Origin of the sequence: Streptomyces dysideae, assembly GCF_001514305.1 — a bacterium.
Classification (GTDB): domain Bacteria; phylum Actinomycetota; class Actinomycetes; order Streptomycetales; family Streptomycetaceae; genus Streptomyces; species Streptomyces dysideae.
This window is the reverse complement of sequence record NZ_KQ949078.1, coordinates 114,396-170,017: the sequence shown is the minus strand read 5'-3', so window position 1 is coordinate 170,017 and position 55,622 is coordinate 114,396. Positions and strand designations below refer to the sequence as shown.

The 55,622-nt window shown below is 69.7% G+C and carries 55 protein-coding genes, 2 tRNA genes and 4 pseudogenes (2 of these 61 cut by a window edge); 24 read left to right on the top strand and 37 right to left on the bottom strand.

What is annotated here, in order from left to right:
* A protein-coding gene (gene pknB / locus AQJ91_RS09225; RefSeq protein ID WP_067018333.1) for a Stk1 family PASTA domain-containing Ser/Thr kinase crosses the window boundary here: on the top strand, positions 1–539 show its 3' portion. It extends 1,477 nt beyond the left edge of the window; the window shows 539 of its 2,016 coding nt (coding positions 1,478–2,016); the start codon falls outside the window, past its left edge; the stop codon is at positions 537–539.
* Positions 540–754: 215 nt separating this feature from the next.
* A complete protein-coding gene (locus tag AQJ91_RS09220) occupies positions 755–1,786 on the top strand; it encodes a restriction endonuclease (protein WP_067018331.1) in 1,032 nt (343 codons plus the stop codon).
* 96 nt (positions 1,787–1,882) lie between these two features.
* Here AQJ91_RS09220 and AQJ91_RS09215 read toward each other — a convergent pair whose 3' ends face one another.
* From AQJ91_RS09215 to AQJ91_RS09195, 6 genes are read right to left on the bottom strand one after another with little or no spacing between them, the layout of a single operon-like run.
* The gene (locus tag AQJ91_RS09215) at positions 1,883–2,647 is read right to left on the bottom strand and encodes a class E sortase (protein ID WP_199847881.1); all 765 of its coding nucleotides are present in this window, start codon (positions 2,645–2,647) and stop codon (positions 1,883–1,885) included.
* A 6-nt stretch (positions 2,648–2,653) separates the two neighbouring features.
* The gene (locus tag AQJ91_RS09210; RefSeq protein WP_067018329.1) at positions 2,654–3,877 is read right to left on the bottom strand and encodes a class E sortase; all 1,224 of its coding nucleotides are present in this window, start codon (positions 3,875–3,877) and stop codon (positions 2,654–2,656) included.
* A complete protein-coding gene (locus AQJ91_RS09205; RefSeq protein WP_067018327.1) occupies positions 3,874–4,512 on the bottom strand; it encodes an aminodeoxychorismate/anthranilate synthase component II in 639 nt (212 codons plus the stop codon). Before AQJ91_RS09205 ends, AQJ91_RS09210 begins: the two co-directional genes overlap by 4 nt.
* Entirely contained in the window at positions 4,509–4,670 is a 162-nt protein-coding gene (locus AQJ91_RS51915) for a hypothetical protein (protein WP_107122384.1), read from the bottom strand. The genes AQJ91_RS09205 and AQJ91_RS51915 overlap by 4 nt, the downstream gene beginning before the upstream one ends.
* 53 nt (positions 4,671–4,723) lie before the next feature.
* Entirely contained in the window at positions 4,724–5,419 is a 696-nt protein-coding gene (locus AQJ91_RS09200; protein ID WP_067018325.1) for a class E sortase, read from the bottom strand.
* Positions 5,420–5,437: 18 nt separating this feature from the next.
* Entirely contained in the window at positions 5,438–6,217 is a 780-nt protein-coding gene (locus tag AQJ91_RS09195) for a DUF881 domain-containing protein (protein WP_067018323.1), read from the bottom strand.
* A 143-nt stretch (positions 6,218–6,360) separates the two neighbouring features.
* On the opposite strand from AQJ91_RS09195, the gene crgA reads away from it, so the two are divergent.
* Complete coding sequence (gene crgA / locus AQJ91_RS09190) at positions 6,361–6,615, top strand: cell division protein CrgA (protein ID WP_067018321.1); 255 nt, start codon at positions 6,361–6,363, stop codon at positions 6,613–6,615.
* A gap of 302 nt (positions 6,616–6,917) precedes the next feature.
* On the opposite strand, the gene AQJ91_RS09185 is transcribed toward crgA, so the two are convergent.
* Complete coding sequence (locus tag AQJ91_RS09185; protein ID WP_067018319.1) at positions 6,918–7,799, bottom strand: rhomboid family intramembrane serine protease; 882 nt, start codon at positions 7,797–7,799, stop codon at positions 6,918–6,920.
* A 159-nt stretch (positions 7,800–7,958) separates the two neighbouring features.
* Positions 7,959–8,489 (bottom strand): peptidylprolyl isomerase, encoded by a 531-nt coding sequence (locus AQJ91_RS09180; RefSeq protein WP_067018317.1) that lies wholly within the window; start codon positions 8,487–8,489, stop codon positions 7,959–7,961.
* A gap of 318 nt (positions 8,490–8,807) precedes the next feature.
* Here AQJ91_RS09180 and AQJ91_RS09175 point away from each other — a divergent pair, with 318 nt between their 5' ends.
* Entirely contained in the window at positions 8,808–9,521 is a 714-nt protein-coding gene (locus tag AQJ91_RS09175) for a DUF5324 family protein (RefSeq protein ID WP_067018314.1), read from the top strand.
* Positions 9,522–9,776: 255 nt separating this feature from the next.
* Here the strand turns inward: AQJ91_RS09175 and AQJ91_RS09170 are convergent, their stop codons facing one another.
* The 5 genes and pseudogenes from AQJ91_RS09170 to AQJ91_RS09150 all read right to left on the bottom strand — a co-directional run bounded on the left by AQJ91_RS09170 (position 9,777) and on the right by AQJ91_RS09150 (position 13,391).
* Entirely contained in the window at positions 9,777–10,634 is an 858-nt protein-coding gene (locus AQJ91_RS09170) for a hypothetical protein (protein WP_234381944.1), read from the bottom strand.
* Positions 10,635–10,904: 270 nt separating this feature from the next.
* A pseudogene (locus tag AQJ91_RS09165) lies at positions 10,905–11,527 on the bottom strand (ATP-binding protein); the annotation flags it as partial.
* A gap of 466 nt (positions 11,528–11,993) precedes the next feature.
* Entirely contained in the window at positions 11,994–12,599 is a 606-nt protein-coding gene (locus AQJ91_RS09155; RefSeq protein WP_324617984.1) for a helix-turn-helix domain-containing protein, read from the bottom strand.
* Positions 12,596–12,760, bottom strand: coding sequence for a peptidoglycan-binding domain-containing protein (locus AQJ91_RS57720; RefSeq protein WP_324617983.1), 165 nt, complete (start codon positions 12,758–12,760; stop codon positions 12,596–12,598). Before AQJ91_RS57720 ends, AQJ91_RS09155 begins: the two co-directional genes overlap by 4 nt.
* A gap of 61 nt (positions 12,761–12,821) precedes the next feature.
* Positions 12,822–13,391, bottom strand: coding sequence for a helix-turn-helix domain-containing protein (locus AQJ91_RS09150; protein ID WP_324617982.1), 570 nt, complete (start codon positions 13,389–13,391; stop codon positions 12,822–12,824).
* A 334-nt stretch (positions 13,392–13,725) separates the two neighbouring features.
* Here AQJ91_RS09150 and AQJ91_RS09145 point away from each other — a divergent pair, with 334 nt between their 5' ends.
* Positions 13,726–14,310, top strand: a complete 585-nt coding sequence (locus AQJ91_RS09145) for a peptidoglycan-binding domain-containing protein (protein ID WP_107122383.1) — start codon at positions 13,726–13,728, stop codon at positions 14,308–14,310.
* 480 nt (positions 14,311–14,790) lie between these two features.
* Here AQJ91_RS09145 and AQJ91_RS48990 read toward each other — a convergent pair.
* The 3 genes and pseudogenes from AQJ91_RS48990 to AQJ91_RS09125 all read right to left on the bottom strand — a co-directional run bounded on the left by AQJ91_RS48990 (position 14,791) and on the right by AQJ91_RS09125 (position 16,666).
* Positions 14,791–15,754: pseudogene (locus AQJ91_RS48990) on the bottom strand (transposase).
* A gap of 232 nt (positions 15,755–15,986) precedes the next feature.
* Positions 15,987–16,400, bottom strand: a complete 414-nt coding sequence (locus AQJ91_RS09130; protein WP_067018306.1) for a DNA-binding protein — start codon at positions 16,398–16,400, stop codon at positions 15,987–15,989.
* Positions 16,382–16,666, bottom strand: a complete 285-nt coding sequence (locus tag AQJ91_RS09125; protein WP_067018304.1) for a hypothetical protein — start codon at positions 16,664–16,666, stop codon at positions 16,382–16,384. The genes AQJ91_RS09130 and AQJ91_RS09125 overlap by 19 nt, the downstream gene beginning before the upstream one ends.
* A gap of 179 nt (positions 16,667–16,845) precedes the next feature.
* Between AQJ91_RS09125 and AQJ91_RS09120 the strand changes: the two genes are divergently transcribed.
* Positions 16,846–17,571, top strand: a complete 726-nt coding sequence (locus AQJ91_RS09120) for an ABC transporter ATP-binding protein (protein ID WP_067018302.1) — start codon at positions 16,846–16,848, stop codon at positions 17,569–17,571.
* Complete coding sequence (locus AQJ91_RS09115; protein WP_067018737.1) at positions 17,568–19,916, top strand: ABC transporter permease; 2,349 nt, start codon at positions 17,568–17,570, stop codon at positions 19,914–19,916. The genes AQJ91_RS09120 and AQJ91_RS09115 overlap by 4 nt, the downstream gene beginning before the upstream one ends.
* Positions 19,917–20,034: 118 nt before the next feature.
* Here AQJ91_RS09115 and AQJ91_RS09110 read toward each other — a convergent pair whose 3' ends face one another.
* Together AQJ91_RS09110 and AQJ91_RS09105 are read right to left on the bottom strand one after the other, a co-directional pair.
* The gene (locus AQJ91_RS09110; RefSeq protein ID WP_067018301.1) at positions 20,035–20,400 is read right to left on the bottom strand and encodes a hypothetical protein; all 366 of its coding nucleotides are present in this window, start codon (positions 20,398–20,400) and stop codon (positions 20,035–20,037) included.
* Between the two features lie 605 nt (positions 20,401–21,005).
* Positions 21,006–22,511, bottom strand: coding sequence for an AAA family ATPase (locus tag AQJ91_RS09105; RefSeq protein ID WP_067018300.1), 1,506 nt, complete (start codon positions 22,509–22,511; stop codon positions 21,006–21,008).
* A 499-nt stretch (positions 22,512–23,010) separates the two neighbouring features.
* On the opposite strand from AQJ91_RS09105, the gene AQJ91_RS09100 reads away from it, so the two are divergent.
* Genes AQJ91_RS09100 through AQJ91_RS09080 form a run of 5 tightly spaced genes read left to right on the top strand, consistent with a single transcriptional unit; the run spans position 23,011 to position 24,296 of the window.
* The gene (locus tag AQJ91_RS09100) at positions 23,011–23,277 is read left to right on the top strand and encodes a hypothetical protein (protein ID WP_067018298.1); all 267 of its coding nucleotides are present in this window, start codon (positions 23,011–23,013) and stop codon (positions 23,275–23,277) included.
* Positions 23,274–23,531 (top strand): hypothetical protein, encoded by a 258-nt coding sequence (locus AQJ91_RS09095; RefSeq protein WP_067018296.1) that lies wholly within the window; start codon positions 23,274–23,276, stop codon positions 23,529–23,531. Before AQJ91_RS09100 ends, AQJ91_RS09095 begins: the two co-directional genes overlap by 4 nt.
* Positions 23,528–23,860: a hypothetical protein gene (locus tag AQJ91_RS09090; RefSeq protein WP_067018293.1), complete on the top strand. Its 333-nt coding sequence runs from the start codon at positions 23,528–23,530 to the stop codon at positions 23,858–23,860. The genes AQJ91_RS09095 and AQJ91_RS09090 overlap by 4 nt, the downstream gene beginning before the upstream one ends.
* Before the next feature lie 14 nt (positions 23,861–23,874).
* Positions 23,875–24,045, top strand: a complete 171-nt coding sequence (locus AQJ91_RS09085; protein ID WP_234381942.1) for a hypothetical protein — start codon at positions 23,875–23,877, stop codon at positions 24,043–24,045.
* Complete coding sequence (locus tag AQJ91_RS09080; RefSeq protein WP_067018290.1) at positions 24,042–24,296, top strand: hypothetical protein; 255 nt, start codon at positions 24,042–24,044, stop codon at positions 24,294–24,296. Before AQJ91_RS09085 ends, AQJ91_RS09080 begins: the two co-directional genes overlap by 4 nt.
* Positions 24,297–24,528: 232 nt before the next feature.
* Here AQJ91_RS09080 and AQJ91_RS09075 read toward each other — a convergent pair whose 3' ends face one another.
* Positions 24,529–24,759: a hypothetical protein gene (locus tag AQJ91_RS09075; RefSeq protein ID WP_067018287.1), complete on the bottom strand. Its 231-nt coding sequence runs from the start codon at positions 24,757–24,759 to the stop codon at positions 24,529–24,531.
* Positions 24,760–24,907: 148 nt separating this feature from the next.
* On the opposite strand from AQJ91_RS09075, the gene AQJ91_RS09070 reads away from it, so the two are divergent.
* On the top strand, positions 24,908–25,156 hold the full coding sequence (locus AQJ91_RS09070; RefSeq protein WP_067018285.1) for a GntR family transcriptional regulator: 249 nt from the start codon (positions 24,908–24,910) through the stop codon (positions 25,154–25,156).
* Positions 25,157–25,380: 224 nt separating this feature from the next.
* On the opposite strand, the gene AQJ91_RS09060 is transcribed toward AQJ91_RS09070, so the two are convergent.
* The 4 genes from AQJ91_RS09060 to AQJ91_RS09040 form a co-directional block, all read right to left on the bottom strand.
* On the bottom strand, positions 25,381–25,773 hold the full coding sequence (locus AQJ91_RS09060) for a phage terminase small subunit (RefSeq protein WP_234381940.1): 393 nt from the start codon (positions 25,771–25,773) through the stop codon (positions 25,381–25,383).
* Positions 25,774–25,884: 111 nt separating this feature from the next.
* On the bottom strand, positions 25,885–26,106 hold the full coding sequence (locus AQJ91_RS09055) for a hypothetical protein (protein WP_067018282.1): 222 nt from the start codon (positions 26,104–26,106) through the stop codon (positions 25,885–25,887).
* A gap of 112 nt (positions 26,107–26,218) precedes the next feature.
* Positions 26,219–27,013 carry a hypothetical protein gene (locus AQJ91_RS09050; RefSeq protein WP_067018280.1) on the bottom strand — a complete coding sequence of 265 codons (795 nt, stop codon included), beginning with the start codon at positions 27,011–27,013 and terminating at the stop codon, positions 26,219–26,221.
* 1,044 nt (positions 27,014–28,057) lie between these two features.
* On the bottom strand, positions 28,058–28,270 hold the full coding sequence (locus tag AQJ91_RS09040; protein ID WP_067018276.1) for a helix-turn-helix domain-containing protein: 213 nt from the start codon (positions 28,268–28,270) through the stop codon (positions 28,058–28,060).
* Between the two features lie 142 nt (positions 28,271–28,412).
* Here AQJ91_RS09040 and AQJ91_RS09035 point away from each other — a divergent pair, with 142 nt between their 5' ends.
* Positions 28,413–28,982 carry a helix-turn-helix domain-containing protein gene (locus tag AQJ91_RS09035; RefSeq protein WP_159054513.1) on the top strand — a complete coding sequence of 190 codons (570 nt, stop codon included), beginning with the start codon at positions 28,413–28,415 and terminating at the stop codon, positions 28,980–28,982.
* Positions 28,963–30,249 (top strand): tyrosine-type recombinase/integrase, encoded by a 1,287-nt coding sequence (locus AQJ91_RS09030; RefSeq protein WP_067018271.1) that lies wholly within the window; start codon positions 28,963–28,965, stop codon positions 30,247–30,249. The genes AQJ91_RS09035 and AQJ91_RS09030 overlap by 20 nt, the downstream gene beginning before the upstream one ends.
* A gap of 48 nt (positions 30,250–30,297) precedes the next feature.
* Here AQJ91_RS09030 and AQJ91_RS09025 read toward each other — a convergent pair.
* A tRNA-Ala gene (locus tag AQJ91_RS09025) sits at positions 30,298–30,370 on the bottom strand.
* 183 nt (positions 30,371–30,553) lie between these two features.
* Between AQJ91_RS09025 and AQJ91_RS09020 the strand changes: the two genes are divergently transcribed.
* The 3 genes and pseudogenes from AQJ91_RS09020 to AQJ91_RS48975 all read left to right on the top strand — a co-directional run.
* Positions 30,554–31,102: a helix-turn-helix domain-containing protein gene (locus AQJ91_RS09020; protein WP_067018270.1), complete on the top strand. Its 549-nt coding sequence runs from the start codon at positions 30,554–30,556 to the stop codon at positions 31,100–31,102.
* 137 nt (positions 31,103–31,239) lie between these two features.
* Complete coding sequence (locus AQJ91_RS09015; RefSeq protein ID WP_067018268.1) at positions 31,240–32,760, top strand: protein kinase domain-containing protein; 1,521 nt, start codon at positions 31,240–31,242, stop codon at positions 32,758–32,760.
* A 91-nt stretch (positions 32,761–32,851) separates the two neighbouring features.
* Positions 32,852–33,607: pseudogene (locus tag AQJ91_RS48975) on the top strand (IS5 family transposase); the annotation flags it as partial.
* A gap of 13 nt (positions 33,608–33,620) precedes the next feature.
* Here AQJ91_RS48975 and AQJ91_RS09005 read toward each other — a convergent pair.
* The 3 genes from AQJ91_RS09005 to AQJ91_RS55315 form a co-directional block, all read right to left on the bottom strand.
* Positions 33,621–34,094, bottom strand: coding sequence for a DUF7919 family protein (locus tag AQJ91_RS09005; protein WP_067018265.1), 474 nt, complete (start codon positions 34,092–34,094; stop codon positions 33,621–33,623).
* A 74-nt stretch (positions 34,095–34,168) separates the two neighbouring features.
* The gene (locus AQJ91_RS09000; RefSeq protein WP_067018264.1) at positions 34,169–35,497 is read right to left on the bottom strand and encodes a hypothetical protein; all 1,329 of its coding nucleotides are present in this window, start codon (positions 35,495–35,497) and stop codon (positions 34,169–34,171) included.
* 95 nt (positions 35,498–35,592) lie between these two features.
* On the bottom strand, positions 35,593–35,721 hold the full coding sequence (locus tag AQJ91_RS55315; protein WP_003999697.1) for a DLW-39 family protein: 129 nt from the start codon (positions 35,719–35,721) through the stop codon (positions 35,593–35,595).
* 339 nt (positions 35,722–36,060) lie between these two features.
* On the opposite strand from AQJ91_RS55315, the gene AQJ91_RS08995 reads away from it, so the two are divergent.
* A complete protein-coding gene (locus AQJ91_RS08995; RefSeq protein ID WP_067018262.1) occupies positions 36,061–36,441 on the top strand; it encodes a DUF6344 domain-containing protein in 381 nt (126 codons plus the stop codon).
* A gap of 2 nt (positions 36,442–36,443) precedes the next feature.
* Positions 36,444–36,857, top strand: a complete 414-nt coding sequence (locus AQJ91_RS58150) for a pentapeptide repeat-containing protein (protein WP_407696840.1) — start codon at positions 36,444–36,446, stop codon at positions 36,855–36,857.
* Between the two features lie 773 nt (positions 36,858–37,630).
* Here AQJ91_RS58150 and AQJ91_RS58145 read toward each other — a convergent pair.
* Positions 37,631–38,254 (bottom strand): annotated as a pseudogene (locus tag AQJ91_RS58145) (RNA polymerase sigma factor); the annotation flags it as partial.
* Positions 38,255–38,438: 184 nt separating this feature from the next.
* On the opposite strand from AQJ91_RS58145, the gene AQJ91_RS08985 reads away from it, so the two are divergent.
* Positions 38,439–38,852, top strand: a complete 414-nt coding sequence (locus AQJ91_RS08985; RefSeq protein ID WP_067018258.1) for an SsgA family sporulation/cell division regulator — start codon at positions 38,439–38,441, stop codon at positions 38,850–38,852.
* Positions 38,853–38,910: 58 nt separating this feature from the next.
* Here AQJ91_RS08985 and AQJ91_RS08980 read toward each other — a convergent pair whose 3' ends face one another.
* A complete protein-coding gene (locus tag AQJ91_RS08980; protein WP_067018256.1) occupies positions 38,911–40,683 on the bottom strand; it encodes a transposase in 1,773 nt (590 codons plus the stop codon).
* A gap of 209 nt (positions 40,684–40,892) precedes the next feature.
* Between AQJ91_RS08980 and AQJ91_RS08975 the strand changes: the two genes are divergently transcribed.
* Both AQJ91_RS08975 and AQJ91_RS08970 read left to right on the top strand, forming a co-directional pair.
* Positions 40,893–41,681 carry a GntR family transcriptional regulator gene (locus AQJ91_RS08975; protein ID WP_067018731.1) on the top strand — a complete coding sequence of 263 codons (789 nt, stop codon included), beginning with the start codon at positions 40,893–40,895 and terminating at the stop codon, positions 41,679–41,681.
* Between the two features lie 8 nt (positions 41,682–41,689).
* Positions 41,690–42,439, top strand: a complete 750-nt coding sequence (locus AQJ91_RS08970; protein WP_067018254.1) for a glycosyltransferase family 2 protein — start codon at positions 41,690–41,692, stop codon at positions 42,437–42,439.
* 13 nt (positions 42,440–42,452) lie between these two features.
* On the opposite strand, the gene AQJ91_RS08965 is transcribed toward AQJ91_RS08970, so the two are convergent.
* A complete protein-coding gene (locus AQJ91_RS08965) occupies positions 42,453–42,641 on the bottom strand; it encodes a ferredoxin (RefSeq protein WP_067018252.1) in 189 nt (62 codons plus the stop codon).
* A gap of 356 nt (positions 42,642–42,997) precedes the next feature.
* Between AQJ91_RS08965 and AQJ91_RS08960 the strand changes: the two genes are divergently transcribed.
* Positions 42,998–46,990, top strand: coding sequence for a WD40 repeat domain-containing protein (locus AQJ91_RS08960; RefSeq protein ID WP_067018250.1), 3,993 nt, complete (start codon positions 42,998–43,000; stop codon positions 46,988–46,990).
* 214 nt (positions 46,991–47,204) lie between these two features.
* Here AQJ91_RS08960 and AQJ91_RS08955 read toward each other — a convergent pair.
* The 7 genes from AQJ91_RS08955 to gnd all read right to left on the bottom strand — a co-directional run.
* Positions 47,205–47,281 (bottom strand) — tRNA-Ile (locus AQJ91_RS08955).
* Between the two features lie 88 nt (positions 47,282–47,369).
* The gene (locus AQJ91_RS08950) at positions 47,370–48,173 is read right to left on the bottom strand and encodes a DUF3566 domain-containing protein (RefSeq protein WP_067018248.1); all 804 of its coding nucleotides are present in this window, start codon (positions 48,171–48,173) and stop codon (positions 47,370–47,372) included.
* Positions 48,174–48,190: 17 nt separating this feature from the next.
* A complete protein-coding gene (gene gyrA, locus AQJ91_RS08945; RefSeq protein WP_067018246.1) occupies positions 48,191–50,785 on the bottom strand; it encodes a DNA gyrase subunit A in 2,595 nt (864 codons plus the stop codon).
* 42 nt (positions 50,786–50,827) lie between these two features.
* The gene (gene gyrB / locus AQJ91_RS08940; RefSeq protein WP_067018244.1) at positions 50,828–52,903 is read right to left on the bottom strand and encodes a DNA topoisomerase (ATP-hydrolyzing) subunit B; all 2,076 of its coding nucleotides are present in this window, start codon (positions 52,901–52,903) and stop codon (positions 50,828–50,830) included.
* Between the two features lie 400 nt (positions 52,904–53,303).
* Positions 53,304–53,843 carry a DciA family protein gene (locus AQJ91_RS08935; RefSeq protein WP_067018242.1) on the bottom strand — a complete coding sequence of 180 codons (540 nt, stop codon included), beginning with the start codon at positions 53,841–53,843 and terminating at the stop codon, positions 53,304–53,306.
* Complete coding sequence (recF, locus tag AQJ91_RS08930) at positions 53,840–54,997, bottom strand: DNA replication/repair protein RecF (RefSeq protein ID WP_067018240.1); 1,158 nt, start codon at positions 54,995–54,997, stop codon at positions 53,840–53,842. The genes AQJ91_RS08935 and recF overlap by 4 nt, the downstream gene beginning before the upstream one ends.
* 51 nt (positions 54,998–55,048) lie before the next feature.
* On the bottom strand, positions 55,049–55,622 hold the 3' portion of the coding sequence (gene gnd / locus AQJ91_RS08925; protein WP_067018239.1) for a phosphogluconate dehydrogenase (NAD(+)-dependent, decarboxylating). It continues 302 nt past the right edge of the window; 574 of the gene's 876 nt are visible here — the last part of the coding sequence; its start codon lies off the right edge, out of view; its stop codon occupies positions 55,049–55,051.

The following is a 55,622-nucleotide window of genomic DNA, read 5'->3' as shown; positions in this document are numbered from 1 at the left end:
AGGAAGTCGAGAAGGGCTCCACGATCACCCTCACCGTCGCCAAGGCCGAGGAGAAGTCCACGGTTCCGGACGTCACGGGCCAGACCTGTGATGAGGCCAAGGCCCGGATGACGGAGAGCGACCTGGTCGGCAACTGTGTCGAGGTGCCCACGACCGACCCCAACCAGAACGGCAAGGTCATCTCGACGTCCCCGGAGCCGGGCCGCCAGATCGACAAGAACTCGTCGGTGACGATCAACATCGGCAAGGTTCAGCAGAAGACGCGGGTACCGGACGTGCGCAACAAGACGGTGGGAGAGGCCAAGCAGATTCTGAACGCGGCGGGCTTCACCAACATCCAGTTCGCAAACGGCAGCGACCAGAGCGACACGGCGTTCGTCATCGACCAGGATCCGAAGGACGGCAAGGAGGTCGACGACCCGGCCGGCACCACGGTCACCCTGGCAACCTTCGGAACCGGCAACAACAACGGCGGCAACAACGACGACGGCGACAACGGCTTCTTCGGTGGCGTCACCGGAACCCGCACGGAGGACTGACACCCTCCGACCGCTACGACGAGAGCCCCGGCCCCTGATCGCAGGGTGCCGGGGCTCTGTCGTGTCGTTGCGCCACCGCGCCCGACTTACCCGAATACCAGTCTTCATTTCGGTCGTGTCTTCATATGTGGTGACTCGTTGATCGGGTGGGGTGGAGTGGGGCATCGGAACTCCGCCCTGGCCTTGCGGCCACACCGCGAACAGAAGGGCGGAACGTGATCAACGAATCGGCGCTGCTGGAGTCGAAGACACTGCGCGACAGCGTGCTGGAGCGAACCGACGTACTCGACAAGGTCAAGGCGCTGTCACTACTGCCGGACGGGATGCATGTCACGACGGCGATGGTGGCGGCGTACTTTGAGGTGGGTCTGACTGCCATCACGTCTCTAGTACATGATCACCGAGAGGAGCTGGAAGCAAGCGGCTACCGCGTTTTGGCAGGTGCAGAACTGAATTCCTTCAAGGAAGTCAGTGGCGTCAAGTCACGCTCCCGATCCCTCGCCCTGTTCTCCCGTCGCGCCGTCCTCAACGTCGCCATGCTGCTCCGGGACAGCGAAGTCGCACGTCAGGTGCGTGTGTACCTCCTCGACATGGAGTACCTGGCGCGCACACAGGCTGTGGATAACCCGGCCCCCGCCGACGTCGTCTCCCTCGACGACCGCATCGACCAGCGCATCACCCACATCCTCGGCAAGACCGTCGTCCCGATGTTCAACGCGTTGATCGAAACGTCGGGCGAGCACCGCAGGGAGCTGATTGCCCTGCGGGCGGGAGTCCAGCGCATCGAGCGACGGCTGCACCAGCACCACACACGGCTGAAGCGGCTCGAGGGGACACGAGAGGACCGACCGGCCGTCGGAGTCATGGCGGCCATGGACGCCATGAACGGCCGAAAGTTCGAGCACCACGTCGCCGAACTGCTGCGCCGCGACGGCTGCACGAACGTCGTCGTGCAGGGCGGTCGCGGAGACCGGGGCGTCGACATCATCGCGCTCACGGCTGACGGTCGCCGCCTCGTGGTCCAGTGCAAGAGGTTCGCGCCCTACCTCTCCATCACCAGCCCCGAGGTCCAGAAGTTCGTCGGGTCCGCCAAGGTTCTGTACAGAGCGGAAGTGGCACTCTTCGTGGCGACGTGCCCCTTCACCCCCGAGGCCCTGAGCATCGCCGCCGAGAGCGGCATCACCGCCGTACACCGTGGGCTGTTGGAGGAGTGGAGCGCAGGCGAACCCCTGAAGATCCTGGAGTGAGTACGGCGTAACGCGAAAGGGCCCGAAGCCGCAAGGAGTAGTTGCGGCTTCGGGCCTCCGCCATGCTACGAGACTGAGTTGTTGCGGGTAACTCAGTCACCCCAGTTCCTTCGGCGGCGTCCGCTCCCCGTCCACCTTCTCCACGCGCTCCAGCTCGCCCCACACCACATACCGATACCGGGACGTATACACCGGCGTGCAGGTCGTCAGCGTGATGTAGTGGCCCGCCTTCTTCTTGCCGGACTCCTTCGGGATCGCCGACAACACCTTGACGTTGTACTTCGAGGTCTCCGGAAGGATCGCGTAGACCTTGTAGACGTACCACTTGTCCTTCGTCTCGAAGACGATCGGGTCGCCCTTCTCCAGCTTGTGGATGTCGTGGAACTTCGCGCCGTGCCCGTCGCGGTGGGCGGCGAGGGAGAAGTTGCCCTTCTTGCCGGAGGTGGGGAGCGTGGCCTTGACCGGGTCCTCGTAGTAGCCGGCCACGCCGTCGTTGAGGATCTTCGACGTGGTGCCCTTCTCCACCAGGATCTCGCTCTTGATCATCGCGGGGACGTGCAGGAAGCCGATGCCGTCCTTGGTGTCCAGCGCGCCGGGGCCGGTCGGCCCCTGGGACCAGTTGTCGCGGACCTTGTCGCCCTGTTCGTCCGCCGCACGGTCGGCCACGACGTTCGTCCACCACAGTGAGTAGGCGACGAACAGGCCGAGCACCAGGCCCGCGGTGATGAGGAGTTCGCCGAAGACGCTGACCGCCATCGCGATCCGGCCCGGCTTCCGGCGGCGTGCCGGAGGACGCGCGGACGCGGGCGTCGCCATGTGCTCTTCGTGATGAGTGTCGTCGGTGGTCGCTGCCACGTTCATCTGCCCTTACTGGACGAGTGCATCCGGCTTGCCCTTGCTGCGCGGCCGTTCCTCGACCATCTTGCCCCAGACGATCAACCGGTACTTGCTGGTGAACTCCGGCGTGCACGTGGTGAGCGTGATGTAGCGGCCGGGTCCGGCGAATCCGGAGTCCGGCGGTACCGGGTTCAGCACGCTCACGTTGCTCGGCGACGTCACCGGCAGGATCGACGCCATCTTGTAGACGAAGTACTTGTCCTGCGTCTCCACGACGATCGCGTCGCCCTGGGTCAGCCGGTTGATGTAGCGGAACGGCTCGCCGTGCGTGTTGCGGTGCCCCGCGAGACCGAAGTTGCCGCTCTTGGCGTCCGGCATCGCCGTCTTCAGCGCGCCCTCGGCGTAGTGCCCGACCATGCCCTTGTCGAGCACCTTCTTGTTGCTGACGCCCTCCGCGATCGGCACGACGACGTCCAGCTTGGGGATGTGCAGGAGGGCGAAGCCCTGCCCCGGCGAGAACTCCCCCGGAGCGCGCTTGCCGCTCGCCCAGTCGTCCTGGAGCTTGCTCGCCTCGCTCCCGGCCTGCGCATGCGCCCGGACGTTCGTCCACCACAGCTGGTAGGTGACGAACAGCAGCATCAGGACGCCGGTGGTGATGAACACCTCACCGACAGCCCGGCTGGCGAGCACGGCCGGGCTCGGCTTGCGGGCCTTGGCCTGTCTGCGGGCCTCCACCCGGGAGAGGGGGGCCTGGGCGCCGGAGCCGGACGCCGTCTCCGGCGTCTCGTGCGCCGAGCGGGCGGCTCCATGGCGGCCGTGGCGGCCCTTGGCGGCCTTTCTGCGGGCCGCTCGGCCACCCGGGGTGGCTTCTGTGGCGGAGGCGGCGGAGGGGGCGTCAGACGCCAACGAGGCCGATGGCGACGCCGACAGCGCCGATATGGAATCCCCCGTCGGCGGATCCGGTACCCGCAGGGCCACCGTCTCGTCGTCGACGGGGGGTACGTACGGCTCCGCATACGGTTCTTGAGGCGCCTCGTACGGCTGTCTCTGCTGCGTCGCCTCGTACGCCCCGGCCCCACCGCTCGCCGCGCCGTAGTCCTCGCCGCCGTACCACTCCCCGCGCGCACCCGGCGCCTCGTACGGCTGCTGCCCGTACGAGGTACCCGGGTCGCCGGCGTCGCCATAGGCGGGGCCGTCCGTGAACGGCTCTCCGTAGGCGGCGCCGGACTCGCGCTCGGGGCGCAGGGCGGTCACGCCGTGGCCCTGCCCACCACCGGGGCGAGCCCCGCCGACCTCGCCAGCGCGCCCTGGTCGCCGCACTCCACCAGCCAGTTGGCCAGCATGAGGTGCCCGTGCTCGGTCAGCACCGACTCGGGGTGGAACTGCACACCCTCGACCGGCAGTTCACGGTGACGCAGGCCCATGATGATCCCGTCGTGGGTGCGGGCGGTGACCTCAAGCTCGGCCGGCACCGTCGCCGGCTCGGCCGCCAGGGAGTGGTAGCGCGTCGCCGTGAACGGCGAGGGCAGGCCCGCGAAGACACCCTTGCCCTCGTGCTCGACCAGCGACGTCTTGCCGTGCAGCAGCTCCGGGGCGCGGTCCACCACACCGCCGTACGCCACCTGCATCGACTGCATGCCCAGACAGACACCGAAGACGGGCACGCCGGTGGCCGCGCAGTGGCGGACCATCTCGACGCAGACGCCGGCCTCCTCAGGGGTCCCCGGGCCGGGCGACAGCAGGACGCCGTCGAAACCGTCCTGGGCGTGCGCCGTGGAGACCTCGTCGTTGCGCAGGACCTCGCACTCGGCGCCCAGCTGGTACAGGTACTGGACCAGGTTGAACACGAAGCTGTCGTAGTTGTCGACGACGAGAATGCGCGCGCTCACTGGTTGTCCACCGTCACATCGTTGAAGGGAAGCAGCGGTTCGGCCCACGGGAACACGTACTGGAAGAGGACGTAGACCACACCCACGACCAGCACCAGTGAGATCAGCGCCTTCACCCATGCGTTTCCCGGCAGATGCCGCCAGATAAAGCCGTACATGCCGTCCCTTCCGTTCCACCACGGCACCGGACTCACGCCGTACCCGCACCAGACTACTGGCGTAGAGCCTCTGGTTTCCCGGCCTCCACAGGCTGTGTGGAGTCCAGGTGTGCCCACACGATCAGCCGGTGGCTGTGGCCCCACTCCGGATCGCACGTGGTCAGCGTGAGGTAACGGCCCTCGCGCGTATACCCCGACTTACGCGGCACAGGGTCGATCACCTCAACGTCGGTGGGCAACGTTTTGTAGGGGCCCTGGTCGATCCGGTACGTGAACCAGGTCACCCCGTCCGTCAGCACCACCGCGTCCCCCCGGCGCAGCCTGGGGAAGTCCTTGAACGGGTCGCCGTACGTGCGGCGGTGTCCGGCGACCGAGAAGTTGCCCTTCTCGCCGAGCCGGGCGGTGCTCGCGTAGTGGCCCAGGCCCTTCTTGAGGGTGCCGGTGGCCGTGCCCTCGAGGACCGGTTTGTTCCACGTGAAACCGAGACGCGGGACGTACATGATCGCGAAGGGTCTGCCGTTCTTGTACGGCGCCGGTTCCGCCGGAACGGCGGGGACGGAGGCGCCGGGCGCGGCCGCGGTGGGGCTCACCGCCCCCTTCGACCACTGCTCCTGAAGCTGGTCGATCTGGTCGTCCATCACGTTGTCCGCCTTCACACCCGTCCAGAACAGGACGTACACGACGAAGAGGACTATGACGGTGCCGAAGGTGATGCACAGTTCGCTGACGGTCCTGACGACGACTCGCACCGGCGGCTCCAGGAAGGGCTACTCCACGGGCTCGGCGTACCGCAGATCCACTGTGCCCGAGTAGCCGGGCAGAGTCACCGTCCCGTCCTCGGTGACTTTCCAGCCGAGGCCGTAGACATTCACGTAGACCATGTAGTTCTGGATCGCCGGGCTCGCCGTGAGCGCCTTCTGCAGCTTCTCGGGGTCGCCGACCGCTGTGATCTTGTACGGCGGCGAGTAGACCCGGCCCTGCAGGATCAGCGTGTTGCCCACGCAGCGCACCGCGCTGGTGGAGATCAGCCGCTGGTCCATGACCTTGATGCCCTTGGCTCCGCCCTGCCACAGCGCGTTCACCACGGCCTGGAGGTCCTGCTGGTGGATGACCAGGTAGTCGGGCTGCGGCTCGGGATAGCCGGGCAGCTTGGCGGTCGCGTCCGGCGGGGCGTCGTTCAGGGTGACCGTGAGCCCCTCGCCGGACACCTTCTGCGTGCCCGCGTTCTTCTCCAGCGCGGCCAGCTTCTCGTCCTCGGCCCTGGTGCTGCCGTCGTCGCGCTCGGCCAGCGCGTCCACGTCGTCGCGCAGGGCCGCGTTGGACTCGTTCAGCTCGCCGTTCTCGCGGCTGCGCTCATGGATGAGGTCGGACAGCCTCAGCAGCGAGTCGTCCGTGCGGATGTTGGTGCCCTTGGCCGTGTTGAAACTGGTGAAGAAAATGAGGCCCGCGAGAGCGAAGACGGCCGCCGTGAGCACGCGAACCGGCCGGAACCGGTGCTTCGGGGCAGGACTGGATCCGGTCCCGGGGGAGTCGGCAGAATTGCTCAACGTACCCTTATCTCCTTCGGCGCCACGGAAGGACTACGCTAACGGACGCCCGGGGGAGCAATCAGTGTCCCCTTGTACGCTGCCCCGAGAGCCAGCCACAGTTCCCTGCGCGGCCACGCAGCGCATCGACAGGAGAGACCCTCGTGCCGAAGTCACGTATCCGCAAGAAGGCCGACTACACGCCGCCGCCGTCGAAGCAGACGACGGCCATCAAGCTGAACAGCACCGCCTGGGTCGCGCCCGTCATGCTGGCCATGTTCCTGATCGGCCTGGCCTGGATCGTCGTCTTCTATGTGACGGACGGTTCGCTGCCCATCGACGCTCTGGGCAACTGGAACATCGTGGTGGGCTTCGGGTTCATCGCCGCCGGATTCGGCGTGTCCACGCAGTGGAAGTAGCGGTCGTCGCCCAGGTCGCTTCCCGGTGAACCCAGCTCTGCCCAGGGCTATCCGCTGAGTTATCCACAGGGCGGCGAAATTTCCACAGCCCGGCTGGGGAAAAGAACGACGATCTGTGGATAACCCATCAAGCGTTGACGCCGGTATGACTGCCATACCATCTTCCCGAAAACATGTTCACCCCCTGCCTGACCTGCGAAAACGTGGGTCGGTGACAGGGGGCACACCTGTTCCTGCACGGTGTGCACAGGGGCCGCCACAGACTGTGGACAACAGTCCGGCTCAGTGGATAACCGCCCAGCTCAGGCGAGCTGGGCGGTCCTCAGCACGGTCATCACGACGACCACGGCCAGCACCACCGCGCAGGTGCCGTACTGGATCAGCGCCCGGCGCTCGCGCGGGGCGTGGACCATGGCGTAGCCGATGACGACGCCGGCGACGAGGCCGCCGATATGGGCCTGCCAGGCGATGTCGGCCCAGCCGAAGGTGAAGATGAGGTTGATCACCAGCAGGGCGATGATCGGCCGCATGTCGTACTGGAGGCGGCGCATCAGGACGGCGGTGGCGCCGAAGAGGCCGAAGATCGCGCCGGAGGCGCCGAGGGAGGCCGTGGTCGGGGATTCGATCAGGTAGGTGAGGGCGCTGCCCGCGAGGCCCGAGGTGACGTAGAGGGCGAGGTAGCGAGCGCGGCCGAGGGCGGCTTCGAGGGGGCCGCCGAGCCACCAGAGGCCGAGCATGTTGAAGGCGATGTGCCAGATGGCCTCGTGCGTGAACATCGAGGTGAACAGGCGGTACCACTGGCCTTCGGCGACGCCCTGGGAGGGGGCGAAGGGGGGCCACTCGCCGATCAGGTACAGCTCGCTCAGCAGCGAGGTGCTCGAATGGACGGCGAGGAAGACCGCGAGGTTGATCCCGATGAGGATCTTGGTGAGGAGGCGGGGGTCGGCGGTGACGGTGCCGCCGGCGAGGGTGCGGGGGCGGGAGGCGCTCGGGGCGTGTCCGGTGCCCGAGCCGGTGCGGACGCAGTCGGGGCACTGGAAGCCGACGGAGGCGCTCACCATGCACTCGGGGCAGATGGGTCGGTCGCAGCGGGTGCAGCGGACGCCGGTCTCGCGGTCCGGATGGCGGTAGCAGCCGGGCAGGCTCTGCGCGTCCTGCCGGCTGTCACCTGCTGCCTGGTCCATGGCTTCCCCTTGGTCGTCGTACGCGGTTGCGCGTCGTATGCCGTCGTCCGGTCTCATCTGGTGTCGTCTGCCGTCGGCACGCAACGGAACCGCCCCGCTCATCCTTACGGACGAGCGGGGCGTTTGGTTCCCTGCGTGAGCCGCCGGGACCCGGCGGGCTCAGCCCTCGCGGGTCTCCACGACGACCGACTCGATGACGACGTCGTTGAGCGGGCGGTCGTTGCGCGTGGTCTGGGTGGACGCGATGGCGTCCACGACCTTCTGGCTGGCCCCGTCGGTGATCTCGCCGAAGATGGTGTGCTTGCGGTTCAGCCAGGTCGTCGGGGAGACCGTGATGAAGAACTGCGAGCCGTTGGTGCCCGGGCCGGCGTTGGCCATGGCCAGCAGGTAGGGCTTGTCGAAGGAGAGTTCCGGGTGGAACTCGTCCTGGAACTGATAGCCGGGGCCGCCGGTGCCATTGCCCAGCGGGTCACCGCCCTGGATCATGAAGCCGCTGATGACCCGGTGGAAGACCGTGCCGTCGTAGAGCTTGGCCGTGGACTTCTCACCAGTGGCGGGGTTCGTCCACTCACGCTCTCCCGTGGCGAGGTCGACGAAGTTCTTGACCGTGATCGGCGCGTGGTTCGGAAAGAGCCGGACCTCGATGTCGCCGTGGTTGGTCTTCAGGGTGGCGTAGAGCTGCTCGGCCACGATCTGCCTTCCGTTGTCTTCCTGTGACTCCCCGATCCTCGCATGGTCCGCGCCGTACGTCGCCCGGCGTCCCCTTTCGGGCCCGCTTCGCGGTGTTTCGCTCGCAGAAATCCGGCCCAGTGGCCCCGGGCCGGGAGCGCTCGGCGGCGATCCGTGGCATTGTCGTCGACAAGCTCCTGTTGCCCCGTATTCATCCGCTATTGGTCAGTCCCGTGACCCGGATGCCCGCCCTCACAGTGCTCTTGGGCTCGCCCGCAGGCATGATCCGTAAAAGGGTGGAAAGTCGAAATACCGTACGCCACCGAGGAGGAGGATCCCGTGACCCGCATCGACAGCGTGCGCGCCGCGACCGGCTCGGCGAAGGACAGCGTGCTGCACGCCGCGGAAGTGGTGGCGCCCTACGCCGACACGGCCAAGGACAGGGCCGCGCACTACACACACGAGGCACGCGTACGGCTCGCGCCGAAGGTGTCGCATGCCGCCGAACAGGCCCGTATGCAGGCCTGCGCACAGTACGGGGCGCATCTCGCGCCGCGTCTGGAACAGGCCCGTTCCCATGTGCCGCCAAAGGTCGACCACGCGGCCCATGAGGTCGCCGTACGCACTCGCAAGGCGGCGCGGCAGGCCGCCGACTACTCCCGGCCGAGGATCGAGCAGGCGGTGGCCGCGGCCGGGCCCGCGCGGGACGAGGCCGCCGCGCGTGGTGCGGCGGCGCTGGCCGCGCTGCGCGGTCAGGTCACGCCGAAGGAGATCGAGAAGCTGGTGCGCAGGCACGAGCGGCGGGCGCGGGCCGGCCGGCTCGCGAAGGCGCTGGCCGTGGTCGGTGTGCTGGCCGGTGGCGCGTTCGCCGCATGGAAGTGGTGGGACAAGCAGGCCAACCCGGACTGGCTGGTCGAGCCGCCCGCCGCGACGGAGGTGTCCGAGTCGGGCCGGCTGACGTCGGTGGACGGCAGCGGGCAGTCCGCGCTCGATCCCGACGTACAGGCGAAGGAGGCCGAGGAGGAGGCGGCGAGGCGCGACGAGGGCCGGTGACGGCCGGTCGTAACAGCCGCACCAGTCGTACCGGTCGCAGCTGACCGTGTGGCGGGGCGGAGGGCCGAGGGCGGCCTTCCGCCCCGTCGTGCTGACTCGCACCGGGACGAAAAAAGACCCCTCCAACCGCGTTTCCGCAGGTCGGAGTGGCCTCTCGCTGAAACCCGGACTTTTCCACCCTCCTTGATCGGGCTGAATCCTCCTCGATCCCGTTCAGCCGGAGAAAGCCTCCGGCGGTGCCCGTCGGGATGCCGCCTACTGAACCCCTCCGGGCTGGTCCTTGGCCCACCACAGGAACGCGGCGGCGTGCTGTTGGTTGGCGAAGCCCTCGCCGACGAGGTCATTCAGGAGGTCGTTGCTCCAGAGGATGAGCCGGCCGCGGGTCCAGTTCACCGACTCGGGGGCCGGCAGCTCCAGTCCGTAGACCATCCGCGCGATCTCGCGCTTGCCGCCGGCTTCCGTCGTGTACTTGAGGATCGTCAGGAACCGGTCGGGGTACATCACGCAGAGAACCCTCGTGAGGAGGGCCTCCTTGAAACCGGTCATGGCGAAAGGCTTGGTGCCGGACAGCAGGTGCTCAAGTCGGTCTTCGAGCGGCACGTCGTCAGTTTCGTGCAGGAGGTACTCGATCGTCCTGCGGGTCGCCTCCCCGGCCGCGGTGTCGCCCATGTCGTTCCACGCGGAGTTGAAGGTGGCCTGGTTGCCGGGGCGGGCTCCGATTTCGGAGTTGGCGAAGTCCTTGAGGGCTCTGGGGTCGCACGTCCACAGCCCGTCGGGGGAGAAGATCTGCTGGTACTTCGACCAGTAGGCCGCCACGTCGGGGTCGAAGTCCGGTTTGACGGCGAGGTACTGCTCCTTCAGCCGGGTCACGCGCTCCAACTGCTGCGGATCGACGTCCTCGGGTTTCGGGAAACGGGCCTTGAGGTCGTTGAAGGAGCGGAGCAGGCTCCTCTGCGGGACGGTGGGCTCCCTGTGCTCCCATTCATAGCCGCACCGGTGCTTCACGAGCCGGCGTCCGCCGTCGAGCGTGCGGACCACCTCGATGTCCTCGTCGTCGCTGCACAGTGGACACATGGCCAGCGCCATGGCTACCCCCGTTCCATCGGTGCTCATGCCCCCACTGTGAGCCAACGCACTCTTCAACCAAGAGCCACATTCTCGCATTTGGCCAAGGCGTGCGGGATGCGATCTCAGCGAGCTGGCGGACCTCGACTTCACCGGCCTGGACGATGACTCCGATGACACCGTGATCATCAGTGGCCGCAAACCGACCGGTGATCATTCCCTCACCGCCGCCTGGAAGGAGATGAACAGCTACGCGGTCAGGCATTCCGACTTCCACCGCTCTGCCCGGTGTCAACTCCCGTAGAGGGTGGGCAGGTCGACCAGGGCACGGATGCGCTCCAGGCGTTCCAGGTCACCGGTGCCGCGGCGGGCGGCAGTCGCCTTCACCTCACCCAGAAGCGCAATCCGGGCGGGGGGGACTGCGGGCGCTCGCCGGCTGTCAGGGCGATGACGTCGACCTCGTGCTTCGTGCGGGCGGCCGGGTCGGCCACTTCGGTGGTGCCGACCGGGCCTGGCAGCCCGCCGGGCAGCAGGGTGTGGGCGTATCGGCGTGTGAATTCGCGGGCCAGGTCCTCGAAGTGCGGTCCGAGGATCTTGGAGTTGAAGGTCGGGGCGGCCTGCTGCCACACCTGCTCGGCGAAGCCCTGCTCCACGGCGGCAGCCTGCGGCAGGGTGATGAGCTGGTTGAAGCGGATGACCGGGTCGGCGAGTGTGATGACGGGTTGCCGGGAGCGCAGAATGTCCTGCTCGCGCCGGATGTAGCCGGTCGACTCCAGCACCCCGAGCGGATGGGCGACAGCGTTGCGCGGACGCTCCAGCGCCGCACCGATCTTGCCGGGGGTCGTAGCGCCCTGGGCGATCGCGGTGAGGATGTCGTAGTACAGGGTGTGCTGCGTGATCCTCGGGTCCTCCCGCAGCAGGTACTCGGTCTCAGTGCGCGAGTCACCGCCCGGCCGCGTTCGAGGCGGGCTCCGGCGCGGACCCGAGCCTCGCCCCCAGAATCATGGGCAACGCATCGGCCTGAGACGTCGCACCCGCACCGTCGGCACGGTCACCGAGCCGACGGCGACGGCGACGGACGAGGCGGACGTCTGCCGCGTGCTGGCGGAGGCCTTCGGCATCGACGCGCCGAAGGTCCTGACACTACTGAGGTGAGGGCGGCCGGGTCGTCGTGGCGGTCTCACCCACGCGGGCCTCGACGCATTCCCGCTCGTCGTCGGCCGACGCGGGCCGGAAGCAGGCCCGGACCCGAACTGCCGGGGTGGGCCGCGGTCATCTCGGTGTAGACGTAGGTTTCCGTGTCGTCCTTGTTCCTGATACGCACGTCGTGGGTCGGGCCGTCCGCCGTGACCTCCAGCCGGTCCCCGATCCGGGTCCCCCAGGTCCGGGCGCGGCTCGCTCCGCACTTCAGCGCAGCTCCACGTGGGCGCCGGTGGCGGTGCGGTACATGGCGAGGGTGTCGGGGCCGATGCCGCAAACCAGGCTCATCGGGTCCCGGCCCTCGCAGGCGGCTCCGTGGCATGGGGAGACGAGGGAGTACGGGGCGGAGGCCGACAGCGGTTCGTCGACCGCCGCGTCCCGGGCCGACAGCGGAAAAAGCACCAGGGCCGCGCCACCGGCGGCCAGGATGTACACCGACGCCAGCACCACCATGAGTCGGCCCCTACGGCCCCCGCGGTCGCGCGGCTGCTTGGCTTCGGGGGGCGGCGGCTCCTGCGGCTGCGGTCGCGGCTGGGGCCGTGGCTCCTCGGCGGCAGGAGCGAGGACCGACGCGCGTCCGCTCCAGTCCGACTCGGCGATCTCCCACAGGGCCAGCAGCCGCCCGTCAGGTTCGTTCGCGACCCGGCACAGTTCCTGCACGGCCCGACGAGGGGGCATGCTCTTGCCGTTGAGATAGCGCTCCCAGGAGGACTTGCTGTACTCCGTCCGCTCCGCCAGCGCGGCCAGGCTCAGACCCGTACGGGCCTTCAACTCCCGCATCACCGCGACCAGCGGGGTGTGTTCCGTGGTCACTCGGGCGCCACCTCCCGTAGGGCCTTCCACGTGTGCGGGCCGATGACACCGTCCACGACCAGACCCTCCCGCGTCTGGACGTGCTCGACGGCGCGCTGCGTCTTCGGGCCGAAGACACCGTCGATCTCTCCCGCGAAGCGCCCGCCCGGCGCAACAGGCACTGTGCTTCGGCTACTTCGGGCCCCCCGTGGGTGTACGCCAGGATGGTGTCCGTGGTCCGGCTCAGGCCCGCGTACCAGCGGCCGTCGCTCTGCTCCAGCCGGCAGGTGTAGATGACCGGCACCAGGGACTCCGACACAGTGGCCGGGCCCGCCGCGACGGCATCGGAGCGGTCCTTCGCGAGCCGGCCGCGCGCTTCGGCGAGCTGGGCGGCCAGCAGGAGCGTCGCGGAGACGGAGAGCACCAGGGCCACCGCTCCCGCCATGACCACGGCCTGCGCGTAACGGCCGTACGGCTGCTGCTCCGTGGGCGTGCGCGCCGGTGTCGCCGGGAGGCGCTCGGGGCCCCGGCGGTGACCGCGCGGCCCTCCGCCCAGCGTTCGGCAGCGATCTCGTGCAGTGCCAGCAGGCGGGTCGGATCGTCACCGCCGATGCGGGCCACCGCCTCCACGGCCTCCCGGGGTGGCAGTGACCTGCCGTTCAGATACCGCTGCCACGACCTCGCGCTGTAGCCGGTCTTCGCGGCCAGTTGGCTGGTGCTCAGTTCACTGCGGTCCTTCAGTTTGCGCAATCGCACGATCAATTGTTGGACGTGCGGATGCAGTTCTGCGGGCAGCTCTTTCCAACGCGACATGCTTCCCCAGTTCGCGCCAGGGACCGGTGGTCCAACCCCGCCTGTCCCGGTCTCATTTTGCGTCAACCGTCGTGGCACGCTCGGAACGGCGACTCCATCCCTGTGCAGAATAGGCCAACCTCTGTCGCAGGCGTCCCGCCACAGCGACTCTGCGAGCGGTATCCCAGCAGGTCAGCGAGTGGGACGTCCCGGATTGACGCCACTTCTGCGCCAGTTGTAGCCAGGCGCCGCATCGCCCCCTCAGTCTCGTTGCGGAGTCGGCCTGCGCGGCCGGCACCAGGAGGCGCGCAGGTCGCGTGAACCGAGTCCGAATCAGTCTCGACCAAGGAGATTCATGTCGTCGCTCCACTCCATCCGTTCCATCCGTCGCATGCTGCGCAGAGCGGCTGCCCCCGTCGTCGGCGCGGCGTTGGCTGTCAGCATCACCGTCACCATGGCCACGCCGGCTGCGGCCAGCGGCTCCTACAGCGGCAGGGCATACGTGTACGGCAGCGGCGCGGTAGGTGACGACTTCGACAACGAGGGCGTCGTCAACGTCACCACGCACCGCTCCTCGAACGTCACCTGCCTGTGGCAGACCATTCTCTGGGCACATGGTTACCTGCCCTCGTCCGGGATCGATGGCATCTTCGGCGACCAGACCGATGCCGCGACAAGGAAGTTCCAGGCTGACAAGGGCCTCTTCGTGGACGGCTCCGCCGGTCGGAACAGCTGGACAAAGGCAGGCGACAGGCTCAGGCACATCGACAACCAGAACGGGTGGCTGTTCATCGTGTATTACGGCGTGACAGGTTCCAGGAGCTCGTACCGCTCGCAGGAATTCGTGCTGCAGCGTTCACCCGACGGGAACTACAGGTTCTACGGCCCTGCGGCGGACAGCGGTCCTATTTGGGCCACCTACAACTCCCGCACCTGCTGACCTCTCCCGGCCCGAGCCACACGCGGCATCTCGATGCCCGGCTCGGGCTTGGTGACGAAGGTGACCTCCTCGGGCACCCCGGCGTCCCAGCGGTGCACCTCGTGAACAAGTGCCCAAACCCCGCGGTGAGCGAGGTCAATTCAACTGACCACGCAGTCTTGATCTTTGTCTCATACCCACACACGGGCGACGGAATGCAGCACACTGGGCGTATCAAGAGGATTGCCGCGGCGGCGCTGGGCGCACTGACAGTGCTTCTCGCCACGGGATGCTCCTTCAGCGTCGGCGACGTGAAGAAGAAGGACGAGGCGACGGCCAGCACGGACACCGCCACCGCCGAGGAGAGCCCGGCCCCGAGAACACGGGCGACAACGAGGATGGGGCCGTCCACAAGACCCGAGTCGCCCAGACGAGCTCCGACAAGCTCGCCGCGGACACCGGTAAGCGTCCCACCTCGGTCACCTGCCCTGAGCTTGGCGTTTAATGTGGGCGGGCTTGGTGTTCCTTGATTGACTCGGCGCGTTTGACCGTCTTGCCGACGTCGTGGCGCCTGGCCCGGTGTTTGTTCTTCGAGCCTGCAGGCCGTCCCGGCCCCGGCCGGGACGGTTTCAGTGCGGCTGCCGGACGGGTCGTGGTCGCGCGGACGTTGCGAAACCCCCGCCGCACTCGGGCGGGGGTGAGCCGGCGGGGCTCGGTGCGGCGTTCCCAGGGCCGGCGGAGGTCCTCGGCGAGGGGTCGGGCGAGGCGGAGCTGCGTGTGGGCGGCGATGATGAGCCAGGTCCACAGGTCGGCGGTGTCCGCGTGACGGACTTTCGGGGCGGTCCAGCCGAGGGTCTGTTTCATGAGCCGGAAGGTGTGTTCGAGGTCGAATCTGCGGAGGAACGACTGCCACCCGTGGCGGCGGTGGCCAAGCGGCATCCAGCAGCGCGCCACAGGAGGTCCGCCCGGTCTCCAGGGCGGCAACGAAGGAGTACGGCCAGCCCGGCACGAACTGATCCCTCTTGCGGTCGCCGCGCCCATAGACGTGGCAGAACAGCCGGCCGTCGCTGGTCGGGGCGTCTGGGCGGAGCTAGTTGCTGACATCCACGGCCAGCACGATCCGCCCGTCGGCCGCCCTCGGCAGCGGCAGGTCGGCCAGCGTGCGGCGCAACCGTGTCGGCAGTGCCGTGCCGAGCGCGTCGCGCAGGCGGCCCGCGTCCTCGATCGCCGCGGCTCCAGCCAGCCCCGGTCCAACGCGGCATACAGGGCACCGTGCCCCCCGCTGGTGCTCGACCGCCAGGCAGAGCTCGACCAGGGTCTTCACCGGCCTGTCCGCGCACAGCACGGCATCTGTGAGCTCGAAGAGCGTGTCCTGGCGAGCGTAGAGGCATTCGTAGAACTCGACCCGAAGGCGGGACAACGCGCTCAATGCCTCGCCTGCGGGCACGTCGACGGGGAGACTCATACACAACGGCCGTTCTCGCGTGCTTCGTTACTCGACATCTCGAAGCGTGGAGAACGGCCGCCTCCGCTGTCCCGGGAAGAACCGCAGATCAGCAGGTCGGATGCGTCCGATCTGCCAGCCCGTCGGGGAGTATCAGAGCGGTGACCAGCACCGATGGGAAGGAGTAGATGGGAAGGAGTAATGGGCAAAAGGAAGTCCTGAGCTCCATAGCGAAGTACACACGATGGCCGCCTCACACGGCCACGAGCCGGACCCGGTCGCCGCATAGCTTGGTCATGTCGTCGATGTCAGAGGTCAGCATGACCACAGGCCGCTGTTGCCGCAGGGCAGCCTCGGCCACGGCCGCGTCGATGGCGTACTTGTGACCGTGCAGCCCGTCCCCCATCAACAGTGCCGAGGCCGCCTTCGCCTCCTCGTCCCCCACCGGGATCACTCGCAGTCCCGACAGCAGCCAGCTCAGCCGAGCCTTGTTCGTACGGGCGTGGACGGCCTCGATGATGGTGAGCGAGCAGATCACCACCTCCATGCCCCGTGACCGCGCCTCCGCGACCAGGGCCACCACCGTTTCGTCATCGGCGAGCAGCGTGGAGAGTCCCTCACTGTCCAGGACCAGCGTCCCCTCGTGGCTCAGCTTGCGGCGGGCCACTGGTCTTCCTCGGCGAACACCTCGTCGAACACCTGCCGCGCCTGCTGCCGTGCCTGCTCGGGCACCGGCCCCTTGCGGCTCTCGTAGTCGGCCAGGTACTCGTCCAGCACCTGCCCCCGCAGCTCCCGCTCGACGGCCGCGGCGATGAACGCGGAGAACTCCCGCTTACCGACCCGGGCACGGATCGCCTCCGCCGTCCCCTCGGGCAGGGAAAGGCTGACCCGCGTCGCCGGCCCCTCACCGATGCTGTACGTCGTCTCAGACATACCCCCAGTGTGTCAAACAAGTAGGAAACCGGAAGCCCCATGCGCCACCCGCCCCTCCCTCACCTCCACGGTCCGACCGGCACCCAGGCTCCAGGGGAGCGCCGGGGGAGACGGACCCCGTGCAAACCCTCGAAAAATCGGGGCCCACGAGATGCCCGTCAACACCACCGTGCTGACATATCCACACGCAAAAAGCCCCTCCAAACCGCGTTTCCGCAGGTCAGAGGGGCGACGGCCCGCCCGCCCTGCACGACGCGTCACTGACCGTGCAGCCCGGCGAGGCCGTCGCGATTCTCGGCCCGTCCGGCAGCGGCAAGTCCACGCTGCTCAATCTGATCGCGGGCCTCGACCGGCCCGATACGGGGACCGTGACCGTGCACGGCGTACGGGTGGACGGGCTGGGGGAAGCCGGAGCGGCGCTCTACCGCCGGTCGAAGATCGGCATGGTCTGCCAGTTCTTCAACCTGCTCGACGATCTGACCGTCGCCGACAACGTCGTCCTGCCCGCGCGGCTCGCCGGAATGGCCCGCCGCGAGGCCGACCGGCGCGCGGCCGAACTCTTGGAGAACCTCGGCATCGACCGGCATGCCCGCGCCTACCCGGGCCGCCTCTCCGGCGGCGAGCGACAGCGCGTCGCGGTGGCCCGAGCCCTGATGAACCGGCCGCCACTGCTCCTGGCCGACGAGCCGACCGGCGCACTCGCCACGGTCGCCGGACAGGAGGTCAGCCGGCTGCTCGCCGAGCTCAACGCCGACGGTCAGACCATCGTCGTGGTCACCCACGATCTCGCCCTGGCCCGGTCCTGCACGAACCGTACGGTCAAGATCGCCGACGGGCGGATCATCGAGGACATCGGGGCGCGGGCCGTCGCTTGGGAGACCGGCGCCGCGCAGGCCGCCCGATGAGCGCGCTCGGCAAGGTAGTGCGCTCAGGGGTGGGACGCCGCCGCGTACAGACGCTGGTGATCGGGCTCATCACGATGATGGCGGTGGCCGCCTCCGTGCTCGGCGGCACGCTCCTTGTGGTCTCCGGCGCCCCCTTCGATGACGCCTTCGCCCAGCAGCGCGGCGCGCACCTGTCCGTGGAGTACGACGCGGGCAAGGCAAGCGCCGAACAGCTGGCCAAGTCCGCAGACGCGCAAGGTGTGAGCGCTGCGGCCGGGCCGTACCGCACGGCTACGGTCAGCCCGCGGCTCGACAGCGGCATGCCCGAGTGGCCGATGACCGTGGCGGGCCGGGACAATCCCGGCAAGGGCGTTGACGGGCTGACGCTGACCGACGGGCGGTGGCCCACCGACCCCGGCGAGATCGTGCTGTCCGCCGATGCCTCGCTCTTCCCGGCCCTCCGCATGCGGCTCACCTTTCCCGGCCTGCCCGGCGACCCGCAGCTGAAGGTGGTCGGGGTGGCCCGCTCGGTCACCCAGACCGCGGACGCCTGGGTGGTGCCGGCCCAGATGGCCGCGCTCACCACGCCCGGCAACGGCGGTTACCAGATGCTCTACCGCTTCACCGACGCGGACACCGCCGCGCAGATCGCGGCGGGCCGCAAGGCCGTGACGGCAAACCTGCCGCCAGGCACGGCCGTTGGCGAACAGTCCTGGCTCACCGTCAAGAAGACCGCCGAGCGCGACACCGCCCTCTACGTCCCGTTCCTCATCGCGTTCGGCGTCCTGGGCCTGGTCATGTCGGTGCTCATCGTCGGCAACGTCGTCGCGTCGGCCGTCGGCACGGGCACCCGCCGTATCGGCATCCTCAAGGCCGTCGGCTTCACCCCGGCCCAGGTCGTACGCGCCTACGTCGGCCAGGCGCTGATCCCGGCCGCCGTCGGCACGGCTCTCGGGGTCCTGGCCGGACGGCTGCTCGCCGTCCCCGTACTGGCCGAGACCGAGCAGGTCTACGGCTCCTCGACCCTGAGCATCGCCCCCTGGGTCGACCTGACGGTGATCGCCGGAGTGCTCGCTCTGGTGACGGTGACCGCGTGGGCGAGCGCCTGGCGCGCCGGACGGCTGCGTACGGTCGACGCGCTCGCCGTCGGACGTACCGCGTCGGCGGGACGCGGTAGGTGGGCGGTCCGCCTGGCCGGACGGCTGCCCCTGCCGAGGCCGGTCGCCCTGGGTCTGGCCCGGCCCTTCGCACGGCCTGCCCGCGCGCTGGTGATGGGTCCTGCGGTCCTGTCCGGCACCGTCGCCGTCACGTTCACCGTGGGGATGGGCGCCTCACTCGGCGAGGTGACGAAGGCCAGGGCCCATGACGCCGCCGATGTCACGGTGGCCGCACCCCTGCCGGAGATCGGGCCCGCCGGACCGGTCCCCGACGAGCGGCCCGCTGCCGATCCAGCGAAGATCGCCGCCGCGATCGAGGCCAACTCCGGGACCGGGAAGTACTACAGCGCCGGAACGGCCCGGGCGACCGTCTCCGGCGTAGCCGGCACCACCGCCGTGACCGCCTTCACCGGCGACGCCTCCTGGGGCGGCTACACAATGGTCTCCGGCCGCTGGTTCGACCAACCCGGCGAGGCCGTGGTCCCGACCGGCTTCCTGGCCGCCACTGGCACCGAGATCGGGGACACTGTCACCCTGAACGGCCTGGGCGAGCCGGTCACGGTCCGGATCGTCGGCGAGGTCCTCGACCCGCGCTACGACGGCATGCAGGTCTTCACCGACGCGGCGAACCTCACGGCCGCACACGCAGACCTGACGGACATCAGCCACCACATCGCGGTCAAGTCCGGTACAGACGTGGGTGGTTACGTCGCCGCGCTGAACAAGAACCTGGCCCCACTGGACGTCACCGCGATGGCCGGCGGCCCCGACCGCGGCAGCGACATGGTCGTCACCCTCAACACCCTGTCCGCGCTCCTGACCCTGATGCTCGTCGCGGTCGCCGCGCTCGGCGTGCTGGGCGGCGTCCTGCTCGACACCCGCGAGCGCGTCCGGGAGATCGGTGTCCACAAGGCGCTCGGCATGACCCCCCGGCAGACCATCACGATGGTCCTCACCTCGGTCGTGCTGACCGGTCTGGCCGCGGGCGCCGTGGCCGTACCGCTCGGCGTCAGCCTGCACGGCTGGGTCCTCCCCGCGATGGGCGACAGCGCCGGGCTCCACCTCCCCGACTCCGTCATCGCCGTGTACGACCTGGCCCAGCTGTTGCCGCTCACCCTCGGCGGGCTGCTCATCGCCACCCTGGGCGCCCTGCTGCCCGCCGGTTGGGCCGCCAGGGCCAAAACCGCGACAGCGTTGCGCACCGAGTAGCCGAGGACTCGAGCCGAGGACTTCAGGTTCGGCCCTCTTGCCAAGTGGCCCCACCGACACCGGTGGGGCCACTTGGCCGTCTCCCGCCGACTGTCGCGGCGGCACCCGGCCCGATCCGTCAGGCCTGATCGGTCAGTTCTTCCGCGTACACCTGCGACAGGGGCTGCGGTCCCACGTACTGCTGGCAGTTGCACTGCCCCGCCTCATAGTGCACCGGCTTCTTGTTCTCGTCCCAGGCGGTCGGCACCTCGACACGCTCATGGCACTTGCCCTGCTTGTCATGCTTGGCGAGATGGTGCGTGCACCCGCAGATGGGCTGTGGTGGCTTGTGCGCCGCCTCGACGGCCAGGCGCTCCTGCTTCGCCGCCGCCATCAGCTCCAGCTTCCGCTCATGCCGGTTGCGCAGAGCCGTACGGATGTTCTCGGCCGCCCATGCGAAGCCACCCGTCCAGAAGGCGATCAACACCCACCAGAACCAGTCCATCAGCCACCCCGTCCCCTGTTCCTCCCCCGCCGATGAGCCCGGCACATCGGCGGCACCGCGTTCAGGATATGCACGGAGTCGGCCTGGCGACCGGCCCGGTCGCGGCTGCGTCGCCTCGGGCCCTGGTGCGAACCTCAGACGTCGACGCCGAAGTCCTGGCCGACTGCTTCACGGTCACCTCGGCATCAGCGATCAGACGATCTACGTCTGGCGGCGCCAACGCCTCATCAACGCCGGGCCGTTGCCGGGCACATCCAGCAAAGAACGTTCCGAGCTGGCCGCGGCCCGCCGCCGGATCGCTGAACTGGAGGCCGAGTTCGCCATCCACCGGCGGGTCGCCGACTTGCTGGGCGAGGCAACCGCCCCAAAAGGTGGTTCGAAGCCATCCACGTGATGGCCCACGAGCGTCTACCGGTGCAGATGGCTTGCCGGGTGCTGGCACGTCGCGGATTCCGGCTACTACGCCTGGCGTGATCGGCCACCATCACCCGGCAAGTCACCGACCTGGACTGAGCCAAGGGTTGAGCTCATGGCGGCTGGTCCGCCCTCGTCATCGCCGGACTCCGAACCGCTTTCGCAGTCGACTGTCCCGGGTCTGCTTGGTGTCACATTCCGTACAGGGTGGGTAGATCGACGAGGAGGAGGTCGTCGCGCCGGTCGGCCAGGTCGATCAGGTCGGGGTAGAAGCCGTGCAGCGAGTGCAGGGCTAGGGTGGTGCCGGCGGTGTCGTATCCCTGATCGGTGAGCAGGGCCCGGATGTGCTCCAGGCGTTCCAGGTCACCGGTCCCCCGGCGGGCGGCGGTCGCCTTGGCCTCGCCTAGCAGCGCGATCTTCGCGCGGGGGGCCTGCGGGCGCTCGCCGGCGGCCAGGGCGATGACGTCGACCTCGTGCTTCGTCCGGGCAGCCGGGTCGGCGACTTCGGTGGTGCCGACCGGGCCGGGCAGTCCGCCGGGCAGCAGGGTGTGGGCGTAGCGGCGGGTGAAGGTACGGGCCAGATCCTCGAAGTGCGGGCCGAGGATCTTGGAGTTGAAGGTCGGGGCGGACCGCTGCCACACCTGCTCGGCGAAGCCCTGCTCCACGGCGGCGGCCTGCGGCAGGGTGATCAACTGGTTGAAGCGGATCACCGGGTCGGCGAGCGTGATGACCGGATGCCGGGCGCGGAGGATGTCCTGTTCCCGCTGGATGTAGCCGGTCGACTCCAGGACGCCCAGCGGGTGGGCGACGGCGTTGCGCGGGCGCTCCAGGGCTGCACCGATCTTGCTGGGGGTCGCGGCACCCTGTGCGATCGCAGTGAGGATGTCGTAGTACAGCGTGTGCTGCGTGATGCGCGGGTCTTCGCGCAGCAGGTATTCGGTCTCGGTCCGCGAGTACACCGCCCGGCCCGGGTCGAGCAGCGTCCGGGTGAGCCAGGCGCCGAAGCCGTCGTCCGGGTGCGGGCGGGCGGCCACCGGCCGATAGCCAGGCGCACCACCAAGTACGGCGTGCACCTTCAGCGCCGTCAGCGGGTCGGTGATCTGCCAGAACGTCCGGCTGTCCCGGTAGTCGAAGGCCCCCAGCCGCAGATCGACCACGGCACGGCCCCGCAGCGGCTTCGTCCCCGACAGCAGCTCGTGCATGACACTCATCGCGGAGCCGCACAGGACCAGCCGCGGGCCCGGCCCGGCGCCGGGCCGAACGCCGCGCTGGCGTTCGTCGTAGAGCTGCTGAAGCAGTCCAGGGATCTCCGGCGAGTGCTGGAGCAGATACGGCAACTCGTCGATCACCAACAGCGGGTGCGATGAACGGGCCGTCACCTCAAGGGCGTTGGACAGCACGTCACGCCAGTCCGTCAGACGTAGACTCCCCAGCCTCAAACCGGCGTAGGCAGCGACTGCGTCGCTGAACCGCTGGATCGCGGGCAGCCGCCCCTCCTCCCGGACCGCTGTCACATACAGGCCGCCGACCTGCTCGGACAGCGCCTGCAGAAGGAACGACTTCCCGTGCCGCCGCCGCCCCGACACGATGCCGAGCCGCATCGCGGGATCCGGATCAGTGACGAACTCCGCGAGCAGCCCCCACTCCCGGTCCCGGTCGACCACGTCGTCCGGCTTGGTCAGCAGGCTCTTCTTCATCAGGGCTCCCACACACCGACTACGACGAATTCCGTCTAACTCTACTTCGACAGAATCCGTCGCACCGAGATTTGCCTGGCCGCACCCAACGACGGGTCCTAGGGGATCAGCCAGGGAAGGAGACGGCCGAGCAAACCCCGGAATCAAGGGCCTTCCCCGCCCCCGACGAGCATCGCCGTACCCACTGATGGGCACAAAAAATGCCCCCCGAAACTGCGTTTCCGCAGGTCAGAGGGCATTCACGCGTGGAGCCTAGGGGAGTCGAACCCCTGACATCTGCCATGCAAAAGCGTTCACGGCAGATCCCTGACCTGCACCGATACCCCTGACATGCCGGGTGACCAGCGGAAAGGCATCCCGCCTTATCGCTCGTTATCCCGGCCCATCTCCGCATCGTGTGTACAGGATGTGTACCGCGAGCTGAGGCGGCCACAACCAGCGCGGACACGCTGGCCGTGGCCAGGGCCGGACTTCCTTCCAGAACAAGGAGTCCAGACCCATGACCGACCGTACCGAACCCTCCTTCGGGGAGCTGCGTCAGCTTTTGGCGGCCGTCCTCGAGGCGATCGCCATCCCGCACCCGGCAACCGTCGGCGACGGCGAGGTGCACGACCGCATCCTGTTGGACCGCGTCCTTGACGCCCGGGTCGCCCTCGAGGGCGCCCTCCACCGCGGCGACGACCCGGGATGGAGCGCGGACCACCTGCGCGCCCGTCTCGCCGAGAAGCCGGCCATCGGCTACCGCGCTGGGGGTGAGGGCCGATGACCGCGCTCCTGTACGTGCTGCTGCTCCTGGTCGTCGCCCTCGCCGTCACCCTGGCGGGGATGTGGCTGCGCGTATGCAGGCTCGCCCTGCAGATGGACGCGCTGCGCGCCGGCCTCGATGGTGTGCGCATCGAGCTGCGCACGCACTCCGAGACGGACCACAGTTCGCGGCTCTTGGTCATCGCGGACCGGCCCGACGACGAGTCCGCGGAGCTGATGAAGGCTCAGGCCACGGCGTGGGGGTGGGAGGTATGACGCAGACCGCTGAGCAGCGCCTGGCGGTGGCCGAGCGGCAGCTGTCCGAGCTGCGTATCGAGGTGGCCAAGCTGAACGTCCTCGTCGGCGTCCTGATGTACCGGGACGCCCCGGAGGAAGCTGACACGGAGGCCGTGGCCCGGGCCGTGAACGTGGTCAAGGAAGCGCGGCCTGCAAGGTTGTCTTCTCGGGAAGACCACCTTCTGCGGCGGCCGCGCGCAAAGAGCCGGCCCCGGCTCCGCCTCGTCGACGACGTCGGCAGTGTCGACGGCCAGGACCTCGAGGAGGGCCTGCGCCGCGTGCGCGCCGGGCGGGGTGACGGCCGGTGAGGCGGCGGTTCCCGGTGCCCCGCCCGACCGAGCAGAAGGCCTTGGCGACCACGGCCAGGCGCCCGGCGTCGGACGTACCGGCGGCGGTGCTCCTGGCCTGCCTGACGGCCGCGTACGCGGCCGGAGACCGGCACGGCGTGCGGCTCCTGGTCCACGTCATCGCGCGCCGGGAGGAGGACGGGTGAGCCGTACGCCGACCGTGGTGTCCGTGCGGATGACGGACCAGCTCGCCGCGGACCTCGAGGTGTTGCAGCGCGACGGCATGGACGCGTCCGCAGCGATCCGGCACGCGGTGCGCCTGGTCGCCGGCGGCCAGCGCTACGCCGACCTGCAGGCGGCCGGGAACGGCGGCCGGCGCCCGGGCGTCCTGTCCATCCCGACCAGCGCCCTGTACGCGCCGCGGCCGCCGTATGACGGGGCTGAGCAGGGCGTATGACGTAGGAAGCCCGTCCCGGGCGGGGGATCCCGGGACGGGCTTCAGGTGGTCGGCGATCCGCTCGACCGGTGGCAGGCGCAGCCACAGCGGCGCGTGAGCAGAACGCGGCCGTTGCTGTGGGGTAGGGGCACATCCCTGGTCTGGCGGCACTCACCGTGCAGGCCCTGGTAGCTGGGCCGCTGAGCAAGCGCGCACTCGGCCGACAACGGCGCCGGGCCGGCGGCGGTGGCGGTCACGACGCCGGCCCCCGCTCACCCCGGTACGCCGCATACAGGCGGTCCGAGACCGGACACCACGAGTCGGGGGCGCACTCGCCGCAGTTCTCGAGGTGGACCTTCAGTGCCCTGCGGGCCGTCTCCACAGGGTCCGCCGGATAGACGTACACCTGCACCACACGCCCGGGCCCGGAGCCGGTGTCCAGCCACCGTTCCTCGACCTGCGGGCCCTGCGTACCATCTGCCATGTCGATCTGCCTCCAACAGGTCGGCCGCGCCCTCGGAGTCCTGGCCGACTCGCGGGGGCTACGTCATTCGCCCGTATAGACCGTACTACCCCCGACTACCCACGTGGCTAGCTATGGCAGGAAGGGTCTCCCTGCCTAGCTTCCGATCATGAGCATTGACCGCGAGGGCCCCGTACCGCCATACCGGCAGATCGCCGACGAGCTGCGCGCGCAGATCGGTGACGGCACGATCCCGGTAGGCCGGCGCATCCCCTCCCTGGTCGACCTCGAGCAGCGCTACGGCGTCGCGCGGGACACGCTCCGCAAGGCGGTGAAGGTCCTCCGGGACGAAGGGCTCGTGGAGACGGTCCAAGGGATGGGCGTCTACGTCATCACGAAGCCGAGCAGTGACGCGTAGCGTCGGCGCCTACGCGTCGGTGTCTTCTGGGGTCGGGGGCCGGTGCTGGCGCTCCCACGCTTCCCGGTCCTCACGGGCACGCTGGCGCGCCTTCATAATCTCGGCGATCGTTCGCGGGTTGTTCGGCCCCAACAGGCCCACGCCGTACCTGGGATCACGCCAGTCGAAGCGCGGCGGCGCCTCCGCCTTGGCCTTGGCGGCCCGCGCGGCCCGCCGCGGCGTGGTCACCGCCCCGCCCCCGGCTCGGCGTCCTCCACGATGCGCCACCCCAGCGCGGCCATGGCACGCGGCGTCAAGCCCAGCGCCTCGCCCGCGTGCCGGGCTTCCTGCGCCATCCACGCGGACGCCTCGCCCTTGAGGATGGCGGACTCGTAGACGACCAGGACGGCGACCGTGCCGCGCGCGGAGTCGTCCCACTGCGTCGCCTGCGGCGACTGCCACAGCTCATCCCAGCGGACGCGTTCGGCATCCGTCCAGTCCCGGCCCAGCGGGAGGTCCGGCACGGGCAGCGTGCAGCCGTCCGCGGGCAGCATGACCAGGGGCGCGCGGCCGGCGCCGCGGCCCTGCCCTCGATGCGCGCGGCTGAACGGCCGCGACGGGTCCCGTTGTGCGGGCATTCGCTCACTCTCCGTTGCTGTCGTTGAGGTTGATTGGTCGACCGAACCCCCAGAGCCCTTCCCTGCGTCGTCGGCCCCCACCCCGGTTGGGGGTCACCCCCCTGGGTGGGGTCACGGTCTGTCATCGCTGGTCAGCGCGGTACTGCCGCCGGGGTCGCGGTGGTCCTGGCCGTCGTCGCCGTTGTCCTCGGGCAGCTCGACCAGGCCGCGGGCGAGCCACGTACGGACGTGTTCGGCGGGCAGCTCGACCGTGTCCCCGCCGATGTACATCCGTCCGCCGTAGCCGAACTGGACGCCGTCGCACACCACGGCGATCACGGTGTCCTCGGGCATCTGTGTGCCTCCTCCTCTCGGTGCCGCGCCGTACGTGTGGCTGTACGGCGCGGCACGGTCGGCATCAGGACTCACCGGCAACTCGGTCTTCCCGGGAAGACCGAGTTGCCGGTCAGAAGGTGAAGGGCTCGATGTCCTCTCCGAGGACCTGGGGCGCGGCGGGGCGCCGGGGGTCGCGCGGGGTGGGGAATGCCTCGCGCGGTACGGCGTAGTAGGTGCGCATGCTGTCGAACAGTCCGTGTGCGGCGGATGCGGCGCCGTCATTGAGGCCGATCACCGAGTTGGCGGCCAGGGCGCCACGGGCGGCGGCCGACCGCTCTTGGTCCTCTGCCTGTTCGGCGGCGCCCACGAGTGCGTGGTGGATGACGAGTTCCTGGGTGGCCTTGATCTCGTGCTCCTCAACCCCCCGCGCTTCGAGGTAGTCATGCCCCCACTGGGTGACGACCAGGGCGCCGACGTCGTCCTGGCGCAGTGCAAGCTGTGCGAGCCTGACGGCCGGGTGCGGGGAGGCTTCGAGGATCATGCGGGCGTCCTGGCGCGCGATGGCCTCTTGGCCCTTGGGCAGCTTGCGGAACGCGCTCACGACGAACGAGGCGCGGGCCACGGTGGCCTGGTTGTCGGCCGTGCGCTGCTTGTCGACGATCTTCTGTTCCGCGTCGGTGAGGAGTTCCTGCATCATGCGCTTCTTGCCCTCGAGGGCCATGGTGTCGTCGAGGCGCAGCTTCTCCAGCGCGCCGTGGGCCGACTTGGCGAGCGGCATGTACGAGTTCACGATCTTCATCGCGTCGGCGAGCTTGGCGCGCCCCTCCGCGGGGAGCTCACGGCCGGGGTGTTCCTCGTTGTGCCGGGCAACCTCCTTGATCACCCCGGCCTGGATGATGTCGATCTCTTCCTTCAGCTTCTCCATGTGCCTCTCCTTGCTTGGGTTGGTGGCTGGTTGAGGGTCGGGCGCGGTGGGAGGCGCGCGGGCCTCGAGGGCGCGCTTCACGCGCATCCCTTGCATACCGTCCGGCCGGGCCGGGCCAGCGGCCGGTGACAGCCATCGCAACGGCCGTTCGGTGGGGCGCCGGCGGCGTGATCGATCTTCATGACGCTTCTCCGATCCTGGTGGGCTTCTTGCAGTGCGGGCACAGCCGACGGGATCGCAGAACGTTGCGCCCACAGCTCCCACAGGGGCCGTACGGGGGCTCTAAGTCCTCGGGAGCCGCCGAGGGGCTGAGAGGCGGCGAGGAGGTTGCCACGGACGCGATGAACGTTTGCTGCCCCGGCACACCGCCACCCGCCGGTGCGGGGTCGCGGACGCCGTCGGTCTCCACCAGGCGCAGCGATGCGGGTTCGTCGTCTGCCTCAGGCGCGCGGGCGTCCGGTGGTTGCTCTCCGGCATCAGCCCGATCTTCCTCCCATGTTCCTTCTGTGGTTCCTCCATGGTTCCTGGGGGGGGTTGAGAACCCCCCCTCGTGGGGGCTCAGAACCCCCCCTGAGGTGGGGCTCAGAACCCCCCCTGAGGTGGGGCTCAGAACCCCCCCTGAGGTGAGATCGTTCTGTTCCGTGCTGGGCGTCGAGGGGGGGTTCTCAACCCCCCCTGAGGGGGGGCTCATGACCCCCCCTCGTGTCCAGAGTGTGAGCTTGTAGGTCCTGGCCTCGCCCTGACGGACCACCCGGCCTGTGTCGACGACTTCAAGGGCGCCCTCCGCGGCGATTCGCTTCACGCTGCGCTGCACGTCCTTGAGGATGTTCTGCCGCGCCTTCCTGGCCTGCTCGCTGTCGCCCTGGGGGAAGGGCCTGCGCAGCGACTCGGCGAGCAGGCGGTGTCCGCCGAAGTACAGGTGTGGTGGAGCGCCGTCCCTCTCCTGATCGAGGGCCGTGAGAGCCATGCGCATGAGGATCCGGAAGTCGGTGTCGTTGAGGTGGGTCCACCGCGCGAAGACCAGGGCCACGAGCTGGGCCCCCATCAGCCCGCCTGTGCGGTTGGCGTGATCGTGCGCTCGTTCAGCCACTGCTCGACGGCGCTGGCCCGGTACAGGACGCGTCCAGTCCGTGCGGGCGAGGTCTTGATGTAGGCCGGCCCCTCGCGGCGCCACCGGTAGTTGGCGAGGGTCTGCGGGGCGATGCCGTAGCGGGCCTGCACCTGACGCGGGGTGAGAAGTGCGCTGTCGTCGACCATTGGATCTCCTGTCGAAGTTTTCTAGACAAGGGCTTGCATCATTCAGGTATGAGGAGAGATGATGCGGAGCGTAGCCGGGAAGATCTCGGTCCGCAAGATCCGTACTTCTGTCGCCAAAAGGGCGACTGCTACCGTCCGGATCATGACGACAGGGCGTATTGAGGTGGGACCGACGGGGCGGGCTGTAGCCGCCAACGTGAAGCGGCTGAGGAAGGCCAGGGGCTTGTCCCTACGGGCGCTCTCAGCGGCATTGAAGGACAGGGGCCGGACGCTCAGTGCGGATGCCCTGAACAAGATCGAGAATGCGGCGGAGCCGGATGGCCGTGGGGTCCGGCGGGTCGATGTCGACGACCTCGCGGCGCTCGCTGTCGCCTTTGACGTTCCTCCGTCGGCTCTGCTGCTGCCGCTCGACGACTCGTCGGCAAGCACGGTCGACGTGACTGGGGTCGGGAGCGTCCCGGCTGACGTGGCCTGGGATTGGCTCGACGGTAAGCGTCCGCTGGAACTGCCGTCCGGCGACGACCTGACGCCGCTTCTTGAGTTCGACCTGTACGGACGGCCGCCGCGGCGCCGTGGGACCTGGAGCGGCCTGCGGAACCTGATCCAGTGGGGCGAGTCCGATCCGGAGGCCGAAGGTACCCAACTCGCTCAACGGCTTAGGGACGAGGACCCGGGATCAGGAGGGGGCGGCGGTGGCGCGGGTCTGGATTGAGGACCGGGCGGGGCACAAGGAGTACCAGGCCGCGCTCGCGAAGGCGAAGGCGGCGAAGCGGCAGCCTCCGGGGCGGTGGCGGGTGCGCTGGTACGACCTGGGGGGCAAGCCGAAGTCGAAGACGTTCACCAGGAAGCCGGAGGCTGAGAACCACGTCCACCAGGTCGAGGCGCGGCTGAGGGACGGCTCGTACCGGGACGCGTCGGCGGGCAAGGCCACGCTCGCGGAGGTCGCCGAGAAGTGGCGGGCCACGCTGTCCGGCTTGGAGCCGACGACGCGGGAGACGTACGAGGACACCCTCAGGGTGCACGTGCTGCCGCGCTGGGGGACGTACCAGGTCCGCGGGATCGAGTGGGAGGACGTCGCGGAGTGGGTCGGCCAGCTCGTCGCCGGCAGCGCCGGACACCACCGGGCGCTGTCGCCGGGCAGGGTCGGGAAGATTCACCAGGTGCTGTCCCTGGTCCTCGGGCACGCGGTGCGGTCGAAGCGGATACCGGCCAACCCGGCCGCCGGCGTCCCGCTGCCCCGCCCGGTCCCCAGGGATCACGTCTACCTCACCCACGGCCAGGTGGACCGGCTCGCCGCTGAGGCCGGCCCCTACCGGGTCCTCGTGCTGCTGGCCGCGTACACGGGCCTGCGGTGGGGCGAGATGTCGGCGGTGACCGTGGGCGCGGTCGACCTGGCCGCGCGGCGGGTGTCGGTGCGGCAGGCCTACAAGAAGACGCGCGGCGGCCTGGTTGTCGGGATGCCGAAGACCCACGAGCGGCGGAAGGTGCCGATCTTGCGGTCGCTCGCCGACGAGCTCGCCGGGCACGTGGAGGGCCGCAAGCCTGACGAGCTGCTGTTCACCGCACCGCGGGGAGGTCCGTTGTACGGGGACAACTTCCGCTCGAGGTTCTTCAACCCGGCGGTGAAGGCGGCCGGCCTCGGCGAGCTCGGCGTCACGCCGCACAAGCTGCGGCACACCGCGGCCTCGCTCGCCATCGCCTCCGGGGCGGACGTGAAGGTCGTACAGACGATGCTGGGGCACAAGTCGGCGGTCATGACGCTGGACCTGTACGGGCATCTGTTCCCGGACCGGCTCGACGAGGTCGCCAACCGGCTCGACCGCGAGCGGGAACGGCGCGCTCTCCTGCAGCGGATCGCCAGCGTGCTCCTGGCGGAGCAGCACCGGCTTGAGAACCCCCGCGAGCGGCTGCGGGTGATCGAGGGCGGAAGCGAGCCCGTCACGGGCAACGTGTACGGAATCCGTACTGCCGACCAGTAGGCCGGTTACCCGGCCCCCGGTCACCCGGCATGACCAGGTACTTCGGAGTGGAGCCTAGGGGAGTCGAACCCCTGACATCTGCCATGCAAAGACAGCGCTCTACCAACTGAGCTAAGGCCCCGGAAGCGACGCAACCGGCCGGAAGAACCACTCACCGGCGGGCGCCGCAGACCAGAGTACCGGGTCCTCCCCGGGATCTCGCAAAAAAGATGGGGGGTCCCCGTCACCGACCACTCTCCGTAAGATGCTCCGCGTGGTTCGCGACAGCGAACCGCGGTCTTTGGGGAAGCGATGGGGAGACGCAATGGACGCCGCACAGCAGGAAGCCACCGCAAGAGCGCGGGAACTGCAGCGGAACTGGTACGGGGAGCCGCTGGGGGCGCTCTTCCGTAAGCTCATCGACGATCTTGGCCTCAACCAGGCTCGTCTCGCGGGGGTACTGGGACTGTCCGCACCGATGCTGTCGCAGCTGATGAGTGGTCAGCGAGCGAAGATCGGCAACCCGGCAGTGGTCCAGCGGGTGCAACTTCTGCAGGACCTGGCGGGACAGGTCGCCGACGGCAGCGTGAGCGCCGCCGAGGCCACCGAGCGGATGGAAGAGATCAAGAAGTCGCAGGGGGGCTCGGTGCTCAGCAACACCACACAGACGACGAGCAGTTCGGGAGCGCCCACGGTCAAGAGGGTGGTCCGCGAGATCCAGTCGCTGCTGCGCTCGGTGGCCGCCGCGGGCGACATCATCGACGCCGCCGACACACTCGCCCCGACCCATCCGGAACTCGCCGAGTTCCTCCGGGTCTACGGCGCCGGCCGCACCTCCGACGCGGTCGCCCACTACCAGTCCCACCAGAGCTGACCCCGCGCCCCGCTGCCGAAGGGGGTTCGGCAGCGGGCCGACGGCCGATGCTGCGAAGAGGGCGCGAGGGGGAGTCGTATCGCTCGTCGTGGGGGAAGCAAGGGGGATAACCGAAGGGGGAGGAGCGACGCACAGCCATGGGTGAGGTCTTCGCCGGCCGGTACGAACTGGTCGACCCGATCGGACGCGGCGGCGTCGGCGCCGTCTGGCGTGCCTGGGACCAGCGCCGCCGCCGCTATGTGGCCGCCAAGGTGCTGCAGCAGCGCGACGCGCATTCCCTGCTGCGCTTCGTCCGCGAGCAGGCCCTCCGGATCGACCACCCCCATGTCCTCGCCCCCGCCAGCTGGGCCGCCGACGACGACAAGGTCCTGTTCACCATGGACCTGGTCAGCGGCGGTTCGCTGGTCCACCTCATCGGCGACTACGGCCCCCTGCCACCCGCCTTCGTCTGCACCCTGCTCGACCAACTCCTCTCCGGGCTCGCCGCGGTGCACGCGGAAGGCGTGGTCCACCGCGACATCAAGCCCGCCAACCTGCTGCTGGAAGCCACCGGTACCGGACGCCCCCGACTGCGGCTGGGCGACTTCGGCATCGCGATGCGGCTCGGCGAACCGCGGCTGACCGAGACCAACCTCGTGGTGGGAACGCCCGGTTATCTCGCGCCCGAGCAGATGATGGGCGCCGAACCCGACTTCCCCGCCGACCTGTTCGCCGTGGGACTGGTCGCGCTGTATCTGCTGGAGGGCGCCAAGCCGGACGCCAAGGCACTCGTCCAGTACTTCGCGGAACACGGCACACCGGGTGCGCCCAAGGGCATTCCCGAGCCGCTGTGGCAGGTCGTGGCCTCGCTGCTGCAGCCGGATCCACAGGCGCGGTTCCGCACGGCCACGGGGGCGCGCAAGGCGCTCGCCTCGGCCGCGGAACTCCTGCCGGAGCCCGGCCCCGACGACGAGCTGATCGAGATCTTCGACCAACTCGGTCCGCTGCCAACGGGGTTCGGACCCGATGGCCCGCTCAACCGGTCTTCCGGCAGCGGACGCACCGGCACCGTACCGACCGATCCTCGGGCCTCCGCGTCCGAGCCCGGTTCCTTCTCTTCCTCCTCCTCTTCCCCTTCTGGCTCCGTCCCTTCCGAGCCCTCCGCTCCCACGCAGCCGCCCAGCATGTCGGACACCGGCAGCTTCCACCTGCCGCCGCCCCAGTCCACCGGCTCCTCCGCCCAGACACCTCTCCCACCGCCGCCCCAGCGACCGGCGGCGCGGCCACCACAGGCACAAGCACAGGCACAGGCACAGGCACACCATGACGTCACACCGCACCCCTACTACGGCCCCACGCATGTCCTGTCCTCCCCCCAGCCGCACACCCCGCCGTACCCCGCTCAGGCCCCGACCCCTGCGCCGCACCAGCGCGTCGATGCCTCTACTGCTTCGTACACCGCTCAGAGCCCGCAGGTTCCACCTCCCGCGCACCCAATTCCGCAGCGGCAGCCACAGCCGCATGCCCAGCCGCAGTCACAGCCTCAGCCCCGCCCCTCGCACCGCGCATCCCGCCGAGCGGCACGTCGCCCGGGTCCACCCGCCAAGGTGGCGATCCCGATGCTGCTCCTCGCGCTGGCGTGCTACGCCGTGGGGTTCTGGGCGCTGAGCCACCTCTAGGCGCCGGGCCGTATCCAGGGGTTCACCCGCATCTGGGTGCTCACCCGCGTCTAGTGCCCGATGGGTCGCGTGGTCTCGCCCCCCCCAGTGGAGGACTGGTCTGCCATGGCGGGACCTACCGTCCCGTTTCGGGAAGTGGAAGACGGTTCATGACCGTCACCGCGGATGGTCCGCGGACGGTACGTGGGAGAGGATCCTGCGGGCCGTCCAAGCCGACGCCGACGCCGAGGGCCGGATCGACTGGAGCATGGTCAGCGTGGACTCCTCCTCCTGCCGGGCCCATCAGCACGCGGCAGGGGCTCGCTCACGCCCGCCACGAGTGCCCGGACGGCGAGAGACACCGGTCCGGCACCGACCGGGCGAGGCTCTGGGCCGATCAAGGGGCGGGCTGACCTGCAAGATCCATCTGGCGGGCGAAGGCGGACTTCGTCCACTGTCCTTCATCATCACCCCCGGCCAGTGGGGCGATGCCCCGCAGTTGATCCCCGTGCTCGAACAGATCCGGGTACCGAGGCCAGCGGGCGGACGTCCTCGTACGCGGCCCGATCACCTTGGAGGCGATAAGGCCTATTCGTCGCGCCGTAACCGTCGCTATCTGCGGCGACGTCAGATCAAACACACCATTCCCGAACCCAGGGACCAGCGGGCCAACCGCCGACGCCGAGGAAGCAAGGGCGGCCGTCCGACCGGGTTCGACACCGATATCTACCGCCGGCGCAACGAAGTGGAGCGGACGATCAACCGACTGAAAATGTTCCGCGCGGTCGCGACCCGCTACGACAAGAGGGCCTACATCTTCCACGGGACGGTGACCGTCGCCTCGATCCGGCTCTGGCTGCGCCGGTGAGGATCGCTTGCCCCTACTCCAGCAGGCGTTCGGCGTCTTCGGGGACCCATGGGAAGGGCACGTCGGGCCACCGTGTGGCAGCCCACGCGTCGAGATCGACGGCGAGAACGGCGTCGATGAAAACCTGAGGCGGCCGGTAGCCGTGAACGGTGATGTAGTGGGTGATCAGGAAGGGGGCGGCGTAGGCGATGCCGACCTCGCCCGGGATCCGTATCTCCCCGTTCCCTTCCGGGGCCTCTGCCTCAGGACACAGGTCGCACTCGTGGACGCCAAGGCAGATGTTCATCCACTGGACCTGCTGGATGGCCTGCAGCTTCTCCACGAAGCCCGCGGGAACAGGCCCTGTCGAGTACGGCTTGCCGGCTTCCAGCCATCCGATGTTCAGGCGGACGTACTCAGGGCGGTACCAGAGCTCGTAGAACGACTCCCTGTCCCCGAACGTGTCCTCGTCCTGGTACGTGTACTCGCTGAGATCTTCGTAGAACACCCGCACATCATCGCCGCACGCTGCGTTGACACCCACGCAATTCCACGACCCATCGGACACGGCCTAGCTAGGCGTTACCGCGCGCCCCGCCGCGCCGCCACCGTCCACACCCCGAGCACGACCAGCAGCAGAGTCCCCGCACCGAGGCCGCCCACCGCGAGCGCCTCCATCAGCGCGTCGCCCCCCGCACCTGCCGCCCCGCCCCGCGCGGACGTCACCGGGTCACTCGGCGTGATGCGCCCGAAGATGCCCGCCGGCTTCGGCTGCCCCGCGTATCCGGGCTCGGCCTGCGCCGTCCCCTGGACCTGGACGCGCAGCGTCACCGTGAGCGGCCCGTCGCCGAACCGCTCGGCCACCGCGGTCGAGAGATGCACGACGAGGTAGTACGAGCCGGCGAACCGCATCCCGCTCACCCGGTCGGCCCCGGCGAAACGGTTCCCGTACGCGACCGGCGGCAGGGGATCGAGGTCGGCCGACTTCTGGCTGCCGTCGTAGCTGGCGTTGGCGTCGTCGACGAACCCGCGTACGGGGTTGTAGAGCGACAGGTTCAGCGCGCTGGGCGTGAGGCGGGAACCGGCGCTGGAGCTGCCCAGTTCGGCGGTGGCGTACAGCTGCTGTCCCCAGGAGACCGGGACCTTGTAGAAGAGGGTCCGCCCGGGCGTGACGTCGTGCCTCCACGAGCCCTGTCCCACGGATGTGGCCGTGGCGAACCCGGCCCCGCCCGCGCGCCACACGGCCTTGCCGGTGAGGGGCGCGGGGGAGGCGGAGTCCCAGGCCCCGGGTGTCCCTGTCGTTCCGGTCCGGGTCAGGGGCGGCTCGGACGCGGCGAAGAGCTCCAGGTCCCAGGTGTCCGGCGCGGAGGCGGCCGTACCGGTGCGCTCGACGACCACGTAATAGGTGCCGGCTTTCTCGCACCGGGGGCGCGTGGAGGAGACCTCGCGCCAGCCCCATGCCGCGATCGGGCGCGGGCTGCGGACCGAGCCGAAGATCTCGCTGTCGTGGGAGCAGAGGCGGCTGTCGGCGTCCTGCACGGTCACCCTGATGCCGTCGCTCGCGGAGACCGTGCTGCCCGGGGAAGGGACGGCGGTGGCGGAGACGTACGCGTTCGCGGCGGCGTCGAGGTCGAGGCGGTAGTAGGTCTTTCCGCTGCTCGGGAGGGAGCTCTTGTACGTCTCGCCGAGTGTGAGGGGTTCGGCGTCCGCGGTGGTCGTGGCTGCGGAGACGGAGCGGGCGTCGGTGGCGAAGGTGTAGGGGTCCGGCGTAGGGGCGGCGAGCGCGAGCGGGCTCGGCAGAGCGGCCGTCGTACAGAGCAGCGCCGCCGCGACGACGGCCCCACGCGCGCGTGCCGACGGACGACGACCACGCCAGGCTCCCGCGCGCCACCACGCCGTACGCCGCCCCATCACGCGCCACCCCTCGTCGTCACTCGTATTCCCTACGACACACAAAACCCCGACCGCAAGGCGGCCGGGGTCTGTTCAGGATCCGATGTCGTGGCTCACGAACCCGTGGGCACGGAGTCAGTCGCCTCCGTCCACAGATCCTGCTCGGCGCGATCCGCCTGGATCTGGCGGTACACGAGGAGCCCGCCGATGGCGGCCAGTGCGACCAGGAGAAGCTTCTTCACCGCGCGACCTCGTCTTTCCTTGACGTAGGGGACCTCTGGCGCCCGACTATACACACCGACCGATATCGATCGGTGACCTGTCCGGACGGTCAACTCCCGTCCAGAACACCGCAGTAGAAGCGGATGATTCCACTCCGATCGGAGGGTGATCACACCTCCACAGACGGTGAGATTCGCCCCTCTTCATCCATTCTCCTGCGGTTTTCCTCCTTCTTGCACCCATCCGAGTGGTGTTCATCTGAAGATCGACGCACCACGGGCGTCGGTCCACCACTTCGCGAGCCCCATACACATCATGAGGAAAGTACGCAAATCGCCCAACCCGAAAGTGAGGGACCCATGGCCAGGAACAAGGTCATGACGCTCTGGACCGCCATCGTCACCGCCTTCCTCGCGCTGTGCACGGCGCTCGGACTCGTCACGACGACCGCCGCCGCGGCCGTACCCCAGACCGCGACGGCCCGCAACAGCGACAGCGACACCAGCGGCTCCGCCCAGGTGACGGCGCCGGTGATGTCCCCCTGGGCCTGGGCCTACGCGAGGTCACTGCCACCCACGATGAAGCAGCGCATCCGCGCAGAGGCCCACGGCAAGACCCCCAACTGCCGCCACCGCCCGCTCGCGGACGCGGACGGCTCCGACCCGGCCTCCGACCCCGCCCGCGACACGACGTGCGAGCCCGGCACCCCGGCCGAGCCCGCGACGTCCCTCGCGCACTGACGATGCGTCAGTACCCGCAGCCGTCTCCAGGCTCCTCCGGAGTCGCAGGAACGTCCTCGTCGACGGGCGCAGGATCAGCAGGAACCGGCTCAGGGACAGTAGGAACCGGCTCGGCAGGAACTGGATCAACGGGAGTTGGCTCGACCGGCTCCGGTGCCGGCGCAGGTGACGTCGGCGCAGGTGACGTCGGCGCAGGGCTCTCGCCCTCAGGGGCTTCACTCTCCGGAACTTCGGCTTCAGGGGCTTCGCTCTCCGGAACTTCGGCTTCAGGGGCGTCGTTCTCAGGGACGTCAGCGTCAGGAACGTCAACGTCAACGTCAGGAACGTCAGCGTCAGGTACGTCGTCAGGAACGTCCGGCTTCGGCCCGTCCGTCTCAGGTGCGTCGTCATCCGGTACGTCCGGCCCCGGTACATAACCGCCAGGTACGCCAGTCCCCGGCACGTCGCTTTCCGGCACATCAGCATCAGGCACATCAGCATCAGGCACATCGCCTGAAGGCACATCACCAGGCGCATCACCGCCAGGCACCACAACCTCAGGCACGTCCCCCTCAGGCCCACCCGACCCCGGCGTCTCCGCCTCCGGGATCTCCGTCGTAGGCACGTCCGCCTCCGGAGCTCCCGTCGCAGGCACCTCGGCGTCCGCCGGATCGGTCACGTCCTGGGATGACGCTCCGTTCCCCGGCGCGGGCCCAGCCGCCTCCGCCCGGACCGCGACGGCGACCGGATCGGTCCCGGCCGTGTCGCGCCCCCGGGCGCCCGCCGCATCACCCGTCTCCGCGGGCACCACATCCGCATCCTCCGGCACCGGCCCCACCGGCGCCCCCGCCACCGGCACCTCCGCCGGCACCGGAGCCGGCGAGGGGTCCATCGAGCCGAACGCGATGCACGCGGCGACCGCGGCGCCCGCCACCGCCGCGCCGACCGTGACCGCCTGCGCCTTCGAGCCGCCGGTGACGGCACCGCGTACCGAATGCAGCAGCCCGCCGACGTGCCCGCCCACCGAGACCACCGCACCGGCGGACCCGGCCGCGAACGGCAGCAGGAACTTGCCCGCGCCGCCCACCGCGAAGACCAGCAGGGCCGGTCCGACGAGCGCGGGCAGCCTGTCGTTGGCCCGCATCAGGACCGCGAGGCGTTGCCGGCAGTCGTCGCAGGTGTCCACATGGCCGAGGAGCCGTTCGGACTGTCGTGCGGTCGCGCCGCCGCGGACGTACGCGGGCATGCGCACCCAGTGGACCTCGCAGGCGGGATCGTCCGGGGCGCCGGTCTGGGTGCGCAGGAAGGCCTGGCGCATGCCCTCGCGGGCCCGGTGCAGCAGGACCGCGGTCGCGCCCTGGCCGGTGCCGATGCGCGGGCCGATCGCGGCCAGCGGCTGCCCTTCCGCCTCCGCCAGCCACAGCGCCTTCACCCAGCGCTCAGGCAGCTGGCCGAGGACCCGGACCAGCAGGTCGACCGAGGACACCTGCTCGGCCGGGTCGTCGCCGTGGACGCCCGCCTCGGCCCGTTCGTCGCGCTGCGGATCCTGCGGGTCCCGCGGCGTCTCGCGGGCGGAGGTGCCCGCGGCGGACGCGAGGTGCCGCACCGTCGTCATGAGGTACGCGGGCACGTTGTCGATCTCGTGCCCGGCGGACAGCCGCCGCCACACCCGGAAGTGCGCCTCGGCGACGAGGTCCTCGGCGGCCCAGGCGTTGCGGGTGAGCGAGCGCGCGTACGCGACGAGCCGCGGCTGCTGTTCCGCGTAGATCCGGGCGTACGAATCGGTCGCGGAGAGTGACGCCTGTGCGGGCACGGTGACAGGTCTGTCAGGCATGGAAGGAACGCTCCAGTTCCCTGGGATAGGGCGCGCACGAGTTTGTCAGACTGGTTGGCTCAATCCTCAACTAATTACAGAGGGTGACACAGATCACATCAGTCGCCTCGGTTACGGCGTAACGACCGGGCCCGCCACAAGGTCGAGGAGGGACATCGGCAACCGACTCCACGAAGGACCGACCATGCATCGCACCCTGGAGCAGCCCGTCCGTGCCCGGCTGATCACCCCGCACCACCGGGACCTGCCGGTACGCCCCGTTCTGCGCTACGACTCCGCCGAGCCCTTCGCCGTGCACATCGCCTTCCCGGCCCGGGTCTCGGCCGGCGGCAGGAGCGTGACGTGGAGCTTCGCCCGCACCCTCCTGGAGGAGGGGTTGGAGACGCCGGCCGGGATCGGGGACGTACGCATCCGGCCGTACGGGCGTTCGCACACGGTCCTGGAGTTCCGCGTGCCGCAGGGCACGGCCGTGATCCGGTTCGGCACGGCCGCCCTGCGCCGCTTCCTGTTCCGCTCGTACGCCCTGGTCGGACCGGGCACCGAAAACCGGGGTCCGGCACTGGAGCAGGGTCTGGCGGCGCTGCTGGGCGGGGTCTGATGGGCACCCGCAGGACCTCGGCCGATCAGGTCCTGCTGAGGAGTCGTAGCGTCTCTGATCAGTTTGGTGATCCCATGTCAGACGTGGCGTCTGGCGTGGGTTCTGCCCATCGTGGAGGGGTGGCGTGGGCGTGCAGGTGAAATCCTGCGCCCCGTGCTGTTCCTCGTGGCCGGTGTCGGCTGGATGGGGGTCCTCCCGGACGGAGTCTGGGGGAGGGTGTGCTGATCGTCGTCACGCTCTGGTGCCGGTGGGCTGCGCGGGGCAGCGTCCTTCGGCCTGTGGGTGCGTGTCCCTCCGGACGCTGGCCCGCCGTCCCCTGAGGGCCGGTGGGGGAGGGTGCCCTGCGTCGCCTGGGCGCGGGGCGTGTGGAGCGGCGACGGGTGGGGCCCTTGGACTGGTCGGCCCGGCGGGTATCGGCGGTCGGGGTGATGACCGCTTGGTTCGGGCAGTGCTTGGAGGTGTTGCGGGGCGGGACGGTGACGACGGCGATCCCCGCTTCTGCGGCCAGATGCCGGATACGGTCGGCGATCTGCCCGCGCACCGTCTGGGACATGCGCGTATTCGTGGTGCGGCCCATGCCCTTGGCTTCCATCGACCGCAGGTCTTCGAGGTAGATGACCGTGGCGTGGGCTGTGATGGCCTGGTCCACCGTCCAGCGGGCGGCGGCCCGGGCGAGGGCGTCGTTGAGGTTCGCCCTGCGGTCGGACACGAAGCGGATCTCGTCTCGCAGCACGTCGTGTTTGCCGGACAGTTCGTGCTGCTCGTCGGCGTCGATGAGCCGCTGGTACTGGTCGGCCTTGGTGTGCAGGTGTTCCGACAGGCGCCGCAGGCGGTGCTGCCTGGCCAGGACTCCGGCGGCCCGGAACTGGGCGCCGTGCCCGAGCGCAGTGATCCACCCGTCGTCGTGGAGTCGGGCCGCGCCTGCGGACAGCAGGGTGTTCAGGCCCCAGTCCACGCCGAGAGCGACGGTGTGGCCGGTACGGCTGGTCCTGGGGACGGCGTGGGTGTAGGCCAGATCGGCGCGCACTTTGTTGCCCGTGATGCGGAGGGTGGGCAGGTGCAGTACCGCGCCGGGCGGGACCGTGGGCGGCAGCGTGAGGGGGCAGGCCACCCAGGTCCAGTCGCGGTAGGAGCGCGGGTCGGGCCGGGTGGGCAGCGGCGCGCGCTGCGGGTCGTCCTCGCTGCGTTCGATGGTGGCCTGCTGGCCGTCGCACGCCGACAGCAGCAGCAGCATCCGCGCCGCCCCAGGCGGGGCCTCCAACTCGGACACATCGGTCGGCAGACGGCCGTGCTTAGTGGCGAAGGTGGTGATCTGCCGCGTGCGGGAGCGGATCACGCTCGACGGGAGATACCGGCCGCCGGGGACCGCCTCCCGCACCTGGTCCCACTCCGTGGGGGTGCGCCTGCCCGGATCGCACGGCCACGTCTGAAGAACTGCGGACGTCAGCCCGGCCCGCCAGTGGGCCGAGCGCAGAGCACGCCCGGCCTGCTCCTGGGCCATGCGCACGATCCGGTCATTGACCTTCACACCCCCGGCCGGGGCGGCGGTCCAGCCCAGCCGGCGCAGCGCCATCCACGCCTGCGACGGCAGCTTTCGCCCGCCCGCGTCCTCACCCGAGGCGAGTACGTCCACATCGGCGGCGTTCCCGTGCCCGGCCAGCAGTCCGGCGGCCATGCCGCACACCAGATCAGCGGCCCAGCCGACCCGCTGCGCCAGCACAGCGGCCGACAGCACCTCACCCGTCTTCTCCACCACGCCCGCCCGCAGCAGTCCACGGGCACAGGCAGTCCGGACCGTCTCGCCCTCGCCCAGCGGCAGCTTCCGGCTCACCGGCGCTCCCCCCTTTCCCGGCCCGTGGTGCTGTCATCCGATCAACGACACGTCCGAGAAAAGGTCACGCATTCGATCTGCACACTCAGATACGACACCGACACTGGTACCGGACACACAGCACGACACCGACGGACGACACATCGCTACGGATACCAAAGGAAACGCATGAGCCTGGGACTGAAGTTGACGACGGATCGGTGAGCGCCGTGCCGAAGGCGTACGAAGTGATCGCGGACGACCTCCGCCGGTCGATCCGCGCGGGCGAGCGCGGGCCCGGTGACCGGCTGCCGTCGGAGACGGATCTGGCGCGGTACTACCGGCGCAGTGTGCCGACCGTGCAGAACGCGCTGCGGCTGCTGAGCGCGGAGGGGCTGGTCGACAGGCGGCACGGCCGCGGCACCTTCGTCCGGCGTCCGCGCACCGTCGCGGTCCGCGACAACGGCAGGCACCAGTGGGAGAAGGACCGGGCGCGGAAGGCACCGGCCGAGCGGGCCGGCACCGGAGCGACCGAGCACGACACTGGCCTGTGCCAGCGGGACCTCGTGTTCCACGCGCAATACCGCGAGGTCAGCGCACCGAGGGACCTCGCGGACGCGTTCGGCGTGCCCGTGGGCACAGCACTTCTCGAACGCACGTACAGAACGCACTGCGCGACCGAGAGCGCCCCGTTCAGCCTCGTGACCTCCTACCTGGTCCGCGACCTGATCGCGGCGAATCCCGCGCTCCTCGACGAGACCAACGAGCCCTGGCCGGGCGGCACCCAGAACCAGCTGTACACGGTGGGCGTCGAGGTGGCCCGCGTCGAGGAGCGGGTCACCGCCCGGCCGCCGGCGCCGGAGGAGGCGCGGGAGCTGGACCTGCCGGCCGGGACGCCGGTGCTGCTGCTCCGCAAGACGTCGTACGACATCAATGACCGCGTCGTGGACATCTCCGATGTCACGCTTCCCGGTGACCGCACGGAGCTGCTCTTCACCACTCCCCTGGAAAGGTGGTGAGTGCTGCCGTGACCCGGCGCATCATCATCGTCACGGCCGTCCACGCCCCCTCGGCGCCCTTTCTGGCCGAGGCCTACAAGTCGCTGCGCTCACAGGAGCTGCCGGACGGCTGGGAGTGGCACTGGGTGATCCAGGAGGACGGCGAGAGCGACGCCGTCGCCCCGTACGTCCCCGACGACGCCCGGGTCACCTTCCGGCAGGGCCGGCCCGGCGGCCCCGGTGTCGCCCGCACCATCGCGCTCGCGCACGCCGACGGCCCCTACGTGAAGGTCCTGGACGCCGACGACCAGCTGACGCCGGGTGTCCTGGCCCGCGACCTGGCCGTCCTGGAAGCGGACCCCGCGATCGGGTGGGCGACCTCACGCGTCCTGGACTTCCTGCCGGACGGATCGACGGCCGGCTTCCCCGGCGATCCCGACGAGGGCCCGATCGAGCGCGGGGCCGTCCTGGACTTCTGGACGGCGAACGACTGGCGTGCCCAGGTCCACCCGGCGTCTCTCTTCGTGCGCCGCGATCTCCTGCTGGCCCTCGGCGGCTGGATGGCGCTGCCCGCGTCGGAGGACACCGGTCTGCTGCTCGCGCTGAACTCCGTCAGCCGCGGCTGGTTCTCCGCGGAGGTCGGGCTCCTCTACCGGAAATGGGAGGGCCAGGTCACGGGCCAGGCCTCGCACGTCGACCCCGCCGAGCGCGACGCGCGGATGGCCGTGGTGGGGGCGAGGGCGCGCGCGCTGGCGGACTTCGGGTGGCGTCATCCCTGACGGGGGACGGGGGCTACTCGCCGACGGTGATCGCCTGGGACGGACACTTCTCGGCCGCCTCCCGCACCTCCGGGTCGTCGCCGGCGTTCTCGTGACCCGGTATGACGGCTCCGAACCCGTCGACCACGGTGAAGACGGACGGAAGCCGGTAGACGCACTCGCCCGAGCCGTAGCACAGGCCGGGGTCAACGGTGATCCTCATACGCCCTCCAGTCGCGAACCGACGGACCTTCACGACTTGACTGCCCTCGCGGCGGTTCCCCGAATCGACCGGCAGCACAGGAGCGGGAATCCCGCGTCGTCCGGTACCGGTCCCTCCCCTCGTGGGGACCGGTACCGAACGGTGCGAGCGGCGCCGGTCCGACGAGAGCGGTCGGCCGCGTCGCGTCACTACGGCACTGCGGCGGAAGTTGACCGAGAACGGGCGGCAGGCCGTGATCCTGCCAGCTGGTGCCACCGCCGAGGAGATTCCGGTCCCGAAAGAGGGGCTTTACCGCAGGTCAGCCGTATAAAGTGAGTTTTCCGGTCCGGATGTCCAGCTACGGGGGAAGTAAAGGGGTGGAGGCCTTGAGTTCCGACTCAGGGGCACGGACAGCCTTCGCGGAACGTCTCGCGCTGCTGTACAAGGAGGCGGGCAACCCTCCCCTGAAGAGCGTGTCCGAAGCGGTCGTCCGGCTCCAGCGGGTCGACGAACGAGGCCGGCCCGTACGGGTGTCCGCGCAGCGGATCAGCGACTGGCGGCGGGCCAAGAACGTGCCCGCCCAGTTCGCCGCCCTCGCCGCGGTGCTGCACGTCCTGATCCCCCAGGCCCGCCGCGGACAGCCCACGCCCGTCTCCGCCGGCCTGTACGACCTGGGCCAGTGGCAGCGGCTGTGGGAGCGCGCGGTGGCCGACCCGGTCGCCGACCGCACCTCGGCGGCCCTGACGTCCACCGAGGAGGAGGAACGTCCGCCGGCCGAGGCCGGGCTGTGCCCGTACCGGGGCCTGGCCTCGTACCGGCAGCAGGACGCCCGGTGGTTCTTCGGCCGGGAGCGCAGCACCGGCGCCCTCGTCACCCAGCTCCGCGCCGCGGAGAAGACGGGCGGCCTGGTCATGCTCGTGGGCGCCTCGGGCGCGGGAAAGTCCTCCCTGCTGAACGCCGGTCTGGTGACCGCGCTGCAGAACGGCGCCCTCGGCGAGGACGCACGCCGGCCGGGGGAGGCGCTCCAACTCGTGCCGGGAGCCGATCCGCTCGCGGAACTGACCCGCCGTATCCCCGACCTCGCCCCCGTCGTCGACGCCGGTGAGCAGCCGGAGGAACCCTTCGCGCACGCCGTGCGGGAGGCCGTCGCCACCTGGGCGGACCGTGAGACCCCCGACGCCGCCCGGCCGGTCGTCATCGTCGACCAGTTCGAGGAGGCGTTCACGCTCTGCCCCGACGAGGCGACCCGGCGCACCTTCATCCAGCTCCTGCACGCCGCCTGCTCGCCCGCCGAACCGGGCGGCACGGCCCCCGTGCTCGTCGTCATCGGCATACGCGCCGACTTCTACGAGCAGTGCCTCGCGTACCCCGAACTCGCCGACGCCCTCCAGCACCGGCACATGGTGCTCGGCCCGCTCACCACGGCGGAGCTGCGCGAGGCGGTGAACGGCCCCGCCAAGGCCGTCGGACTGGAACTCGAACCGGGGCTCGCGGAGCTCATCGTCCGGGAGGTGAGCGCCGACGGCCCGCGCGGGGCGCACGACGCGGGCGCGCTGCCGCTCCTCTCTCACGCCCTGCTCGCCACCTGGCAGCGCCGGAAGGCGGGCCGGCTGACGCTGGCCGGCTACCGCGCGGCGGGCGGCATCCAGGGCGCGGTGGCCGCGACCGCCGAGCGCGCCTGGTCGGGCCTGGACCCGGCCGCCCGTACGGCCGCCCGTCTGCTCCTGCTCCGTCTGGTCCGGCTCGGCGAGGACACCCAGACCACCCGCCGGCGGGGCACGCGCCGCCAGCTCGCCGCGGAGTCCACGGACCCGGACAAGACGGAGGAGTCCCTCGAGGTGCTGGTGCGGGCCCGCCTGGTGACGCTGGACGCGGAGACCGTGGAGATCACCCACGAGGCGCTGCTGCACGCCTGGCCCCGGCTGCGCGACTGGATCGACGAGGACCGGGGCGGCAACCTGCTGCGCCAGCGCCTGGAGGAGGACGGCCGGGCCTGGGAGGACTCGCACCGCGACACGTCCCTGCTCTACCGGGGCTCCCGGCTCGAACAGGCCGACACCTGGGCGAAGTCCGCCGGCGACACCTTCCTGACCCGCAGCGCGGTGGAGTTCCTGGCCGCCTCGGTCCGGCTGCGCCGGCGCACCCTGTGGATCAGCCGCGGCGCGGTGTCGGCCCTGGTCGTCCTGGCGATCGTGGCCGTCGGTTCGGCGGTGGTCGCCTGGCAGCAGCGCAACGACGCCGTGTTCGAACAGGTGGTCGCCGAGGCCGACCGCGTCCAGTACACGGACCCGTCCCTGTCCGCCCAGCTCGACCTGGTCGCCCACCGCCTGCGCCCGGACGACGAGGGCACGAACAACCGGCTGGTCTCCATCGTCAACGCCCCCCTGGCCACCCCGCTCCTCGGCCACACCGGCGCCGTCTACCTCACCTCGTTCAGCCCGGACGGCCGGATCCTGGCCACCGCGAGCTACGACCGGACCGTCCGCCTGTGGGACACGGCCGACCCGACCCGCCCCAAGCCCCTGGGCAGGCCCCTCACCGGCCACACGAGCTGGGTGAGCACCGCCGTCTTCAGCCCCGACGGCCACACCCTCGCCAGCGCCTCGGACGACGGCACGGTCCGCCTCTGGGACGTACGGGATCCCCGCCGGCCCAAGCCGCTCGGCGCCCCCCTGACCGGCCACAAGGGCACCATCTACCTGCTCGCCTTCAGCCCGGACGGCCGCACCCTCGCCTCCGCCGGCGAGGACCGCACCGCCCGCCTGTGGAACGTCGCCGACCCGTCCCGCCCCCAGCCGCTCAGCACCCTGACCGGCGCCGACGCGGCGGTGCGCTCGGTGGCGTTCAGCCCCGACGGACGGACCCTGGCCGCCGGCGGCGACGACGACAGCATCAGGCTCTGGGACGTGGCCGACGCGCGCGCCCCGAAGCCGTACCACACGCTGCTGACCGGCCACACGGACCTGGTCCACTCCGTGGCGTTCAGCCCCGACGGCCGCACCCTCGCCAGCGGCGGCGCGGACGACACCATCCGCCTGTGGAACGTCGCCGACCCGCGGCACGCCACCCAGCTCGGCGCCCCGCTGACCGGCCACACCGGTCCCATCTGGTCGGTCGCCTTCAGTCCCGACGGCGCCACGCTCGCCGCCGCCAGCGCGGACAGCACCGCGAGCCTGTGGAACGTCAGCGACCGCGCCTACCCCGCGCAGGTCGGCGAGCCCCTCGCGGGCAGCAGTGGCGAGATGTACGCCCTGGGCTTCAGCCCCGACGGCCGCACCCTCGCCACCGGCAGCGGCGACAGCAAGGTCCGGCTGTGGTCGATCCCGACGTCGGACATGATCGGCCGGAGCGGGGCGTTCCGCCCGGACGGCCGGGTGCTCGCCACGGCCGCGCGCGACGGCAGCGTCCGCCTGTGGAACGTGGACACTCCCGACCGGCCCGTGTCACTGAACAAGCCGTTCATGCCGGGCGACGGCGGCCAGCGTTCGCTGGTGTTCTCCCCCGACGGCCGCACCCTCGCGGTGCTGACGGGCAGCAGGGCGGTGCATCTGTGGAACGTCAGCGACCCGACCCAGCCGGTCTCCTACGGGCCGCCCCTCACCCTGCGGACCCGGTTCATGGGCCCCGACGCGCTCGCGTTCAGCCCGGACGGCCGCACCCTCGCCACCGCCTACGACGACCGCACCGTCCAGCTGTGGAACGTCAGCGACCCGTCCCGCCCCGATCCGCTGGGCGCCCCGCTCACCGGCCACAGGGGCTACGTCAACGCCCTCGCCTTCAGCCGCGACGGCCACACCCTCGCCAGCGGCAGCGCGGACGGCACGATCCGCCTGTGGAACGTCGCCGACCCGCGGCACACCGCCCGGCTCGGCGCCCCGCTCACGGGCCACGCCGGCCCGGTCAACGCGCTCGCCTACAGCCCCGACGGCCACACCCTCGCCAGCGGCAGCGACGACGACACCGTCCGGCTCTGGGACGTCACCGACCCCGCCGAGGCGACCGAGCTGGGCGCCCCGCTCACCGGCCACACCGAGGCGGTCGTGTCCCTGACGTTCAGCCAGAACGGCCGCACCCTGGCGAGCGGCGGCAACGACAACACGGTCCGCCTCTGGCACGTCAGCACCCCGTCCGCGGCCGGCCCCATCGGCCAGTCGATGAGCCCCAACGCCAAGACCGGCAACTTCCTGTCCTTCAGCCCCAAGAGCCGCATGCTCGGGGTGTCCAGCGGCACCGACACCGTCCGCCTGTGGAACCTCGACGTCGACCAGGCCGTACGCCACATCTGCTCGGCCACCAGGGGCGTCCTGACCCAGGAGGAATGGCAGGAGTACCTGCCCCGCCTCTCGTACGAACCCCCGTGCGACCACTAGCGGAGCCGTGATCCCGATCACAACTCCTCACCGCAGCCGAGCAGTCGACTCCCGCCGGGGAAGCAGCCTTGTTACTGTTGGCCACAGCCCGATCGCTGGTGCATCCCCCGTCGCCAGCGATCGGGTCTTTTCATGAGCTGATGCCGACCTTGGACGCCATGAATGCCGTGAATGTCAAAGACCCCCAGGTGGGATCACCTGGGGGTCTTCGGGCTGGTGGGGCTAACAGGATTTGAACCTGTGGCCTCATCCTTATCAGGGATGCGCTCTAACCAACTGAGCTATAGCCCCGCCGCGCTCTGCGGTGTGTGTCCCGCGCGCTGACTCCTGAAGATTAGCGCACGACGCGGGCAGTCCCAAAATCGGTTCTCGCGGGCCCTCACTCGTCCTCGGCGAGCGTCAGCTCGACGCCGCCCACGAAGCCCGCGGACAGGTTGTAGATGAACGCGCCGAGCGTCGCCAGCGCCGTCGCGAGGACGACGTCGATGACCGCGATGATCGACGTGAACATCAGGACGTTGGGCAGCGACAGGAAGGACTGCAGGTCGAAGCCGTTCGACTCGTTCGAGCCGGTCGCCTCGGAGATGGTGCCGCCGACCGTCGAGAAGACGCCCATCGCGTCCATGACCATCCACAGCACGGCGGACGCGACGATCGTGCAGATGCCCAGCGCGATGGAGAGCAGGAAGCTGACCTTCATCACCGACCACGGGTCGGCCTTCGCGACGCGTAGCCGCGCCTTGCGGGTGCGTGGCGTCGTACTCGCCCCGGTGCGCGGCCGGCGTACCGCTGCCGCTGCGGCGGCCGGAGCGGGCGTCTGGTAGGCCTGCGGCGGGTGGTAGGGCCCCGCCTGCTGCTGCGGCTGCCGTTCCCCCGGCAGCGGAGAGGCCGCCGGCTGCCCGGCCTCGGGCCGGGGCTGCGGCTGCGCGCCCGGAGCAGCCGAGCCCGCGCCGGCCGCGTACTGCTGGGTCTGCGGGCCTCGGGTGTCCGTCACAGTTCCCCCTTGGGATCCATGAGTCTCGTGCGAAGACGAGGGTGATTGCGAGTCGGTCGCGGGTACCTTGACCGCCTTCAACTGGGTCGTGTGCGAATCTGTGGCATGCGCGGCGGAGCCACGGCCGCCGCCGTCCGTCTCCGTACCCCTAGGGGTACCGGCCGACCCGGCGCCCGTGGCTCCGCTCACGTGACTCACTCCTCGTCCTACTCGGCCGAGGGCGCCTCACCCTCGTCCGTGCCGGTGGTCGCGACACCCTCGGCGGTCTCGTCGACGGCCACATCGCCGTCGACCTCCTCCGCCTCGCGTCCCGCCTCGGCGTTACGTGCGATACCGACGACGGCATCGCGCTTGCCCAGGTTGATCAGTTGGACGCCCATGGTGTCACGGCCCGTCTCCCTGACCTCATTGACTCGCGTACGAATCACACCGCCGCCGAGCGTAATGGCGAGGATCTCGTCGGTCTCCTCGACCACCAGCGCCCCGACGAGCGATCCGCGGTCCTCCACGATCTTGGCGGCCTTGATGCCGAGGCCACCGCGACCCTGGACGCGGTACTCGTCGACGGCGGTCCGCTTCGCGTATCCGCCGTCGGTGGCAGTGAACACGAACGTACCGGCTCGAACAACATTCATCGAGAGCAGCTCGTCTCCCTCGCGGAAGCTCATGCCCTTGACACCCGAGGTGGCGCGGCCCATGGGACGCAGACTGTCGTCCGTGGCCGTGAACCTGATCGACTGTGCCTTCTTGCTGATCAGAAGCAGATCATCGTCTGCCGAAACGAGTTCGGCCCCGATCAGTTCATCGTCTGAACCGTCCGCCGTTTCACGCAGGTTGATCGCGATGACACCGCCGGAACGCGGCGAATCGTAATCCTTCAGAGGCGTCTTCTTCACCAGTCCACCCTTTGTGGCGAGCACCAGGTACGGCGCCGCCTCGTAGTCGCGGATGGCGAGGATCTCGGCGATCGCCTCGTCCGGCTGGAAGGCCAGCAGGTTCGCGACGTGCTGTCCACGCGCGTCACGTCCGGCGTCGGGCAGCTCATAGGCCTTGGCCCGGTAGACCCGGCCCTTGTTGGTGAAGAACAGCAGCCAGTGGTGCGTCGTGGACACGAAGAAGTGGTCGACGATGTCGTCTTCCTTCAGCTTCGTGCCGCGTACGCCCTTGCCGCCGCGCTTCTGCGCCCGGTAGTCGTCCGTCTTCGTGCGCTTGACGTAGCCGCCACGCGAGACGGTGACGACGATGTCCTCCTCGGCGATGAGGTCCTCGATGGACATGTCGCCGTCGTAGGGCACCAGCATCGTCTTGCGGTCGTCGCCGAACTTCTCGACGATAGCGGCGAGTTCGGCGCTGACGATGCCGCGCTGACGGACCGGCGAGGCGAGGATCGCGTTGTACTCGGTGATCTTCGCCTGGAGTTCGTCGTGCTCCTGGATGATCTTCTGGCGCTCCAGGGCGGCGAGGCGCCGCAGCTGCATCTCGAGGATGGCGTTGGCCTGGATCTCGTCGATCTCCAGGAGCTCCATCAGGCCGCCGCGCGCGATGTCGACGGTGTCGCTGCGCCGGATCAGCGCGATGACCTCGTCGATGGCGTCCAGGGCCTTGAGCAGACCGCGCAGGATGTGCGCCCGCTCCTCGGCCTTGCGCAGCCTGAAGCGCGTACGGCGGACGATGACCTCGATCTGGTGCGTCACCCAGTGCCGGATGAACGCGTCCAGCGACAGCGTGCGCGGGACGCCGTCGACCAGCGCCAGCATGTTGGCGCCGAAGTTCGACTGCAGGTCGGTGTGCTTGTAGAGGTTGTTCAGTACGACCTTGGCGACCGCGTCCCTCTTGAGCACGATGACGAGACGCTGACCGGTACGCGAGCTGGTCTCGTCCCGGACGTCCGCGATGCCGCCGATCTTGCCGTCCTTGACCAGGTCGGCGATCTTCTGCGCGAGGTTGTCGGGGTTGGTCTGGTACGGCAGTTCCGTGACCACCAGGCACTGGCGGTTCTGGATCTCCTCGACCTCGACGACCGCGCGCATCGTGATCGAGCCACGGCCCGTGCGGTACGCCTCCTCGATGCCCTTGCGGCCGACGACGAGCGCGCCGGTCGGGAAGTCGGGGCCCTTGATGCGCTCGATCAGCGCGTCCAGGAGCTCCTCGTGCGAGGCCTCCGGGTTCTCCAGGTACCACTGGGCACCGGCCGCCACCTCGCGCAGGTTGTGCGGCGGGATGTTGGTTGCCATGCCGACCGCGATGCCCGCCGAGCCGTTGATCAGCAGGTTCGGGAAGCGGGCCGGCAGGACGGTCGGCTCCTGGGAGCGGCCGTCGTAGTTGTCCGTGAAGTCGACGGTCTCCTCGTCGATGTCACGGACCATCTCCATCGACAGCGGCGCCATCTTGCACTCGGTGTAGCGCATGGCGGCCGCCGGGTCGTTGCCCGGAGAGCCGAAGTTGCCGTTGGAGTCCACCAGCGGCATCCGCATCGACCACGGCTGCGCGAGGCGGACCAGGGCGTCGTAGATCGAACTGTCGCCGTGGGGGTGGTAGTTGCCCATGACGTCGCCGACCACACGTGCGCACTTGTAGAAGCCGCGCTCGGGGCGGTAACCGCCGTCGTACATCGCGTACAGCACGCGGCGGTGGACGGGCTTGAGACCGTCCCGGACGTCCGGCAGCGCACGCGAGACGATGACGGACATCGCGTAGTCGAGGTACGAACGCTGCATCTCCGTCTCGAGCCCGACGGGCTCGACACGCATCGCGAGTTCGCCGCCCTCTTCAGGGCTGACAGAAGTGTTCTCGTCGGTCATTGCTGGTGAAGATCCTTCCTGGTGCGGTCAGCTGAGACCGACTCAGATGTCGAGGAACCGGACGTCCTTGGCGTTGCGCTGGATGAACTGGCGGCGGGCCTCGACGTCCTCGCCCATCAGGACCGAGAACAGGTCGTCGGCCTGAGCGGCGTCATCGAGGGTGACCTGGCCGAGGACGCGGTGCTCCTGGTCCATCGTCGTGATGCGCAGCTCCTCGGCGTTCATCTCACCGAGACCCTTGAAGCGCTGGACCGAGTCGTCCCTGATCCGCTTGCCGTTCTGCCGGCCCAGCTCGATCAGGGCGTCGCGCTCACGGTCCGAGTAGGCGTACTCGAAGTCGTCCCGGCCCCACTTGATCTTGTACAGCGGGGGACGCGACAGGAACACGTGTCCGGCCTCGACCAGCGGCCGCATGAAGCGGAACAGGAAGGTCAGCAGCAGAGTGTTGATGTGCTGGCCGTCGACGTCGGCGTCCGCCATCAGGATGATCTTGTGATAGCGGAGCTTCTCGATGTCGAAGTCCTCGTGGACCCCGGTGCCGAAGGCCGAGATCAGCGCCTGGATCTCCTGGTTCTGCAGGATCTTGTCGATCCGCGCCTTCTCGACGTTGAGGATCTTGCCCCGGATCGGGAGGATCGCCTGGTACTGCGGGTTGCGGCCGGACTTGGCCGAGCCGCCGGCAGAGTCACCCTCGACGATGAAGATCTCGCACTTGATCGGGTCGTTCGACTGGCAGTCGGAGAGCTTGCCCGGCAGGGACGCCGTCTCCAGCAGACCCTTGCGGCGGGTCAGGTCCCGGGCCTTGCGGGCCGCCACGCGCGCGGTGGCCGCCTGGATGCCCTTGCGGACGATGTCCGCCGCCTCGACCGGGTTGCGGTCCAGCCAGTCGTTGAGGTGCTCGTAGACGGCCTTCTGCACGAAGGTCTTCGCCTCCGTGTTGCCCAGCTTGGTCTTGGTCTGGCCCTCGAACTGGGGCTCGCTGAGCTTCACCGAGATGATCGCGGTCAGACCCTCGCGGATGTCGTCACCCGTGAGGTTGTCGTCCTTCTCACGCAGCAGCTTCTTGTCGCGCGCGTACTTGTTGATCAGGTTGGTGAGCGCCGCGCGGAAGCCCTCTTCGTGCGTACCGCCCTCGTGCGTGTGGATGATGTTGGCGAAGGAGTACACACCCTCGCTGTAACCGCCGTTCCACTGCATCGCGACTTCGAGGGAGAGGGCCTTGTCCTTGTCCTCGGCCTCGAGGTCGATCACCGTCGGGTGCACCACGTCTCCCTTGCGGGAGTTGAGGTACTTCACGAAGTCGACGATGCCGCCCTCGTAGTGGTACGTGACGGTCTTGACCTCGGCGGTCTCGTCCGCGCCCGCCTCGTCCGCCCCGGAGGTGGCCTTCGCCGACTCGCGCTCGTCAGTGAGTTTGATCGTCAAACCCTTGTTGAGGAACGCCATCTCCTGGAAGCGCCGCGAGAGCGTCTCGAAGGAGTACTCCGTGGTCTCGAAGATGTCACCGTCGGCCCAGAAGGTGACCGACGTGCCGGTCTCCTCGGTGGCCTCGTGCTGGGCGAGCGGCGCCGTGGGGACGCCCATCTTGTAGTCCTGCGTCCAGCGGCGGCCGTCGGTCCTGACCTCGACCGCGACCTTCGCCGACAGCGCGTTCACGACGGAGACACCCACGCCGTGCAGACCACCGGAGACCGCGTAACCACCGCCGCCGAACTTGCCGCCCGCGTGCAGCACGGTCAGCACGACCTCGAGGGCCGGCTTGTTCTCGGAGGGGACGATGCCCACCGGGATGCCACGGCCGTTGTCGACGACGCGCACGCCGCCGTCGTCGAGAATCGTCACGTCGATGGTGTCCGCGTGGCCGGCCAGCGCCTCATCGACCGAGTTGTCGACCACCTCGTACACGAGGTGGTGAAGTCCTCGCTCACCGGTCGAACCGATGTACATACCGGGTCGCTTGCGGACCGCGTCCAGACCCTCGAGGACGGTGATGGCGCTGGCGTCGTACGCCGTGGCCACGGGTGAGGCCTCGGCGACTCCGGCCGGGGCCTCGGTGGACGGGATGTTCTCGTTGGGGTTGCCGGAATCGGCCACGAAGCGCCCTTTCTGGCACAGCACAAGCCAGGCTCGTCGGCGGGTTGCCGGAGCGGCTGCGGCATGTTGCGTTGGTAAGCCTTGATCAGCGTTGCTCAGCTTTTCCCGGACGGTCCCCACGAATGGGGCGGGATTGGCTTCCAGTCTACCGGTAGCGCCGACAGTGATGGGGGTTTGCCGGTACCTGAGTCCTCATGTGGCGCCCTGAACCCGGCTCGGCCGACTCCCGATATACGGATGGGGGCTCCAAGAGGCTCACGGAGGCACTCAGCGCTTCCAGGTGTCAACCCTTTGCTACTTGGGAGTCAGGTCGCGATCCGCCACCGCGTCCGGTAGCACGACGAGACGGCCGTCGGCGGTACATCCGGGCCGCCCACGACCATCGATGTGATGTCTGTCACCTGCTGACAGAGGTGGGAAAGGATCATCCGTAGGTGTCGCCGGGCCCCGTGCTGCCGGGGGCCCGCAGCGGACCATAACGGCGCGCGGGACCACCCGGACCGTTCACCTTGATCATCGTCACCGCGCCGTGCCCGAGGTCCTCGTTCAGGCGCGCGACCAGCTGCGGAGCCAGCAGCCGCAGGTTCGTCGCCCAAGCCGTCGAGTCGCAGCGCACGACCAGAACCCGCTCGTCCTCGTCGTACTTCTCCGGCACACAGTGCTTCGCCAGGTCCTCACCGACGATCTGCGGCCAGCGCCCCATCACGCCGCCCACCGCGGCCGGCGTCTCCCAGCCGCGCTCGTCGATCAGACGGTTGATGGCGGCACCCAGCGCCATCGGGTCGCGCCCGTCAGCGCGCGCGCCAGAGCGCAGGCCGCCACGCCGCGCCTGCTTCTTCTGCTGCGCCGCGTCCCCACGCGCGCGTGCCTGCTCCTTCGCCGCCCGCAGCGCCACGCGCGCGAGGTCGACGCCCGACGGCTCGGCGCCCTTCTTCGGGCCCTCTCCGGTGGGCTGCTCGCTCATACGCGCTCCACAGTCCCGCCCGACACGGTGTACCGCGCCCCCGTCAGCACATGCGGCACGTCGTCGTCGACCGCGGCGGTCACCAGCACCTGCTCACCCGGCGCCACCAGCTCGGCCAGCCGCTCCCGGCGCCGGGCGTCCAACTCGGCGAACACATCGTCGAGAACGAGCACCGGCTCATTCCCCTCGGCCCGCAGCAGGTCGTACGACGCAAGCCGCAGCGCCAGCGCATACGACCAGGACTCGCCGTGCGACGCGTACCCCTTGGCGGGCAACTGACCGAGTTTGAGCAGCAGATCGTCCCGATGAGGACCTACGAGGGTGACGCCCCGCTCGATCTCCTGCTTACGGGCCTCGGCGAGCGCCGCCATCAGCTGCTCGAACAGATCGTCGCGCGTGTGCGCCTCGCCGGGCGCTGACGGCTTGTACTCCAGCGCGACCGGGCCGCCACCGGGGGCCAGTTGTTCGTACGCCTTGTCGGCCAGCGGCTGGATCGCGGCGACCAGATCGAGCCGCTGCGCGAGCAACTCGGCACCCACGCGCGCGAAATGCTGGTCCCACACGTCGAGGGTGGACAGGTCCGCCCCCACGCTCGAATCCGCTCGCGCGGGAGGTGCCCCCCTCCGGCCGCCGTGCCGCCGTGCCAGCGCGGCCGTCTTCAGCAGGGTGTTGCGCTGCTTCAGCACGCGCTCGTAGTCGGACCGGACGCCGGCCATGCGCGGGGAGCGGGCGGTGATCAGCTCGTCCAGGAACCGGCGCCGCTCACCGGGGTCGCCCTTCACCAGCGCGAGATCCTCCGGCGCGAACAGGACGGTACGGACGATGCCGAGCACATCACGGGGTCTGACCTGCGACGACCTGTTGACACGGGCACGGTTCGCCCGGCCGGGGTTCAGCTCCAGCTCGACCAGCTGCTGCCGCTCGCCCTGCTTGACCTGCGCCCGGATGACCGCCCGGTCGGCGCCCATGCGGACCAGGGGGGCGTCCGAGGCGACGCGATGGCTGCCGAGCGTGGCGAGATAGCCGACGGCCTCGACGAGGTTCGTCTTGCCCTGACCGTTCGGGCCGACGAAGGCGGTGACGCCCGGATCGAGCGGGACTTCGACCCGGGCGTACGAGCGGAAGTCGGCCAGCGACAGATGCGTCACGTGCATGGTCGGTCGCCGGCCTCCCCCAGCTTGTGGACTGCTGAGCAGCCCTGTGGATTACTTCGTCTCGACCGCGTGGCCGCCGAACTGGTTCCGCAGCGCCGCGATCATCTTCATCTGCGGAGAGTCCTCCTGGCGCGACGCGAACCGCGCGAAGAGGGAGGCCGTGATCGCGGGCAGCGGCACGGCGTTGTCGATGGCGGCTTCCACAGTCCAGCGTCCCTCGCCGGAGTCCTGTGCATAACCGCGCAGCTTGTCCAGGTGCTCGTCCTCGTCGAGGGCGTTCACCGCCAGGTCCAGCAGCCAGGAACGGATGACCGTGCCCTCCTGCCAGGAGCGGAAGACCTCGCGCACATCCGTCACGGAGTCGACCTTCTCCAGCAGCTCCCAGCCCTCGGCATAGGCCTGCATCATCGCGTACTCGATGCCGTTGTGGACCATCTTCGCGAAGTGGCCGGCGCCCACCTTGCCCGCGTGCACCGAGCCGAAGTCGCCCTCCGGCTTCAGGGCGTCGAAGACCGGCTGCACCTTGGCAACATTCTCCGCGTCGCCGCCGTACATCAGCGCATAGCCGTTCTCCAGGCCCCAGACACCGCCGGAGACACCACAGTCGACGAAGCCGATGCCCTTG

What these genes read in the sequence shown, in the direction of transcription:
- AQJ91_RS58150 (WP_407696840.1), top strand. Translation starts at nt 36,444, where the DNA reads ATGCGTCAGTACCCGCAGCCGTCTCCAGGCTCCTCCGGAGTCGCAGGA.
- AQJ91_RS09090 (WP_067018293.1), top strand. Translation starts at nt 23,528, where the DNA reads ATGACGCAGACCGCTGAGCAGCGCCTGGCGGTGGCCGAGCGGCAGCTG.
- AQJ91_RS09215 (WP_199847881.1), bottom strand. Translation starts at nt 2,647, where the DNA reads ATGAACGTGGCAGCGACCACCGACGACACTCATCACGAAGAGCACATG.
- AQJ91_RS09060 (WP_234381940.1), bottom strand. Translation starts at nt 25,773, where the DNA reads ATGCCCGCACAACGGGACCCGTCGCGGCCGTTCAGCCGCGCGCATCGA.
- AQJ91_RS09055 (WP_067018282.1), bottom strand. Translation starts at nt 26,106, where the DNA reads ATGCCCGAGGACACCGTGATCGCCGTGGTGTGCGACGGCGTCCAGTTC.
- AQJ91_RS08965 (WP_067018252.1), bottom strand. Translation starts at nt 42,641, where the DNA reads ATGAGGATCACCGTTGACCCCGGCCTGTGCTACGGCTCGGGCGAGTGC.
- AQJ91_RS09050 (WP_067018280.1), bottom strand. Translation starts at nt 27,013, where the DNA reads ATGGAGAAGCTGAAGGAAGAGATCGACATCATCCAGGCCGGGGTGATC.
- AQJ91_RS09000 (WP_067018264.1), bottom strand. Translation starts at nt 35,497, where the DNA reads ATGGGGCGGCGTACGGCGTGGTGGCGCGCGGGAGCCTGGCGTGGTCGT.
- AQJ91_RS08995 (WP_067018262.1), top strand. Translation starts at nt 36,061, where the DNA reads ATGGCCAGGAACAAGGTCATGACGCTCTGGACCGCCATCGTCACCGCC.
- AQJ91_RS09075 (WP_067018287.1), bottom strand. Translation starts at nt 24,759, where the DNA reads ATGGCAGATGGTACGCAGGGCCCGCAGGTCGAGGAACGGTGGCTGGAC.
- AQJ91_RS09125 (WP_067018304.1), bottom strand. Translation starts at nt 16,666, where the DNA reads ATGTCTGAGACGACGTACAGCATCGGTGAGGGGCCGGCGACGCGGGTC.
- AQJ91_RS09070 (WP_067018285.1), top strand. Translation starts at nt 24,908, where the DNA reads ATGAGCATTGACCGCGAGGGCCCCGTACCGCCATACCGGCAGATCGCC.
- AQJ91_RS09105 (WP_067018300.1), bottom strand. Translation starts at nt 22,511, where the DNA reads ATGAAGAAGAGCCTGCTGACCAAGCCGGACGACGTGGTCGACCGGGAC.
- AQJ91_RS09185 (WP_067018319.1), bottom strand. Translation starts at nt 7,799, where the DNA reads ATGGACCAGGCAGCAGGTGACAGCCGGCAGGACGCGCAGAGCCTGCCC.
- AQJ91_RS09020 (WP_067018270.1), top strand. Translation starts at nt 30,554, where the DNA reads ATGGACGCCGCACAGCAGGAAGCCACCGCAAGAGCGCGGGAACTGCAG.
- AQJ91_RS08985 (WP_067018258.1), top strand. Translation starts at nt 38,439, where the DNA reads ATGCATCGCACCCTGGAGCAGCCCGTCCGTGCCCGGCTGATCACCCCG.
- AQJ91_RS09170 (WP_234381944.1), bottom strand. Translation starts at nt 10,634, where the DNA reads ATGAGCACCGATGGAACGGGGGTAGCCATGGCGCTGGCCATGTGTCCA.
- AQJ91_RS09040 (WP_067018276.1), bottom strand. Translation starts at nt 28,270, where the DNA reads ATGGTCGACGACAGCGCACTTCTCACCCCGCGTCAGGTGCAGGCCCGC.
- gyrA (WP_067018246.1), bottom strand. Translation starts at nt 50,785, where the DNA reads ATGACCGACGAGAACACTTCTGTCAGCCCTGAAGAGGGCGGCGAACTC.
- AQJ91_RS09145 (WP_107122383.1), top strand. Translation starts at nt 13,726, where the DNA reads ATGTCGTCGCTCCACTCCATCCGTTCCATCCGTCGCATGCTGCGCAGA.
- AQJ91_RS09095 (WP_067018296.1), top strand. Translation starts at nt 23,274, where the DNA reads ATGACCGCGCTCCTGTACGTGCTGCTGCTCCTGGTCGTCGCCCTCGCC.
- AQJ91_RS09110 (WP_067018301.1), bottom strand. Translation starts at nt 20,400, where the DNA reads ATGGACTGGTTCTGGTGGGTGTTGATCGCCTTCTGGACGGGTGGCTTC.
- AQJ91_RS09150 (WP_324617982.1), bottom strand. Translation starts at nt 13,391, where the DNA reads ATGTCGCGTTGGAAAGAGCTGCCCGCAGAACTGCATCCGCACGTCCAA.
- AQJ91_RS09035 (WP_159054513.1), top strand. Translation starts at nt 28,413, where the DNA reads ATGACGACAGGGCGTATTGAGGTGGGACCGACGGGGCGGGCTGTAGCC.
- AQJ91_RS08935 (WP_067018242.1), bottom strand. Translation starts at nt 53,843, where the DNA reads ATGAGCGAGCAGCCCACCGGAGAGGGCCCGAAGAAGGGCGCCGAGCCG.
- AQJ91_RS09015 (WP_067018268.1), top strand. Translation starts at nt 31,240, where the DNA reads ATGGGTGAGGTCTTCGCCGGCCGGTACGAACTGGTCGACCCGATCGGA.
- recF (WP_067018240.1), bottom strand. Translation starts at nt 54,997, where the DNA reads ATGCACGTGACGCATCTGTCGCTGGCCGACTTCCGCTCGTACGCCCGG.
- AQJ91_RS09100 (WP_067018298.1), top strand. Translation starts at nt 23,011, where the DNA reads ATGACCGACCGTACCGAACCCTCCTTCGGGGAGCTGCGTCAGCTTTTG.
- AQJ91_RS09115 (WP_067018737.1), top strand. Translation starts at nt 17,568, where the DNA reads ATGAGCGCGCTCGGCAAGGTAGTGCGCTCAGGGGTGGGACGCCGCCGC.
- AQJ91_RS51915 (WP_107122384.1), bottom strand. Translation starts at nt 4,670, where the DNA reads ATGTACGGCTTTATCTGGCGGCATCTGCCGGGAAACGCATGGGTGAAG.